Annotated in this window: 58 protein-coding genes and 2 pseudogenes (1 of these 60 running past the window's edge); 23 read left to right on the top strand and 37 right to left on the bottom strand. The window is 67.0% G+C overall.

The window, feature by feature from the left end:
• Positions 1-57: 57 nt before the first annotated feature.
• From ACRCUN_RS32485 to ACRCUN_RS32495, 3 genes are all read right to left on the bottom strand, one after another.
• Entirely contained in the window at positions 58-621 is a 564-nt protein-coding gene (locus ACRCUN_RS32485) for an alpha/beta fold hydrolase (RefSeq protein ID WP_462145718.1), read from the bottom strand.
• A 63-nt stretch (positions 622-684) separates the two neighbouring features.
• Positions 685-1,362 (bottom strand): hypothetical protein, encoded by a 678-nt coding sequence (locus ACRCUN_RS32490; protein ID WP_462145719.1) that lies wholly within the window; start codon positions 1,360-1,362, stop codon positions 685-687.
• Between the two features lie 9 nt (positions 1,363-1,371).
• Entirely contained in the window at positions 1,372-2,184 is an 813-nt protein-coding gene (locus ACRCUN_RS32495; protein ID WP_462145720.1) for an AraC family transcriptional regulator, read from the bottom strand.
• Between the two features lie 50 nt (positions 2,185-2,234).
• Between ACRCUN_RS32495 and ACRCUN_RS32500 the strand changes: the two genes are divergently transcribed.
• Positions 2,235-2,666, top strand: coding sequence for a PTH2-like family protein (locus ACRCUN_RS32500; protein ID WP_462145721.1), 432 nt, complete (start codon positions 2,235-2,237; stop codon positions 2,664-2,666).
• Positions 2,667-2,673: 7 nt separating this feature from the next.
• On the opposite strand, the gene ACRCUN_RS32505 is transcribed toward ACRCUN_RS32500, so the two are convergent.
• Positions 2,674-4,173 carry a cobyric acid synthase gene (locus ACRCUN_RS32505; RefSeq protein WP_462145722.1) on the bottom strand — a complete coding sequence of 500 codons (1,500 nt, stop codon included), beginning with the start codon at positions 4,171-4,173 and terminating at the stop codon, positions 2,674-2,676.
• A gap of 16 nt (positions 4,174-4,189) precedes the next feature.
• Positions 4,190-5,047 carry a type I methionyl aminopeptidase gene (gene map, locus ACRCUN_RS32510; protein WP_462145723.1) on the bottom strand — a complete coding sequence of 286 codons (858 nt, stop codon included), beginning with the start codon at positions 5,045-5,047 and terminating at the stop codon, positions 4,190-4,192.
• A 97-nt stretch (positions 5,048-5,144) separates the two neighbouring features.
• Between map and ACRCUN_RS32515 the strand changes: the two genes are divergently transcribed.
• Positions 5,145-5,537: a PaaI family thioesterase gene (locus ACRCUN_RS32515; protein ID WP_462145724.1), complete on the top strand. Its 393-nt coding sequence runs from the start codon at positions 5,145-5,147 to the stop codon at positions 5,535-5,537.
• Between the two features lie 25 nt (positions 5,538-5,562).
• Here the strand turns inward: ACRCUN_RS32515 and ACRCUN_RS32520 are convergent, their stop codons facing one another.
• Complete coding sequence (locus ACRCUN_RS32520; RefSeq protein WP_462145725.1) at positions 5,563-6,150, bottom strand: DUF1707 SHOCT-like domain-containing protein; 588 nt, start codon at positions 6,148-6,150, stop codon at positions 5,563-5,565.
• Between the two features lie 57 nt (positions 6,151-6,207).
• Positions 6,208-8,031: a penicillin-binding transpeptidase domain-containing protein gene (locus tag ACRCUN_RS32525; protein ID WP_462145726.1), complete on the bottom strand. Its 1,824-nt coding sequence runs from the start codon at positions 8,029-8,031 to the stop codon at positions 6,208-6,210.
• A gap of 172 nt (positions 8,032-8,203) precedes the next feature.
• On the opposite strand from ACRCUN_RS32525, the gene ACRCUN_RS32530 reads away from it, so the two are divergent.
• Entirely contained in the window at positions 8,204-9,103 is a 900-nt protein-coding gene (locus ACRCUN_RS32530) for an arginase family protein (protein ID WP_462145727.1), read from the top strand.
• 6 nt (positions 9,104-9,109) lie between these two features.
• Here the strand turns inward: ACRCUN_RS32530 and ACRCUN_RS32535 are convergent, their stop codons facing one another.
• Positions 9,110-9,718, bottom strand: coding sequence for a TetR/AcrR family transcriptional regulator (locus tag ACRCUN_RS32535; RefSeq protein WP_462145728.1), 609 nt, complete (start codon positions 9,716-9,718; stop codon positions 9,110-9,112).
• Between the two features lie 82 nt (positions 9,719-9,800).
• On the opposite strand from ACRCUN_RS32535, the gene ACRCUN_RS32540 reads away from it, so the two are divergent.
• Entirely contained in the window at positions 9,801-10,340 is a 540-nt protein-coding gene (locus ACRCUN_RS32540; RefSeq protein ID WP_462145772.1) for a peroxiredoxin-like family protein, read from the top strand.
• A 2-nt stretch (positions 10,341-10,342) separates the two neighbouring features.
• Here the strand turns inward: ACRCUN_RS32540 and ACRCUN_RS32545 are convergent, their stop codons facing one another.
• From ACRCUN_RS32545 to sigI, 5 genes are read right to left on the bottom strand one after another with little or no spacing between them, the layout of a single operon-like run.
• Complete coding sequence (locus tag ACRCUN_RS32545) at positions 10,343-11,197, bottom strand: GNAT family N-acetyltransferase (protein ID WP_462145729.1); 855 nt, start codon at positions 11,195-11,197, stop codon at positions 10,343-10,345.
• Positions 11,198-11,252: 55 nt separating this feature from the next.
• On the bottom strand, positions 11,253-12,410 hold the full coding sequence (gene ispG, locus ACRCUN_RS32550) for a flavodoxin-dependent (E)-4-hydroxy-3-methylbut-2-enyl-diphosphate synthase (RefSeq protein ID WP_462145730.1): 1,158 nt from the start codon (positions 12,408-12,410) through the stop codon (positions 11,253-11,255).
• Positions 12,411-12,420: 10 nt separating this feature from the next.
• Positions 12,421-13,641, bottom strand: a complete 1,221-nt coding sequence (locus ACRCUN_RS32555; protein WP_462145731.1) for a M50 family metallopeptidase — start codon at positions 13,639-13,641, stop codon at positions 12,421-12,423.
• Positions 13,638-14,810: a 1-deoxy-D-xylulose-5-phosphate reductoisomerase gene (gene dxr, locus ACRCUN_RS32560; RefSeq protein ID WP_462145732.1), complete on the bottom strand. Its 1,173-nt coding sequence runs from the start codon at positions 14,808-14,810 to the stop codon at positions 13,638-13,640. The genes ACRCUN_RS32555 and dxr overlap by 4 nt, the downstream gene beginning before the upstream one ends.
• A 37-nt stretch (positions 14,811-14,847) precedes the next feature.
• Positions 14,848-15,702 (bottom strand): RNA polymerase sigma factor SigI, encoded by an 855-nt coding sequence (gene sigI / locus ACRCUN_RS32565; RefSeq protein ID WP_462145733.1) that lies wholly within the window; start codon positions 15,700-15,702, stop codon positions 14,848-14,850.
• An 80-nt stretch (positions 15,703-15,782) separates the two neighbouring features.
• Here sigI and ACRCUN_RS32570 point away from each other — a divergent pair, with 80 nt between their 5' ends.
• Both ACRCUN_RS32570 and ACRCUN_RS32575 read left to right on the top strand, forming a co-directional pair.
• Entirely contained in the window at positions 15,783-16,628 is an 846-nt protein-coding gene (locus ACRCUN_RS32570) for an NmrA family NAD(P)-binding protein (protein WP_462145734.1), read from the top strand.
• Between the two features lie 60 nt (positions 16,629-16,688).
• A complete protein-coding gene (locus tag ACRCUN_RS32575; protein ID WP_462145773.1) occupies positions 16,689-17,093 on the top strand; it encodes a nitroreductase family deazaflavin-dependent oxidoreductase in 405 nt (134 codons plus the stop codon).
• 47 nt (positions 17,094-17,140) lie between these two features.
• Here ACRCUN_RS32575 and ACRCUN_RS32580 read toward each other — a convergent pair whose 3' ends face one another.
• The 5 genes and pseudogenes from ACRCUN_RS32580 to ACRCUN_RS32600 all read right to left on the bottom strand — a co-directional run bounded on the left by ACRCUN_RS32580 (position 17,141) and on the right by ACRCUN_RS32600 (position 21,731).
• Entirely contained in the window at positions 17,141-18,916 is a 1,776-nt protein-coding gene (locus tag ACRCUN_RS32580) for a DUF222 domain-containing protein (RefSeq protein ID WP_462145735.1), read from the bottom strand.
• Positions 18,917-19,084: 168 nt separating this feature from the next.
• Positions 19,085-19,384 (bottom strand): annotated as a pseudogene (locus ACRCUN_RS32585) (helix-turn-helix domain-containing protein); the annotation flags it as partial.
• 116 nt (positions 19,385-19,500) lie between these two features.
• A complete protein-coding gene (locus ACRCUN_RS32590; protein WP_462145736.1) occupies positions 19,501-20,319 on the bottom strand; it encodes a DUF4097 family beta strand repeat-containing protein in 819 nt (272 codons plus the stop codon).
• A gap of 22 nt (positions 20,320-20,341) precedes the next feature.
• A complete protein-coding gene (locus ACRCUN_RS32595; RefSeq protein ID WP_462145737.1) occupies positions 20,342-20,815 on the bottom strand; it encodes a histidine kinase in 474 nt (157 codons plus the stop codon).
• 52 nt (positions 20,816-20,867) lie between these two features.
• Positions 20,868-21,731 (bottom strand): TIGR03619 family F420-dependent LLM class oxidoreductase, encoded by an 864-nt coding sequence (locus ACRCUN_RS32600; protein WP_462145738.1) that lies wholly within the window; start codon positions 21,729-21,731, stop codon positions 20,868-20,870.
• A gap of 49 nt (positions 21,732-21,780) precedes the next feature.
• On the opposite strand from ACRCUN_RS32600, the gene ACRCUN_RS32605 reads away from it, so the two are divergent.
• Both ACRCUN_RS32605 and ACRCUN_RS32610 read left to right on the top strand, forming a co-directional pair.
• Positions 21,781-23,112 carry a cryptochrome/photolyase family protein gene (locus ACRCUN_RS32605; RefSeq protein ID WP_462145739.1) on the top strand — a complete coding sequence of 444 codons (1,332 nt, stop codon included), beginning with the start codon at positions 21,781-21,783 and terminating at the stop codon, positions 23,110-23,112.
• A 109-nt stretch (positions 23,113-23,221) separates the two neighbouring features.
• Positions 23,222-23,476, top strand: a complete 255-nt coding sequence (locus tag ACRCUN_RS32610; protein WP_462145740.1) for a DUF2631 domain-containing protein — start codon at positions 23,222-23,224, stop codon at positions 23,474-23,476.
• A gap of 11 nt (positions 23,477-23,487) precedes the next feature.
• On the opposite strand, the pseudogene ACRCUN_RS32615 reads toward ACRCUN_RS32610, so the two are convergent.
• Positions 23,488-24,355, bottom strand: a pseudogene (locus tag ACRCUN_RS32615) (acyl-CoA thioesterase).
• A complete protein-coding gene (locus tag ACRCUN_RS32620) occupies positions 24,355-24,939 on the bottom strand; it encodes a hypothetical protein (RefSeq protein ID WP_462145741.1) in 585 nt (194 codons plus the stop codon). Before ACRCUN_RS32620 ends, ACRCUN_RS32615 begins: the two are co-directional and overlap by 1 nt.
• 232 nt (positions 24,940-25,171) lie before the next feature.
• On the opposite strand from ACRCUN_RS32620, the gene ACRCUN_RS32625 reads away from it, so the two are divergent.
• Together ACRCUN_RS32625 and ACRCUN_RS32630 are read left to right on the top strand one after the other, a co-directional pair.
• Positions 25,172-25,873, top strand: a complete 702-nt coding sequence (locus ACRCUN_RS32625) for a DUF427 domain-containing protein (protein ID WP_462145742.1) — start codon at positions 25,172-25,174, stop codon at positions 25,871-25,873.
• Positions 25,861-26,334, top strand: coding sequence for an SRPBCC family protein (locus ACRCUN_RS32630; protein ID WP_462145743.1), 474 nt, complete (start codon positions 25,861-25,863; stop codon positions 26,332-26,334). Before ACRCUN_RS32625 ends, ACRCUN_RS32630 begins: the two co-directional genes overlap by 13 nt.
• A 12-nt stretch (positions 26,335-26,346) precedes the next feature.
• Here ACRCUN_RS32630 and ACRCUN_RS32635 read toward each other — a convergent pair whose 3' ends face one another.
• The 8 genes from ACRCUN_RS32635 to ACRCUN_RS32670 form a co-directional block, all read right to left on the bottom strand.
• Positions 26,347-27,630 (bottom strand): MinD/ParA family ATP-binding protein, encoded by a 1,284-nt coding sequence (locus ACRCUN_RS32635; RefSeq protein ID WP_462145744.1) that lies wholly within the window; start codon positions 27,628-27,630, stop codon positions 26,347-26,349.
• A 195-nt stretch (positions 27,631-27,825) separates the two neighbouring features.
• Complete coding sequence (locus tag ACRCUN_RS32640; protein ID WP_462145745.1) at positions 27,826-28,761, bottom strand: alpha/beta hydrolase; 936 nt, start codon at positions 28,759-28,761, stop codon at positions 27,826-27,828.
• A complete protein-coding gene (locus ACRCUN_RS32645; protein ID WP_462145746.1) occupies positions 28,751-30,283 on the bottom strand; it encodes a flavin-containing monooxygenase in 1,533 nt (510 codons plus the stop codon). Before ACRCUN_RS32645 ends, ACRCUN_RS32640 begins: the two co-directional genes overlap by 11 nt.
• Positions 30,265-31,002 (bottom strand): SDR family NAD(P)-dependent oxidoreductase, encoded by a 738-nt coding sequence (locus tag ACRCUN_RS32650; RefSeq protein ID WP_462145774.1) that lies wholly within the window; start codon positions 31,000-31,002, stop codon positions 30,265-30,267. Before ACRCUN_RS32650 ends, ACRCUN_RS32645 begins: the two co-directional genes overlap by 19 nt.
• Entirely contained in the window at positions 30,993-31,778 is a 786-nt protein-coding gene (locus ACRCUN_RS32655) for an HpcH/HpaI aldolase family protein (protein ID WP_462145747.1), read from the bottom strand. Before ACRCUN_RS32655 ends, ACRCUN_RS32650 begins: the two co-directional genes overlap by 10 nt.
• Positions 31,775-32,743, bottom strand: a complete 969-nt coding sequence (locus ACRCUN_RS32660) for a zinc-binding dehydrogenase (protein WP_462145748.1) — start codon at positions 32,741-32,743, stop codon at positions 31,775-31,777. Before ACRCUN_RS32660 ends, ACRCUN_RS32655 begins: the two co-directional genes overlap by 4 nt.
• 1 nt (position 32,744) lies before the next feature.
• Positions 32,745-33,974: a cytochrome P450 gene (locus tag ACRCUN_RS32665; RefSeq protein ID WP_462145749.1), complete on the bottom strand. Its 1,230-nt coding sequence runs from the start codon at positions 33,972-33,974 to the stop codon at positions 32,745-32,747.
• Between the two features lie 5 nt (positions 33,975-33,979).
• Positions 33,980-34,684 carry an NIPSNAP family protein gene (locus ACRCUN_RS32670; RefSeq protein WP_462145750.1) on the bottom strand — a complete coding sequence of 235 codons (705 nt, stop codon included), beginning with the start codon at positions 34,682-34,684 and terminating at the stop codon, positions 33,980-33,982.
• Positions 34,685-34,759: 75 nt separating this feature from the next.
• Between ACRCUN_RS32670 and ACRCUN_RS32675 the strand changes: the two genes are divergently transcribed.
• Positions 34,760-35,629 (top strand): SMP-30/gluconolactonase/LRE family protein, encoded by an 870-nt coding sequence (locus ACRCUN_RS32675; protein ID WP_462145751.1) that lies wholly within the window; start codon positions 34,760-34,762, stop codon positions 35,627-35,629.
• 1 nt (position 35,630) lies between these two features.
• Entirely contained in the window at positions 35,631-36,461 is an 831-nt protein-coding gene (locus ACRCUN_RS32680; RefSeq protein WP_462145775.1) for a thioesterase family protein, read from the top strand.
• Between the two features lie 61 nt (positions 36,462-36,522).
• On the opposite strand, the gene ACRCUN_RS32685 is transcribed toward ACRCUN_RS32680, so the two are convergent.
• On the bottom strand, positions 36,523-37,779 hold the full coding sequence (locus ACRCUN_RS32685; protein ID WP_462145752.1) for a cytochrome P450: 1,257 nt from the start codon (positions 37,777-37,779) through the stop codon (positions 36,523-36,525).
• Positions 37,780-37,865: 86 nt separating this feature from the next.
• Between ACRCUN_RS32685 and ACRCUN_RS32690 the strand changes: the two genes are divergently transcribed.
• Both ACRCUN_RS32690 and ACRCUN_RS32695 read left to right on the top strand, forming a co-directional pair.
• Positions 37,866-38,417 carry a TetR/AcrR family transcriptional regulator gene (locus ACRCUN_RS32690; protein WP_462145753.1) on the top strand — a complete coding sequence of 184 codons (552 nt, stop codon included), beginning with the start codon at positions 37,866-37,868 and terminating at the stop codon, positions 38,415-38,417.
• Complete coding sequence (locus tag ACRCUN_RS32695; RefSeq protein ID WP_462145754.1) at positions 38,414-40,612, top strand: glycoside hydrolase family 3 C-terminal domain-containing protein; 2,199 nt, start codon at positions 38,414-38,416, stop codon at positions 40,610-40,612. The genes ACRCUN_RS32690 and ACRCUN_RS32695 overlap by 4 nt, the downstream gene beginning before the upstream one ends.
• Here ACRCUN_RS32695 and ACRCUN_RS32700 read toward each other — a convergent pair.
• Positions 40,593-41,768, bottom strand: coding sequence for a CaiB/BaiF CoA transferase family protein (locus ACRCUN_RS32700; RefSeq protein ID WP_462145755.1), 1,176 nt, complete (start codon positions 41,766-41,768; stop codon positions 40,593-40,595). The genes ACRCUN_RS32695 and ACRCUN_RS32700 overlap by 20 nt on opposite strands.
• 54 nt (positions 41,769-41,822) lie before the next feature.
• Here ACRCUN_RS32700 and ACRCUN_RS32705 point away from each other — a divergent pair, with 54 nt between their 5' ends.
• From ACRCUN_RS32705 to ACRCUN_RS32720, 4 genes are all read left to right on the top strand, one after another.
• The gene (locus ACRCUN_RS32705; protein ID WP_462145756.1) at positions 41,823-42,962 is read left to right on the top strand and encodes a phosphotransferase; all 1,140 of its coding nucleotides are present in this window, start codon (positions 41,823-41,825) and stop codon (positions 42,960-42,962) included.
• A 43-nt stretch (positions 42,963-43,005) separates the two neighbouring features.
• Entirely contained in the window at positions 43,006-43,557 is a 552-nt protein-coding gene (locus ACRCUN_RS32710; RefSeq protein WP_462145757.1) for a TetR/AcrR family transcriptional regulator, read from the top strand.
• A 177-nt stretch (positions 43,558-43,734) separates the two neighbouring features.
• Positions 43,735-45,219 (top strand): aldehyde dehydrogenase family protein, encoded by a 1,485-nt coding sequence (locus ACRCUN_RS32715; protein ID WP_462145758.1) that lies wholly within the window; start codon positions 43,735-43,737, stop codon positions 45,217-45,219.
• Entirely contained in the window at positions 45,219-45,644 is a 426-nt protein-coding gene (locus tag ACRCUN_RS32720; RefSeq protein ID WP_462145759.1) for a nuclear transport factor 2 family protein, read from the top strand. The genes ACRCUN_RS32715 and ACRCUN_RS32720 overlap by 1 nt, the downstream gene beginning before the upstream one ends.
• 1 nt (position 45,645) lies before the next feature.
• Here ACRCUN_RS32720 and ACRCUN_RS32725 read toward each other — a convergent pair whose 3' ends face one another.
• The 6 genes from ACRCUN_RS32725 to ACRCUN_RS32750 all read right to left on the bottom strand — a co-directional run bounded on the left by ACRCUN_RS32725 (position 45,646) and on the right by ACRCUN_RS32750 (position 50,872).
• Positions 45,646-46,668, bottom strand: a complete 1,023-nt coding sequence (locus ACRCUN_RS32725) for a DUF4365 domain-containing protein (RefSeq protein WP_462145760.1) — start codon at positions 46,666-46,668, stop codon at positions 45,646-45,648.
• 63 nt (positions 46,669-46,731) lie between these two features.
• Positions 46,732-47,829 (bottom strand): dual-specificity RNA methyltransferase RlmN, encoded by a 1,098-nt coding sequence (gene rlmN, locus ACRCUN_RS32730; RefSeq protein ID WP_462145761.1) that lies wholly within the window; start codon positions 47,827-47,829, stop codon positions 46,732-46,734.
• A gap of 39 nt (positions 47,830-47,868) precedes the next feature.
• Positions 47,869-48,747 (bottom strand): phosphatidate cytidylyltransferase, encoded by an 879-nt coding sequence (locus ACRCUN_RS32735; RefSeq protein ID WP_462145762.1) that lies wholly within the window; start codon positions 48,745-48,747, stop codon positions 47,869-47,871.
• The gene (gene frr, locus ACRCUN_RS32740; protein ID WP_462145763.1) at positions 48,747-49,304 is read right to left on the bottom strand and encodes a ribosome recycling factor; all 558 of its coding nucleotides are present in this window, start codon (positions 49,302-49,304) and stop codon (positions 48,747-48,749) included. The genes ACRCUN_RS32735 and frr overlap by 1 nt, the downstream gene beginning before the upstream one ends.
• 14 nt (positions 49,305-49,318) lie before the next feature.
• Positions 49,319-50,065, bottom strand: coding sequence for a UMP kinase (gene pyrH / locus ACRCUN_RS32745; protein WP_067852321.1), 747 nt, complete (start codon positions 50,063-50,065; stop codon positions 49,319-49,321).
• 126 nt (positions 50,066-50,191) lie between these two features.
• The gene (locus ACRCUN_RS32750; protein ID WP_462145764.1) at positions 50,192-50,872 is read right to left on the bottom strand and encodes a class I SAM-dependent methyltransferase; all 681 of its coding nucleotides are present in this window, start codon (positions 50,870-50,872) and stop codon (positions 50,192-50,194) included.
• 36 nt (positions 50,873-50,908) lie between these two features.
• Between ACRCUN_RS32750 and ACRCUN_RS32755 the strand changes: the two genes are divergently transcribed.
• Positions 50,909-51,337 carry a MarR family winged helix-turn-helix transcriptional regulator gene (locus ACRCUN_RS32755; protein WP_067852318.1) on the top strand — a complete coding sequence of 143 codons (429 nt, stop codon included), beginning with the start codon at positions 50,909-50,911 and terminating at the stop codon, positions 51,335-51,337.
• A gap of 63 nt (positions 51,338-51,400) precedes the next feature.
• Here the strand turns inward: ACRCUN_RS32755 and ACRCUN_RS32760 are convergent, their stop codons facing one another.
• Positions 51,401-52,735 (bottom strand): MFS transporter, encoded by a 1,335-nt coding sequence (locus tag ACRCUN_RS32760; RefSeq protein WP_462145765.1) that lies wholly within the window; start codon positions 52,733-52,735, stop codon positions 51,401-51,403.
• 265 nt (positions 52,736-53,000) lie between these two features.
• Between ACRCUN_RS32760 and ACRCUN_RS32765 the strand changes: the two genes are divergently transcribed.
• The 4 genes in view from ACRCUN_RS32765 to ACRCUN_RS32780 are tightly spaced (at most 37 nt apart) and all read left to right on the top strand, a layout consistent with a single transcriptional unit that may run on beyond the window.
• Positions 53,001-53,900 carry a DeoR/GlpR family DNA-binding transcription regulator gene (locus ACRCUN_RS32765; protein WP_462145766.1) on the top strand — a complete coding sequence of 300 codons (900 nt, stop codon included), beginning with the start codon at positions 53,001-53,003 and terminating at the stop codon, positions 53,898-53,900.
• Complete coding sequence (locus ACRCUN_RS32770; RefSeq protein WP_462145767.1) at positions 53,897-54,985, top strand: alcohol dehydrogenase catalytic domain-containing protein; 1,089 nt, start codon at positions 53,897-53,899, stop codon at positions 54,983-54,985. Before ACRCUN_RS32765 ends, ACRCUN_RS32770 begins: the two co-directional genes overlap by 4 nt.
• Before the next feature lie 37 nt (positions 54,986-55,022).
• Positions 55,023-55,865: a class I fructose-bisphosphate aldolase gene (locus tag ACRCUN_RS32775; RefSeq protein ID WP_462145768.1), complete on the top strand. Its 843-nt coding sequence runs from the start codon at positions 55,023-55,025 to the stop codon at positions 55,863-55,865.
• Between the two features lie 6 nt (positions 55,866-55,871).
• Positions 55,872-55,910: the 5' end (the start) of a xylulokinase gene (locus ACRCUN_RS32780; protein ID WP_462145769.1), read on the top strand. It continues 1,455 nt past the right edge of the window; only the first 39 of its 1,494 coding nucleotides appear in the window; the start codon lies at positions 55,872-55,874; the stop codon falls past the right edge of the window.

The following is a 55,910-nucleotide window of genomic DNA, read 5'->3' on the forward strand; positions in this document are numbered from 1 at the left end:
GAAGGCAGGCCGCCGAGCATCAGCACAGTGGCGGCTGACTGAGCGCCTGCGCGGGTTCTACCAGCTGCTGGTGCGGAGGACTATTTCGGCGGCGAGCTGTGCGGTGGAGTCCTGCGCGTTGCGCCGGCCCAGCATCTCCACCAGCCGGAAGTCGCCGTAGACGTACCGTTGGCTGGCCTTGGCGACGGCACGGGCCGCCGGGTTGCTGACGAGCGCGGTGGTGTTCATCTCCACCGGCGGGCAGTCGCCGTCACGGATCATCCCGGTGGGATCGGCGACGCGCGGGTGGCCGCGGTCGACGACCACGAGTCCGATGAACTTGTCCAGACGCGTGGCGGCCAGCTCCCAGGCGAGTTCGCCTCCGAGCCGGTCGCCGACCAGCAGCGCCCATTTGATGTTGAGTGCGTCGAGGATGCCGACCACTGATTTCGCGGTCAATCGTGGGTCGGGCCCGATGACGATGGTGCGCAGCGATGCGGTGTGCAGCCGCTGGCAAACCGCCTCGTAGGCCGCGGGCCCGTGGTGGCCCGCGCTGAGCAGCACCACCGGGGCTCCCTTGTCGGGACCGGCCACGTCGACGGCGATGGAGAAGCCGTCGATGGTGGTCACGCTGGTGAGCATTGGGCCAACCTACCGTCCCGGTTCGGCCGGCGGGGTGGAAATCAGCTTGTCCCCACGTCGGCGTCAGCGGGTGCTCACGCGTTCGACCTGTTTGCCGAACGTGTCCAGAAATGTCTGCGGCAGCGGGCCTTTGACTGCGATCGACGGATTCTGGGTGGGAAACGCAATGCCGAAAACCGCCCAGTTCCCGACGTTTTCGAATGCGAAGTAAACGCTTTCGTCCGCCCCGTTGAGTCGCATCGTCTGCTGATAGGCCAACGCCGACGGGCTCGCCCCGGCGAGCCGGGTCGTGGTGATGGGGATGCCTTCGTCCGACGGATCGAAGTAGGTACGGAACTCGGCACACCGATCGGCGGTGGCGGCGAGCCGGTCGAGCGGAAGCGGCGATGTCAGCACGGTGAGCACCATGCGCGCGCCGTCGTATGCGGCGATGAACTTGCCCGCACTGCCCGGACCGCGTTCGGCGGATTCGGCGATCACCCGCGTCAACCCGTCTGAGCAGCCCTCGGGTGAGGACAGCATGCTGGGCGGCCCGCCGGCACCGTCGGGTTGTCCGGAGTCCTCGATGACGCGGTCATACCGCACCCCTGGCGGAAAATCCGCGGCGGTGAGCACGACCCTGTCCAAGGTGGCGCCCGGCCAGGTGGCGGTTCCGGCGACCACGGTCGCGCAACCGCCGATGCCCGCCGTCGCGGCCAACAGCGCAGCGAGGAACAGCCTTCCCTCGCGCAGGCTGATCATTGCCCCAGGCTACCGACAATCCGCGGATCGAGATTGCGTGCCGGTGCCCGCGTAGTGAGCCGGTGTGGTGGCCAGCATTCGTTTGAAGTGCCGGTTGAGATGCGACTGGTCGTGGAATCCGACGGCGGCGGCGACGTCGGATGGCCGCATTCCGTCGAGCAGCAGACGCCGGGCCACATCGACCCTTCGACCGGTGAGGTATCGGTGGGGAGGCAGGCCGAACTCGCGGCCGAAGGTGCGCACCAGATGTGCCGGATCGGCATGCAGCAGTGTGGCAGCCTCGTACAGGGTCAATCCGGCTTGGATCCGGCTGTCGAGGAGATCGCGCAGTTCGTGCGCCAGACGGCGGTCACGCACCGGGGCTGGTGTACTCACGGCATGCCGGAGATGGGCCTGGACGCGTTCGACGATGAACGCCAGCCTGCTCGCGGCTTCGAATTCGTTGCCCGGCCCGAGCACGTTGTGGAGCCGGTCGATGCGGTCGCGCAGCGCCGCGTCGTGCAGCGTCGGCGTGTCGACGGCGGCTCCGATTCCCGTCCATACGCCTGTTTCGAGGTAGAGCACGCGTTTCCGGAAACCGCCGGGACGGATCGCCCGGCCGTCGTGCGGGACGTGCGGCGGCAACAGGGTCACGGCGTGACCGGCCGAACCGTGCCCGCGCCCGTCGAGGTCGTAGCCGATGATTCCCGAATCCACGATGAGCAACGTCCACGCGTCATGGGTGTGCGGTGGATAGGCATGGCTGCGGTACCGCGCGTGGAACACCTCGGTGATGCCGTTCACGTGCGGGCGCCACGCGGTGGTCTCCGCGTCTGCAACCACATCAAGAACGTACAAGACGGCGGTCGCTGTCGTCTCGCAGCATGGTTCGCGTGCAAAGTGACGAATTCCCGACGCGTTTCGAGACGAAGATCGCGGTCTTGCTGCGCGACGACTTGGAAGGATGGCAACGCCTGAACGTCTGCGCGTTCGTGGCGAGTGGGATCGCGGCCGCCAACCCGGACACCATCGGCGAACCGTATGTCGACGCAGACGACACCGAGTACCTGGCCATGTTCGGCCAACCGGTGTTGGTGTTCGAGGGTTCGAAGGAGACGCTGCGCGCCGCCCACACCCGGGCACTCGCCCGCGGCGTGCCGGTGTCCGTCTTCACCGCCGACCTCTTCGCCACCGGCAACGACCGGGACAACCGGGCAGCGGTCCGCGCGGTCGGGCGCGACGATCTCGATCTCGTCGGTCTGGCGGTCCATACCCGCCGCAACGTGGTCGACAAGATTCTCAAAGGCGCACGCATGCACACCTGAGACGCGATCAGGTCTGCAGCGCGGTGACCATGGTCGGGCGGCGCGGTGGACCCTGCTCGATCAGGTCGAGCACGCAGTTCACATCCAGGTTGTCGGCGAGCAGGTCGGCCATCAGGTCCAGCTGCGCGTCCCGGCGCGCGGTGACGTCAACGTCGTCGGCGACGACGAATCCGGTGCGCCCGGCCGCGGCGGCGACCTCGGTGAGCCAGGTCCGGCGCAGCTCGTCGTTGTCGAGCAGCCCGTGCCAGTGCGTGCCGTACACGGCCCCGCGCCGCAGCCCGATGCCCAGCCAGTCGGCTTCGACCGAACGCGCGACCTGACCGTGATGGATTTCGTAGCCTCGCAGCGGAGTCTCCCAGTGCCGCAGCGTCTTTCCGGGTGCGAACACGATTTCGGCGTCGAGCAGACCCAAGCCGTCGACCACGCCCGCGCGCGATTCCACCGGGTCGTCGATCCGGCGGCACAGCATCTGGAACCCGCCGCAGACCCCGAGAACCGGGCGGCCCCGCCCGGCGTGGTCGGCGATGGCGTCGGCCAAACCCCGGTCCCGCAGCCAGGCGAGGTCGGTCACGGTCGACTTGCTGCCGGGTATCACGACGAGGTCGGCACCGGCGAGGTCGGCGGCGTCGGCAACCCAGCGCACCACGACGCCCGGTTCGCATGCCAGCGCCTCGACATCGGTCGAATTGGAGATGCGGGGCAACCGGATGGCGGCGACAGTCAGACCGTGCTCACCGCGTGGTGGCTGCGGTCTGCCGACGAGACCGCCTCGTATCCCGCCCGCGACAACCGACACGGAATCCTCGGCGTCGAGCCACATTTGGTCGTGGAACGGGATGACGCCGTAAGTCGGTCGTCCCGTCAGCTCTTCGAGCCGGCGCAGGCCGGGCTCCAGCAGTGCCGGGTCGCCGCGGAACTTGTTCACGACGAACCCGGCGATGAGTGCCTGGTCGGCGGGTTCGAGCACAGCGACCGTACCGTGAAAATGCGCCAGCAGCCCGCCGCGGTCGATGTCACCGACCACGATCACCGGAAGGTTGGCGGCGCGCGCCAGCCCCATGTTCGCCAGGTCGGTTGCCCGCAGGTTGATCTCGGCCGGCGAGCCCGCACCTTCGCAGATCACCACGTCGAATTCTGATCTGAGTGACGCCAATTCATCACCGACGACTGCGGCGAGGTGCTCGCGATGGTGGATGTAGTCCGCGGCAGCCACCGAGCCGGCCACGGTCCCCCGTACGACGAGCTGCGAGGTCCGGTCGCCGCCCGGCTTGAGCAGGATGGGGTTGAACCGGACGCTGGGCGCGAGCCCGGCCGCGCGGGCCTGCATGGCTTGTGCGCGGCCGATCTCGCCGCCCTCGACGGTGACCGCCGAGTTGTTCGACATGTTCTGGGCCTTGAACGGCGCCACCGACATGCCTTTGCGGGCCAGTAAGCGGCACAGCCCCGCGACAACCATCGACTTGCCGGCGTCAGAGGTGGTCCCGGCGACGAGCAGCGCGCCGCTCACCTCTCCCCCGCGAGGCTCACGGCAGCGTGAGGATGTCGGCGCCGTCCTCGGTGACCACCAGGGTGTGTTCGAACTGCGCGGTCCACTTGCCGTCCTTGGTGGCCACGGTCCAGCCGTCGTCCCAGATCTCGTAATCCAGCGACCCGAGGTTGATCATGGGCTCGATCGTGAAGGTCATGCCCGGCTCGAGCACGGTCTCGACCGCGGGCTGGTCGTAGTGCAGCACGACGAGCCCGTTGTGGAACGTGGTGCCGATCCCGTGCCCGGTGAAGTCGCGAACGACGTTGTAGCCGAACCGGTTTGCGTATGCCTCGATGACGCGGCCGACGACCGACAGCGCCCGCCCCGGTTTGACGGCCTTGATGGCACGCATCGTGGCCTCGTGAGTGCGTTCGACGAGCAGCCGGTGCTCTTCGGAGACGTCACCGGCGAGGAAGGTCGCGTTGGTGTCGCCGTGCACACCGTCGATGTAGGCGGTGACGTCGATGTTGACGATGTCACCGTCCTCGATGACGGTCGAGTCCGGGATCCCGTGGCAGATGATCTCGTTGAGCGAGGTGCAGCAGGACTTCGGAAAATCCTTGTAGCCCAACGTCGACGGATACGCGCCGTGGTCGATCATGTACTCGTGGGCGATGCGGTCGAGTTTGTCGGTCGTCACGCCGGGCGCGACGGCTTTGCCTGCCTCGGCCAGCGCGCGGGCGGCTATGCCGCCTGCGATGCGCATCTTCTCGATGACCTCGGGCGTCTGCACCCACGGTTCGCTGCCCTCTTGCACGGTCGGCCGCCACGCGTACTCCGGTCGCGGTATGGACTTGGGCACCGGAAGGGTCGGTGAAAGCACGCCGGGGCGCAGGGCACTACGAACTGACATACCGGTCAGGGTACCGATCTCCGCCGGTAGGACCGGCATCAGCACGCCCGATGAGAATGGAACTCTCCGGATATGAGAACAATGCTAACGTAGCGCCATGCTCACCGAGCCAGCGCCGGTCCACCTGCTCAATCAGCTGGGAGTTCGCGACATCGAGGAGAACGACGACCGGCTGATCGTCGAGATGGACAACCGCCCGGACCTCGCCAACATCCGCGGCGCGCTACAAGGCGGCCTCGTCGCGACGCTCATCGACTGCGCGGCAGGCCGGCTGGCCGGCAGACACGTCGGCACCGGGCAGGACGTCACCACCGCCGACATGAACGTGCACTATCTGGCGCCGATCGTCACTGGTCCGGCCAGGGCGGTGGCCACCATCGTGCGCGCCGGCCGACGGCTCATCGTCACCTCTGTCGACGTGACCGATGCCGGTCGCGACCGCCTGGCGGCGCGGGCCACGCTGAGTTTCGCGGTGCTCGACCCGCGGTGATCTCCGTGGCCGACGACGTGTGGGCCTAAGTCCGCGTACCTCGGCCGAACCACCCCTTGCGCGGACCGCGGATGTCGACCGAGCCGCACACCACCCGGCCGGTCAGGATCACGTGCGGGGTGCCGTCGGCGGGTGCGTCGCGGCGGCGATCGGTGGCACTGCCGACGATCACCTCGACGTCGTCGATGGAAGCGCTCGCGCCGTCGGGCAGCCTGATCTCCAACGACCCGAACTTCATGTCGATCTCGACCACGACCATCGGCCCGGCGAAACGGGCGCGCGTCAGGTCCAGTTCCACCGACCCCATGCGCCGCACCAACGCGAGTCGCGTCGGCACCGTCCACTCCCCGTGCCGTTTCAGCGAACCGAGCACACCGCGCAGTTCGACGCGGTCGGCCGCGGTCGTGACGATGGCACCCGGGCCCGGTAGATCGCCGACCAGCGCATCGAGATCCGCGTGCAACCGTGCCTGCGACACCAGCGCCGACCGTTCTTCGAACTCGGCGATGTCGATCAGACCGAGCGCAACGGCGTTGTGCAGCCGACGCAGCGTGCCGTTGCGGTCGGCGTCCGATACCCGCATCTCCACGGATTGCTCATTGGTCCCCGTCATGGCGAGTCCCACGTTACCGCTACCCGCTCCCCCAGATGACGCCGCGAGCGCGCCGCACTACGCGAGGTAATCGGCAGGCATGCTGTCGAACATCGCCTTGCACATCCGGACCGCGTACTCCGAACTGCCACCGCCGACGATCAGCGCCGCGAACGCCAGATCACCTCGGTAACCCGCGAACCACGAATGCGAGCCGCCCGCGAATTCGGCCTCGCCGGTTTTTCCGCGTACATCGCCGACGCCGTTGAGATCCTTGGCCGTTCCGTTGGTCACGACCAACTGCATCATGGGCCGTAGCCCGTCGACCATCTTCTGGCTGATCGGGGCAGCCGCCGCCCCGTCGATCTGCGTCTGGTGGCCCTCGATGAGTTGGGGCACAGGGGTTTTCCCGGCCGCCACGGTCGCGGTCGCCAACGCCATACCGAACGGGCTGACGAGGACCTTGCCCTGACCGAAGCCGTCTTCGGTGCGCTCGGCGAGGTTCACCGTAGGCGGTACGGAACCGGAGACGGTCGGGATGCCCTCGATGTGGTAGTCAGGCCCGATGCCGTACTGCGCGGCGGCCTGGGTCAGTCCACGCGGCGGCATCCGGCTGGCCAACTCGGCGAACGTGGTGTTGCACGAGTTCGCGAATGCCCGTGACATCGGCACGACGCCGAGGTCGAACCCGCCGTAGTTCGGCACCGTCCGGTGGCCGATGTCGAGGTGGCCAGGGCAGCCCAACAGCGTGTTGGGCGTTGCCATATCGCGCTCGATGGCCGCACCGGCCGTGACGATCTTGAACGTCGATCCTGGCGGATAGAGACCCATGGTCGCGACGGGTCCGTCCACGTCGGCCGCGGCGTTCTGCGCGACGGCCAGGATCTCACCGGTGGACGGTTTGATCGCGACGATCATCGCCTTCTTACCGGTCGTGTTCACCGCATTCTGGGCGGCATTCTGCACGGCCCGGTCCAGGCTGATGGTGATCGACGGCGCGGGCTCGCCGGGCACCTCGTTGAGCACGTCGACGTCGACGCCGTTCTGGTTGACCGTCACCACACGCCAGCCGGCCTGGCCGTCGAGTTCGTCGATCACGGCCTTCTTGACCTCGTTGACGATCGCCGGCGCGAACTTGTCATCGGTCGGCAGCAGTTCGGCCTGCGGGGTGACGACGACACCGTTGAGCCCCGCGACGGCGGGGGCCACCCGGTCATGGTCGGACTGCCGCAGCGTGATCAGACTCAACGGCTGCGCGGACGAGCTCGCCTGCTCGGCCAGGCGCTGGGCGTCCATACCCGGATCGAACGGCCGCAATGCGTCGGCGACCGCCCTGGCCGCCGACATCAAGCCGGCGCCGGCGGCTCTCGCGTCGAGTGCGTAGTGATAGAGCTTGCCCGGCACCAGCACATCGGTGCCGCCGCGCTCGTTGACCGAGGCCCGCCGCGGCGGATCGGCGCGCAGCGCAAAGGTCTGGTGTTCGCCGAGCCGTGGGTGCAGGCCGGTGGCACTCCAGCGCACTTCCCACCGGCCCTCGTCGCGGATCATGTTGAGCTGACCGTCGTAGGTCCAGGTGCGGTTCTTCGGCAGGTGCCACGTGTAGCGGTACGCCACGCTGCCCGTGTCCTGCGAGTACTTCGAGCCGAGGATCTGCGCGTCCAGGCGTGTCGCCTGCAGGCCGTTCCACGCCTCGTTGAGAGCGGTCTTGGCATCGGCCGGACGGTCGGACAGCTCGGCGGCGGCGGCCGTGTCCCCCGTGGCGAGCGCCGCGAAGAACTTCTCGGCTGCCGGCTCCGGCCCGTCCGGCCGCGGCGTGCAACCACTCAGCGCCAATGCTCCGAGGACCGAAGCGACCGTGAGCAGGCCGATGGTCCGTGTGACTGATGATGTTGTAGTTGCCATTGAGGCTGATGGTACGAACGTCGCCCTCGGTTTCGTCGGAGGCGCACCGAGACCGAATCGAGACTGTGCCGAGACCTGGCGCCAGCCGGCAGGACTGGCGCTCGGTTGCTCCGTAACGGTCGGTTCCGCCTTCGCACTACCGTGGTGTAGCGACGGAAATCGGAGCGCCATCATGAGGGCTGAGCCCATTGTCACCGAGCTGATCTACGTGCCGTTCAACGCCGCAGGCGTGCACTCGGGTGTGGCACGGATGCCTCGCGTCGTGCGCGACGCCGGCCTCGAAACCCGGCTGCCCGCGCCGATCCACACCACATGGGTCACCGTGACCGGACTGACCCCCGACCGAGGCCGTCGCGGACTGATCAGTGAATTCGCTCTCGGACAAGCGGTTGTCGATACCGCTGCCGCGCTGGACGCGGCCTGGCGTGGCGGCAAGATCCCCATGGTCGTCGCGGGCGATTGCACGATGCTGCTTGCGCCCCTCATCCCGGCCATCGATCGCGGCGGTGCCGGCCTGGTCTTCATCGACGGCCACGAGGACGCCTGGGACCCCCACCGGACGCCGACCGGTGAAGCGTCCGACTGCGAAATCGGGCTGGCGCTAGGGCTGTTCAGCGGACCGCAGGCCCTGGACGCCCGCCTGCCCTGCCTGCGGCCCGAGCACGTCGCGATGCTCGGACCGCGCGATCGAACCGAACTCGCCGAGGCCGGCCAACCAAGCCTGCGCGACCACGTCGCGGTATATGTCGACGGCTTTGACCTCGCATCCCGCACCGACATCGCAGACCTCGTGGCGAGCAGCGCGGGCACCGCGCCAGGCGGCTGGTGGTGCCACGTCGACCTCGATGTGCTCGACACCGCGTCGCTGCCCGCGGTCGACTACCCGCAGCCCGGCGGGCTGACCTGGGACCAGCTCGAGAAGGTCGTCAGCACCTGCCTGAGTGTTGATGGCTGCCTGGGCGTCAGCGTCGTCATCTACAACCCCGACCTCGACGACGGCGGGTCAGCCGGCCGCATCGCCGATTTCATCGCGTTCGTCCGAGCCCGGTTGGTTCCCACCAACCTGACCTAGACGGCGTCAGATACCGAGACCCCGCAACAGGATGTCGAGGCCACGACGGAATTCCTCGACCGGGCCGATACCGCGCGCCGTCTTCGCTGTCTCCGCCAGCAACGGGAACTGATCGGCAGGCAACTCGGCGAGCGCCTGCGTCCCCGGGCCGGCCAACGCGCCGTACCGCTCGACCTCGAGCGCGCCGAAAACGTATGCCAGCACCGCCCGGAACGCATACACCCGCCGCTTTCCGATACAACCCGCATCGGTGAGCACACCGAGCACCACCTCACCCCACCGCAGCGAGGCGGGGGCGCGATGTCGATGGGTGAGCACGAGCGGTAGCGCCTCGGGATGCGTTGCGGCAGCGTCATGTACCCGCTCGGCCAATTCGGTGAGCTGCCGGGCCGGTGAGCCACTGGGCATCCGGAGGTCGACCCGCGCGAGCACGAAATCGGCCACCATCGCCTCGAGCTCGCCGCGGTCGGCGACGTAGCGGTAGAGCGACATCGTGCCGATGCCGAGCCGCCGCGCAACAGTCCGCATCGACAGGGCCGCAAGCCCATCGGCGTCGACGACGGCAAGCGCAGCCTCGGCGATCTGTTCGGCAGTGAGTGAGCGTGGACGCGGCATGACGTTTGAAAGCGTACACCGTACGGCTATAGTGGCGACGTAGGCGTACACAACACGCTAATAAGGAGTCACCGTGGGCCGTATCGATCCACCCGCAACCATCACAGGGTACGAATTCCGGAGTGTGACAGGCGAACACATTTCGGTACCGGATCCCGAACAGCTGGTCCATCTCCAATTCCGCAGATTCGCCGGTTGCCCGATCTGCAATCTGCACCTGCAATCGTTCGTCGCCCGCCACGACGAGATCAGCGCCGCGGGCATCCGGGAAGTGGTGTTCTTCCACTCGCCGGAAGCCGAATTGGCCGAGCACACAGCGGATCTGCCGTTCGCGACGGTCGCCGACCCGGACAAGCACACCTACCGGCGATTCGGCGTCGAATCCGGCGTGCGCGCACTGCTCGATCCCCGCAGCTGGCCTGCGATCGTCGGCGGCAGCGCCCTCACCCTGCGCGGCCGGTTCCGCGCCCCGGCGGCCAGGCAAACCGGCGGACGGCTCGGCTTACCCGCCGATTTTCTCGTGGGCCGCGACGGCACGGTGCTCGCCTCGAAGTACGGCGCGCACGCCTACGATCAATGGTCGGTCGACGAGCTGCTCGCGCAGGCTGCTGCGAAGAGATGAGGTCAGTCGAGCAACACCGTGGCGAAGGTACCGACCTGTTCGAACCCGATACGGGCGTACGTGGACCGCGCCACGGTGTTGTAGCTGTTGACGTACAAGCTCGCGGTGCGGCCGCCGCCGACCACCGCGGCCGCGAGCGCCGCCGTGCCCGCAGTGCCCAGGCCGTGCCCGCGCCAGTCCGGATGTACCCAAACGCCCTGGATCTGGCCGACCGCCGGTGACTGCGAACCGACCTCGGCTTTGAACACCACCTGGCCGCGTTCGAAGCGCGCCCACGCGCGCCCTGCAGCGATGAGCCCGGCGATCCGCCTGCGGTATCCGCGGCCACCGTCGCCGAGCCGGGGATCGACCCCGACCTCACCGATGAACATGTCGATGGCCGCCACCAGATATGCGTCGAGCTCTTCGATGCGCACCGGCCGGACGGCCGGATCGATCGCACACTGGGGCATCGAGTTCAGCGCCATCAGCGGTTGCTGCTCGCGCACATCCCGCGCGGTTCCCCACACGGACTCCAGGCGCTGCCACATCGGCAACACCAATTCCGCCCGGCCCACCAGTGACGAGCATCGCCGCGCTGTGCTCATCGCCTTGTCGGAGAACGCCTTCAGGTCATCGGCGTCGCCCCGTAACGGAATGAGGTTGGGCCCGGCGTAACACAGCGATTCGTTGACCCGGCGCCGCGTCCACAGTTCCCCGCCGATCGCACTGGGTTCGACACCGTACTCGGCGACGCGGGCGGCCACCATGCACGAGCCGACCGGGTCCTCGTCGAGCACCGGGAGCACTGCCGCGGCGTCACGCACCACGGACACCCGTCGCTCATCGACGAGGCGGAAAAGTGGCGGAGCCGACATCCAGACTCTCTCTGCTCAACCCGAGGGTGGGGTGACCCCGCTCACAGGGTCGTTCTCAGCTTACGGTCACCACCGGCGAACCGCTCGCATCATCTGAACCACGCTCTTCGGCGAGCCGCATCGCCTCTTCGATCAGCGTCTCGACGATGTGGGCTTCCGGAACGGTCTTGATGACCTCGCCCTTGACGAAAATCTGTCCCTTGCCGTTGCCGGAAGCCACGCCGAGGTCGGCTTCGCGGGCCTCGCCCGGGCCGTTGACGACGCAACCCATCACGGCGACACGCAGCGGGACATCGAGGCCGTCCAGGCCCGCGGTGACCGCGTTGGCCAGCGTGTAGACATCGACCTGGGCCCGCCCGCACGACGGGCACGACACGATCTCGAGGCCGCGCGGCCGCAGGTTCAGCGATTCCAGAATCTGGTTGCCGACCTTGACCTCCTCGGCAGGCGGCGCCGAAAGCGACACCCGGATGGTGTCACCGATGCCCTTGGACAACAGCGCGCCGAACGCGACGGCGGACTTGATGGTTCCCTGGAACGCCGGGCCTGCTTCGGTGACGCCGAGGTGTAGTGGATAGTCGCATTTCGAGGCCAGGAGCTCGTATGCGGCCACCATGATCACCGGATCGTTGTGCTTGACGCTGATCTTGATATCGCCGAAACCGTGCTCCTCGAACAGCGAGGCCTCCCACAGCGCGGACTCGACCAACGCCTCGGGGGTCGCCTTGCCGTACTTGTCCATGAACCGCTTGTCGAGTGAGCCCGCGTTGACACCGATGCGGATCGGGATGCCGGCTTCACCGGCGGCCTTCGCGACCTCCTTGACCCGGCCGTCGAATTCCTTGATGTTGCCCGGGTTCACGCGCACCGCGGCGCATCCCGCGTCGATCGCGGCGAAGATGTACTTCGGCTGGAAGTGAATGTCGGCGATCACCGGAATCTGGCTGTGCCTGGCGATCTCCGCCAACGCGTCGGCGTCCTCCTGGCGCGGGCACGCGACGCGCACGATGTCACATCCCGACGCCGTCAGCTCGGCGATCTGCTGCAGCGTCGAGTTGACGTCGTGGGTCTTGGTGGTGCACATCGACTGCACCGCGATCGGGTGGTCGCTCCCGATGCCGACATTCCCCACCATCAGCTGGCGGGTCTTGCGCCGGGGGGCCAGCGTGGGTGCCGGAGGGGCCGGCATACCCAGACCGATGGACGTGGTCATGTTGGATCTCCTACTGGAAGATGCTGAGCGGGTTGACCAGGTCTGCGGTCACGGTCAGCAGCATGTAACCGACCACGACCACCAGCACCACATATGTGGCAGGCATGAGTTTGAGGTAGTTGACCGGCCCAGCGGCCACTTTGCCGCGCGCCGCTCGGATCATATTGCGGATTTTCTCGTAAGTGGCGACCGCGATGTGGCCACCGTCGAACGGCAGCAGCGGAACCAAGTTCACCGCGCCGAGCACGAAGTTCAGCTGCGCCAGGAAAAACCAGAACGCGACCCACAGTCCGGCTTCGACGGTCTCACCGCCGATGATGCTGGCACCCACCACGCTGATGGGGGTTTCCTTGTCGCGCTCGCCGCCGCCGATCGCCTCGACCAGTGCACCGATCTTGGTGGGGATCTTGGCCAGTGACTTGCCGAGTTCGACGGCCAGGTCACCGGTGAAAGCGAAGGTCGCGGGCACCGCGGTGATCGGGTTGTACTGTGCGGGCGGCTGGATCGGCACCGCGCTCACGCCGATCGCGCCGACGGTGGCGGGCTCTTTCGAATCGGCGCTCGTGAACCGCTGCGTCTGGGTCACGTCGACGACGGTGGTGATGGTCTGACCGTCGCGCTTGAGTTCGACCGGCACGGGACCGTCGAGCTTACGGATCGCCGCGGCCATCTCACTGAAGTCCGAGACCTCGGTGTCGCCGACCTTCACGATCTCGTCGCCGGCCTGGATGCCCGCCTGCGCCGCGGGACCGGCGCCGGTGCACTCGCCCATCTTGTCGATGCTGATTTGCGGTGCGACACAACCGGTTTCACCGACGATCGCGGTGGTGGGCTGGTTGATGTTCGGCAGACCCCAGATGACGGCGATGCCATAGATGAGGACGAGGCCGATGATGAAGTTCATCGCGGGCCCGGCGAACAGCACCGCGACCCGCTTCCACACCTTCTGCCGGTACATCGCGTACGGCCGGTCTTCCGGCTTGAGCTCCTCGACCGAGGTCATGCCCGCGATGTCGCAGAATCCGCCGAGCGGGATGGCTTTGATGCCGTATTCGGTCTCCCCAAGGCGGTTGGGCCTGCGCGTCGACCACAGGGTCGGACCGAACCCGACGAAGTAGCGGCGGACCTTCATGCCGGTGGCCCGCGCCACCCACATGTGCCCGCATTCGTGCAGCGCCACCGAAACCAGAATGGCCAGCGCGAACAACGCGATGCCGATTACGAACATCATTTAGTGACGAGCCCTTTTCTGACGGATTTCTGCTCGACGGCACGGTGGGCCCGATCTCTGGCCCACCGCTGCGCATCGAGTACGTCATCCACGGTAGCTGGTTCGGCGGACCACTGGTCGGCAGCGTGCAACACGTCACCGACGGTTTCCACAATCGTGGGAAAACCGATCCTGCCGTCGAGGAACGCCTCGGCAGCTTCCTCGTTGGCAGCGTTGTAGACCGCGGTCAGGCAGCCGCCGCCCTTGCCTGCGTGGCGCGCGAGGTCGACAGCCGGGAAGACTTCGCTGTCCAATGGCAGAAATTCCCAGGTCGAGGCCTTGGTGAAGTCGCAGGCCAGCGCCGCGCCCGGGACTCGATCGGGCCAGCCCAGCGCCAATGCGATGGGCAGTTTCATATCGGGCGGGCTGGCCTGGGCCAGGGTCGAGCCGTCGGTGAACGTCGCCATCGAGTGCACGATCGACTGCGGATGCACCACGACCTCGATGTGGTCGTAGTCGATGCCGAACAGCAGGTGCGTTTCGATGAGTTCGAGGCCCTTGTTCACGAGGGTGGCTGAATTCAGCGTGTTCATCGGTCCCATCGACCAGGTCGGATGCTTGCCCGCCTGCTCCGGGGTGACAGAGTGCAGATCGGCGGCCGACCAGCCCAGGAACGGGCCGCCGGACGCGGTGAGGACAATCTTGGCGACCTCGTCGGCGCTTCCGCCGCGCAGGCATTGCGCCATGGCGGAGTGTTCGGAGTCCACCGGCACGATCTGGCCGGGACCGGCCGCCTTGAGCACCAGCGGACCGCCTGCGACGAGAGACTCCTTGTTGGCCAGCGCCAGCCGGGCACCGGAGGCCAGCGCCGCGAGCGTCGGCTGCAGACCCAGCGCCCCGACCAGTGCGTTGAGCACGACATCGGCCTCGGTCTCCTCGACGAGGCGGGTGACGGCGTCGGGTCCGGTGAACGAGACGTCGCCGACCTTCTCGGCGGCCATGGGATCGGCCACGGCGATGTTTCCGACACCGGTCCGGGCGCGCTGCGCCGCCAGCAGATCGGGATTGCCGCCCCCGGCGGCGAGCCCCACGACCTCGAAGCGGTCCGGGTTGGCGGCGATGACCTCGAGTGCCTGGGTTCCGATGGATCCGGTACTGCCGAGGATCAGCACGCGCTGTTTGTCAGCCACTGATCTATTGTGCCGCGCCGGTGACTGCTCGACCCAATCAGCGCGTGCGCGCCGACGGATCGGCGGTGGCTTCGATCTTGGTCACCAGGCCGTCGCGGACGGTCAACACGATGACGGCGAACAACCTGCGCCGGGCGTACGCGAGCAGAACCGGCTGCGCCGCCGGACCGCACACCACGGTGGCGCCCGGACCGAGGTAGCGCAGCAGGTTTCTGGCGACCGCATCCGGACCGTGGTTGACCTGTGGAGGTGGGGCAGGTGCCACCAGCACCTCGCCGACGCCCCACACCGTGGGGTCCAGCACCGCGGTCAACGCCTGCACGTCGCCTGTGGCGCAGGCCGCGATGAACTTCTCTGCGACGAGCCGGTGCTCGGTCGCGTCCACGTCCGCGGGTAGCCCCGGGGCGGCGGCAAACTTGGTACGCGCGCGACGCGCGAGCTGACGGCACGTCCCGACCGGCCGCCCCACCGTTCGCGCGATCTCCTCGAACGGCACCGCGAACACGTCGTGCAGCACGAATGCCACTCGCTCACCCGGGCTGAGGCGGTTGAGCACCTCGAGCAGCGCGGTGCCGACCTGATCGTCCAGCGTGACCCGGTCGGCCGGATCGGGGTCGGTGGCCGCCGTCGTCTCAACGGCGCCGCCGGAATCGGGCCGCTCCAGCCGGGCGCGGGCTGAGCGCACATGGTCGAGGCACAACCGTCCCGTCACGACCGTCAACCAGGCGCGGACATCGTCGAGTCGCTGCGCATCCGCGCGGGCGAGCCGCAGGAACGCCTCCTGCGCGATGTCTTCGGAGTCGCCGATATCCCCGAGCATCTGGTAGGCCAGGTTGACCAGGTACGGGCGGTGCTCGCGCCATGCCTGTTCGACCAGTGCGGAATCGGTCATGCAATTAGGACGAACCAGCAGTGCGGAAAGTTACCGCTCGCGCGCGTAACTTTTCCCGTCACCGAACCGTCCTTGGACGCATGAACACGACAATCCTCGTCACCGGCTCGACCGGCAACGTCGGCCGTCCGCTCGTCACCGAACTCGTCAACGCCGGTGTGCGGGTGCGCGCCGTCACCCGCAACCCAGCGGCCGCAGCCTTTCCGCCCGAGGTCGAACTCGTGGAGTCGGCCGCACAAGGTATCGACGGTGCGACGGCGGTCTTCCTCAACTCGCGCGGGTTGGGCGACGAACTCGCCGCGACGATCGATCTCGCGCGTGAGTCGGGGGTGCAACGGCTGGTGGCGTTGTCGGCCATCAACGCCGACGAAGACGATTCGCGCCAACCCTCCCGCGTGCGTGGCGATCGCAATCGGGAAACCGAACAGCTGGCCGTCGCGTCGGGCCTGGAGTGGGTGAGCCTGCGCCCGGCCTACTTCGCCTCCAACTTCGCCGGGATGTGGTCGGCCCAGATCCGGTTCGGCGACGTCGTGAGCGGCCCGTACGCCGACGCGTCGGTCGCGCCGATTGCCGAGGCCGACATCTCGGCGGTGGCTGCCGTGGCGTTGCTCACCGACGAGCTTGTGGGGCAACGCGTTCCGCTCACCGGCCCGGAGGCGCTGACGAATGCCCAGCTCGTGGCGGCGCTCGGTTCGGCGCTGGGCCGCCCGTTGCGCTACCAGGAGGTGCCTGCCGATCTGGTGCGCGAGCACTTCGTCGCGATCGGCTTCCCCGCCGAGTTCGCCGATGGGTATCTGGCCCTGATGTCCGACGCTGTGAGAACGCCCGCACGGGTGACCGACGAGGTCGGCAGGATCCTGGGCCGGCGTGCCACGACGTTTTCCGAGTGGGCGTCGCGCCATTCGCACTTGTTCACCGAGAAGTGAAGGGAGACAACAGTGTCCGCAGAAACGGTCGAGCCAATCCCGCCACGCTGGCTCAAACCGATGAACAAGGTGATGGTGGCCGTCCAACGGCTCGGCTTCCACACCGGACCGGCCATGGTGCTGACCGTGCCCGGCCGTAAAACCGGCCTGCCGCGCAGCACCCCGATGACGCCGTTCGTCCACAACGGCGGCCTGTACACCGTTGCGGGCTATCCGGGCGCGGACTGGGCGGCCAACGCACGGGCCGCCGGGGCCGGAACCCTGTCGCAAGGCCGGCGCGCGCGCCCCGTGACGATCGTCGAACTCACGCCCGAGCAGTCACGCCCGGTGCTGCGCAGCTTTGCGGTCAAGGTTCCCGTCGGCGTCGGTTTCGCCAAGCGCTCGGGTCTGGTCACGGATGGCACGCCCGACGAGTTCGAGGCGCTCGCCGGGCGATTGACGGTGTTCCGGCTCGATCCGGCCTAGACGATTTCGACATCGGCGCCGGGCAAGCGCCAGGCTTGCGCAGGTGGTCAAGGACCGCGCACTGCTTTGCCGCTGAGGGCGTGGTCGTTGATGGGTTGCCGTGGGTTGGGGTCGAGCAGTGTCCAGCCGGGTGGGAGCCAGGGGTCGATGGGATGTGGGGCGGACAGTTCCGAGTCGAATAGGTCTGTCTCCCAGAGGTGTTCGACGTTGGGCGGGTCGGGCGTGGGTGGGTCGAAGTAGTCTTCCCACCCCAGGTTCGCCTGCAGGCCCCATTGCGGTGCCTGCTCAGCGCCGGGCTCCAACTGACACTCCGGTTCCGGCGGGAGGTCCGGTACAGCGACGCGCTCCAACTCGCACTCTGGTTCCGGCGGGAGGTCCGGTTCAGCGCCGGGCCCCGACTCGCACTCCGGTTCCGGCGGGAGGTCCGGTTCGTGGTTGGGTTCGGGTTCCTCGTCGGGTGGGGCTAGGAGTAGCTCGGGCCGGTGGTGGTAGTTGATGCGGTTCTGGCCGTGGTCCAGCCCCGGTGGCGGGTGCCATTCGACTTCACCGCGTCCGTTGATTGTGGTGGTGTATCCGCCGTCAGATTTGACCAGACGGTTGTCCGGCCCGCAGGCCAAGGCCAACTCGTCGACGTTGGTGTTGCCGTCATCGGCCCAATCGGCCACAGCGTGATGCACCTGGCATCCGTAGGCACCGACCGTGCAGCACGGTTTCGTGCAGCCGCCGTCGCGGGCGATCAACATGATCCGCTGGGCCGGGCTGGCGGTGCGGCGCGCCCGAAAGTAGTTCAGCGCCGCTCCGGTGGCCTTATCGAAGATCGCCAGGTGATGGTTGGCGTGCCCGCCCATGCGGATGACATCTTCGATGGGAATTTTGATGCCACCACCGCTGACCCCGATCCCGGCCCGCGATTCCAGATCTTGCAGGGTGGTGCGGATGATCACCGACACCGGTAGGCCGTTGAGTTGCCCCAGGTCGCCGCTCATCAACGCGATGCGCCCGATGACCAGCAGCGCGTCGTGCTGGCGTTGGGCCAGGCTGCGGTGATCGTTGTCGATCTGGGCCTGCGACGGGGTGCCGGTCGTGCAGGGTTCGTCGTCATCGGGGTTGCACATGCCCGGCGCGGCGAATCTGGCGAACAGCACCTCCCAGACCGCGGCGGCTTCCGGGGTGAGGTTCGCGGTCAGACCGGTCATCGCGTCACGGCCCTGCTTGGCCACACTGACGCCGCGTTTGCGAGCCCGTTCGGTGTCGTCGGGTTCTGGTCCGTCCTGATCGAGCAAGAACAATCGCAGTTCGGCGGTCTCTTTGAGTTCCTTGGGCGCAACCCCTACCGCGACACGCACCAGATCGGCTTCGAACTGTTCACGAGTCGCCTGGTCGACGAACCCCGGCAGGGCACCGACAGCATCACGCAGCACCTTGACGTGATCGCCGGTGAGCAACCCGGCCGCCTGGGCGGCTGCGACCACGGGCAGCAGCGGCGCCAGCGGTTCCCCGGTTAGGGCACGCCGTGGCCCGAATGCGGCGGTCTCGGCCAATCGGCGCCCAGCCTCTGCGGTCGACAGGCGCCACCGGATGCGCAGTACCGTGTTCCACGATTTGGCGCCCAACTCCCGCGGCGTGGTCTCGGCCTGCAATTGAGCCAGCAGGCGATGCCACCCGGTGGGCAGCTGACAGGTCAGGGCCTCGTACTCATCCATCACCGCCAGCAGTTCGGCCCGGCTCAACGAGGCGAAGTCACAGGCAGCGAACACGTCGAACGCGGCCCGCAACCCCGCCACCGCCTCAACCGCACCCGCCTGCATGATTCGAACATACATTCGACCACCGACAAAATGGCGTTCCCGACATGTGATGCCTCAGGACATCGGTGACAGTTGATGTGTCAGGACATCGGTGACGTTTCATCACTCTTTGGGCGTTGGCCGCGGTGTCGTCCGTTGCCGACGTATCTCACTCCGGGTTCGGGTCGTGTGTGCTCGATGAGTGGGGCTTTTCTTCGGTTCGAGACGAGCCACACCGGCTGCACGAAAAATGCGTGCCAGCGCCGCCTGAGCCTTGACCTCGTCGCTCAACTTCGACGGGCTCGACCTCGGTCGTCGAGTCCTGGGTTCGAGCACCGCGGTCTGCCCCTCGGTCTGAACTCGCTTGCGCAACGCGTAGAACGAGTTTCGGGAGATGCCATGTTCGAGGCAGAACGTCGAGACTGCCCCGCGGGGCGCGTCGTCGGGCCATTGAGAGATCGCCAGACGCACGACAGGATCGATGGGTTCATTGACAGCGACCACCGCAGCCTCGGGCCAAAGTGTCACCACCAAGACCACCCGAACTGTCACCGATGTCCTGAGACATAACATGGCGTTTCCGACAACGGAAGACTGCCGTCGAACACACTCGACAATGGCTAAGTGGCCTGGCCCGCGGGGACCGGTCCGGTCGCGCGGCGCACGGCGATGTCACCAGAACCGGTGCGGGCGTGGACCACCATCGTTTCGTCGCTGTCGGCCGGACCGTCCGCCGTCTGAAGCCCGTTGGTGACCGAGCCCGACTTGGACGCCAGTTCCAGTCGCGCGGCGGTACCCTCCGGGATGCCGACCTCCACCTCACCGCTCGCGGTTTGTGCGCTCAGCGCGCCGTTGACGGCAGAGGCCACCGACACCGATCCGGATGCGGTCTGCGCCTTGACATTTCCACGCAGCACCCCGACCGTGATGCCGCCGCTGGCCGCCTGGAATTTAACGTCACCTTCGATGCGAGCGATGGCGGCCTCCCCCGAAGCCGTCGAGATCGAGGCATCGCCAACCACGTCCCCGACGGTGACATCACCGGATGCGGTGTCCGCCTTGATGTTTCCGACAACAGTGCCGATGCGCACTCCTCCGCTCGCCGATGCGAACCGGCACTCGGAGTAGGCGCCATCGGCATGGACGTCGGCCGAGGCCGAGGATGCGTTCAGCCGGGATCTGGCCGGCAGCTCGATGTCGATGTCGACGGCACCGCCCCTCCCGAGCGAGAGCACTTTGCGACCGGCCAATACCTTCAGCGTGCCGTTGTGAAACTCGACGCGGGCCTGCTCGGCCACCCGGACGTCGGACGTGCGGTTGGGATCGCGAGGCCGCACCTCGACGACCGTGTCATCGCGGTCGGATGCGACGAGGTGCACCGCGCCGGCGACCACCTCGACGACGGCCGTGATCGGTTCTGGCGTTTGGAATGTCGTCATCGGATTCTCCTTCGGATGAGGTTCAGCGGACCCAGCCACTGAAGGTCTTGTCGGTCGCGCGGGCGGTCTGAGCCGGCCCGCGGAGTGCTGCGCCGACCGCGCGCACCAGCCACGCGTTCACCGAGATCCCGTCGCGGCGGGCGGCTGCGTCGACGGCGGTACGCAGACCCTCGGGCAATCGCAGGGTCACGCGCCAGGTGCCGCCGCCGTCGTCGTCCACTTCGGGCACCACCGACGTGGTCGTCGCCTCCGGTAGAGCCGTCTCGACTGTGAATTCGGGGTCGCGACCCCGCAGCCGCACCTCGACCGAGCCGGGTGCCAGTTCCCGGGTGATCTGCTCGGCGGCCTCGGACAGGGCCTCCAGCATCGCCAGCCTCAGGGCAGATTCCAGCGGTGCGGTCAGGCGTTGCGCGAGCGCCTCGGCCTCGGGTCCGCCCGCGGCTGCGGCGACGGCAAGTTCATGCCGGACGGCATCGACATAGGGCTGCAAATCCACTGCACCATGATGACATCACTTTGATGTCACATCAAGCGTCATGATGATGTCGTCAACGCACCGCAGCGATGATCGTGTCCGCGAACCGCTCGATAGCGTCCCGGAATGGGTGCGATGAGCCGGTGGATTGCCCGGCCCACGGTGCACACATCACCGCCGTGACGCCGAGGTCCTCGGCCCGCTTGTAGAGGTCCGGCGACGGCGGGTCGAGCAGTGCGAGCAGTACCTCGAACGGCTCCTGGTCGCGCCCGTACTCCCGGCGCAGTGTCGCGAGCCGCTCGGTGTACCGGGCGGCCTGGTCGAGCGTGTATGCGTAACCCACCCAGCCGTCGCACAGCCGGGCCGCGCGCCGCAGCGCGGCTTCGGATTCACCGCCACACAGGATGGGCACCGGCCCCGGCGGATGAGGTTCGATCATCATCTCGGGCACCCGGTAGTACTGCCCGGAGTACGAGACCCAGCCGCCGCGCCACAACTCCCGCAACGCGGGGATCATCTCGTCGAGCCGCTTGCCGCGCGTATCGAAGTCCTGGCCCATCAGCTCGAATTCCTCGCGCATCCAACCGACGCCGACACCGAGCGACACCCGCCCGCTCGACACCGCGGCGGCGGTCGCGACCTGCTTGGCGACTTCCAGCAGCGGGCGGGCCGGCGCGACATAAACGGCATTGGAGAACCGCAGCCGCGTCGTGACGGCGGCCATCGCACCGATCATCACCCACGAGTCCGGCCATGCCGTTTCGGGTGCCCAACCAGGCTTTCCGGTCGGCGAATCCGGGTACGGCGACGACAGCTCACGCGGGTAGATCATGTGATCCGAGCACACGATTCCGTCGAACCCGGCCTCGTCGAGCAGCGGTGCCACCTTCAGCGCGTCGCCGGTGTCCATGAACGCCGTACCGCTCCAGAACTGCATGTATCGCCTTTCCTCAGGTGATTCGCCGCGATGCGGCAGCATGGGAGCCATGCCCACGCTGTTGTGGTTCCGGCGAGATCTTCGGTGCTACGACCACCCCGCCCTGCTCGACGCCGCGGAACCCGACGGCGAGGTGCTCGCCTGCTACGTGCTGGATCCGCGCCTCGCCGCGTCATCCGGTGCCCGCCGCCTGCAGTATCTCCACGCCGCCCTGCACGAGCTGCGCGACAGTTTGGGCGGACGGCTGTTGGTGACCCGAGGCCGCCCCGAGAAGCGGATACCCGCACTGGTACGGGCGATCGGAGCCGCCTCCGTGCATGTCTCGCAAGATTTTTCGCCGTTCGGTCGCCGCCGCGACGAGGCGGTGCGCGAAGCGCTGGGCGATGTGCCGCTGTGCGCGACCGGCTCGCCCTACCTGGTGGCCCCCGGCCGGGTCACCAAGCCCGACGGCACGCCCTACCAGGTCTTCACACCGTTCTTCCGCGCCTGGCGCAGGCACGGGTGGCGTCCGCCCGCGGAGTCGGGACCCGAATCGGCTCGCTGGATCGACCCTGCCACCGTTCCGCACGGAACCGAAATACCCAAGGCGACAGGAGAATTGGAACAGGCGGCCGGCGAGAGCGCCGCCCGCGCACAGTGGGCGGCGTTCGTACGGAACCACTTGGCCGACTACGCCGACGACCGTGATCGGCCCGACCTCGACGCCACAAGCCGCATGTCGGCGCACCTGAAATTCGGTGCGATCCATCCGCGGACGATGGCCGCCGACCTGGACGGCCGCCGCACCGGAGCCGACGCGTATCTGCGGGAACTGGCGTTCCGCGACTTCTACGCCGCGGTGCTGCACCACTGGCACGACAGCGCCTGGTGGAACTGGAACCGCGACTTCGACGCCATCGAAACCGATGACGGTGACGATGCGAAGACAGCGTTCGAGGCGTGGAAGGCGGGCATGACCGGGTTTCCCATTGTCGACGCGGGCATGCGACAGCTCGCGCAGACGGGATTCATGCACAACCGCGTCCGCATGATCGTGGCGTCGTTCCTCGTCAAGGACCTGCACCTGCCGTGGCAGTGGGGTGCACGCTGGTTCCTCGACCAGCTCGTCGACGGCGACATGGCCAACAACCAGCATGGCTGGCAGTGGGCGGCCGGCTGCGGTACCGATGCCGCGCCCTACTTCCGGGTGTTCAACCCCAGCGTGCAGGGCGCGAAGTTCGACCCCGACGGCACCTACGTCCGGCGTTGGGTTCCCGAGCTGGCCCACATCGACGACGTGCACAAACTGGACGGATCGCGACCCGTGCAGTACCCGGAGCCGATTGTCGACCACGGTCAGGAGCGGCTCGAGGCGCTGCGCCGCTACCGCGCCCTGAGTTGACACCGAGCCGGCCCGGTGTGACGCCGCGGCCGGACGGCCGGCATACGACGCAGTGTCGTATGCCAGAATGTGGGCAGCCCGAAGCCAGCCTGATACCGAGGAGCAGTCCGTGGCCAGCACCGAAGTGGATCGAAGCAACGGCGTTGACGTCGAGGACGTGCCATCCGCGGAGTGGGGCTGGTCCAAGGAGAACATCAAGCTCATCCACATCGGCGGGCTGCTTTCTGCAGCTTTCCTGCTCGTGATGATGCACGGCAACCACGTCGGCCACGTGGAGGATTGGTTCCTCATCGGTTTCGCCGCGATCATCGTGTTCGCGGTCGGGCGCGACTGGTGGCTGCGCCGCCGCGGCTGGATCCGCTGACCGCACTCACCCTAGAGCCGCGCCGGACTGTCGATCGCGGCGTCGGCTGACCGCATCGGCCGGATAAGCCCCTCTTGGGCGAATGAGGCCAACAGGTCGCCGTCTTCGGTGTGGACCTGTCCCCGGACATAGGACATGCCCGCGCCGGCCTGCGTGCTTTCGTGACCGTAGAGCAGCCAGGCGTCCCACTGCACGGGCTCGTGGAAACTGATGAACGTCGACATCACGGCAGTCGACACCGTCACATGCGCCTGCGCGGTCCCGATGCCGCGATGCGGACGCATCGTCGTGGAGATTCCGAGCTGGCCGGTGAAATACGCCAGCAACGCCTTGGCGAGGTCGTCGCGGCACGGGATCGGGTCGTAGTGCAGCCAGGCGTACAGCTCAGGTGGCCCGACCTCGTCGGGGCTGTTCACGTCGATGACGTCGACGAGGCGGAGATCGTGGCCGGCCATCGCCTGCACGGCGGGGGCGAGCGTCGTCCGGGGTGTCGACATCAGGGCGTAACGCCTGGTGTGAGATCACGTCCGGCGACGGCACATCGGCCAGCACGGTGACCGTGGCGCAGCGCCGGGCGTCCTGGGCGACTCCGACGACGGCAGTCGCGGTCGTACGCCCTTCGTGGACGACGTCGACGAACAGCTCGACTGTGGACCCGACGGTGATCGGCCGCGCGAAGACCGCATGTGCCGAGCGAATGGATTTGTCGGGAAACCGCTTAGCCGCGGCGACGATCGCCTGCCCCAGTGCCTGTGCCCCCTTGGCCACGTGTCTGCCGTCGGCCCCAATCGCACCGGTCGAACCGATGAAGTGATCAGGTCCTTCTGGGACTACGTCGAACACCTCGAGCAGCGCGGCGACTGACGCCACCGCCGCCATCAGTACGGAACCAGATCGGTGTCCATCAGCCGGGAGGCGTGACCGCAGCGGAAGATCGTCTCCACCGAATCGACCGGCTCAGCCGCACGCCCCGCCGCGGCGAGGGCATGCGCCTTGAACGCGCGGGCGGCCGCACTCAGCCGGTACTGCGCACGGTGCACCTGCCCACCGAGTTGACCTGGACCCGCCACACCCCAGAACGCGAGCGTGCCGGCACCCGAGCGAAGCGCGGTGAGCCCACGCAACCGGACATCGTCGTCGGCATCGAAGCGATCGGTCGCGATCAGCGTCATCGCCACATGTTCGGGACCGCCGGTCATCGACTGCCACCGGCCCTTCGGCTCAACGGTTTTCAATCCGAGGATGCCGAGCGCGGCATTCACGTCCGGTTCGCTCAGCGCGACGTTGACGTTCCAGCCGGCCATGGCCCGGTCGAACAGCCAGCCGCCCACACTGGAAACGAGGTCGCCGACGCCGGATCCGACGACGTTCAGATCGTATTGCAGTACGCGGGTGCTCCCGGGCACATGCCGGCGTCCGAACGCGACAGGGTTGGGCGCGGAGGTGGAGGTCTGTGGCGACATATGCATCCAATCCGGTTCAGTGGGCCGTATTTTCGTATTCCCCACGCAGGCCGTCCATCGAGGCGGCGAACACGGCACGTCCGGCACCGTCATTCCGCCGCCTCCCCGGATATGGCCCGCCTCACCCAACAGCGTGACATTTATGAAAGAATCTGTAAAGCTCCAATCTCGACGCGGTCTTATCGGCAGATCTACCGGTGCCGAGAATGGCCATCAAAGTGGAGGTGCCGCAATGAGTCTCGTCGCAGGACGAGGGCCGTTCAGTACACAACCGGCCGGTTGGTTTTTTCCTCCGGTTCCCGAACCGGTGGTCTACATCGAGCCGCACCCGCGGCGCATCCAGGCCTTTGCCGATGACGTCGTCAAGCTCGACACCGAACACGCGCTCATGGTGCACCGCGCGGGTCATCCGTTGAGCTACGCATTCCTGCGGGAGGAGGTGGGTGACCTGCCCAACGAACCGGTTGAGGAGGCGCCCGGCTATGTCTCGGTGCCGTGGGACGCGGTCGAGGTATGGGTCGAGGAGGGGCGCAAGCTCGTGCACTATCCCCCGAATCCCTACCACCGCATCGACTGCCGACCGACCAGGCGAGGCTTACGGGTGAGCGCGGCCGGTGCCGTCCTCGTCGACACCGACGACACGATCATCCTGTTCGAGACCGCCCTGGAGGCCCGGCTGTACGTCAACCCGGCGCTGGTCCGCACCGACCTCCTGCACCGAACCGACACCATCACCTACTGCAACTACAAGGGGACCGCGACGTACTGGTCGGCGGTCATCGGGGACACCGTGATCAGCGACGTGGCCTGGAGCTACGCGGACCCGCCACCCGAGGCGTCGCCGATACGGGGATATTTGAGCTTCGACGCGGCGCGCGTGGACATGCTCGCCGAATTACCCGCACCAGAAAGGCGAACACCTTGGGCATCGTGACCACCAGCTCGGAGACGGCATTCCCCCAATCCGCGGAAACTGTCTACGATTTCGTCACCAACCCGGCGAACTGGACGAAGACCTACCCCGGCAGCGCGCACGTCGGGGATTTACCCGAGCGGCTGCCACTTCAGGTCGGTGACACGTGGACCGAGGCGGGACCGGACGGCGCCCACATCTACACGTGGCATCTCGCGATCGCGATGCGTCCCCGGTTGTGGGTGTTCAACTCCGTGGGAAAGCTCGGCCACGACCGCGACGGCAACGGCGGCATGGAGGGCCGAATCACGGTGCAGTATCAGTTCACTCGGCCGGGTGCGGACATCACGCTGTTCAGCCGGACCATGACCATCGAGGCCTACAAGGACTCCCCGCTGCCGGATGCGCTGTTCCGGGTGGTCAATCCGGCCAATATCGACAAGTACCACGCGGCTGTGGCGCGGGAACTCGCCGGGGGCTGACGGTTTCGCCGATCAGGTGATCAGCGGGTTCTCGAAGTCCTCCGAGAGCGCAGCGGCGAGTTCGAGAATCCGCCGCTGGAACTTGGGCCGCAGCAGGTCGAGGTGGATGTCGGTGCCCGCGGCGATGTGCTTGTCCCACGGCAACACGAACACCCGCCCTGGGGCCACATGCTTCTGGAATTGATGGACGAGATCGCCGATGTCGACATTGGGCTTGCCCGGTGCGACGTGGTTGACCACGACGCACGACCGGCTCAGCAGATCCTGATGACCGTTCTGCCGCATCCAGTCCATCGTCACGGCGGCCTGGCGTGCTCCGTCGATCGAGGCGCTTGCCACGATCACCCCGCCGCACACCGTCTCGAGCACACCGCGCGCCGCCGGCTGGAACATGTCCGCCGCGCAATCGGCCAGCACGAGGTTGTAGTGCCGCGACACGATCCCGGTGGATGCGATCCAGTCGGCGTCGTCGAATGCGCGGGTGGCGCTGCTGTACTCCGCGCTGGACAGGACCTCGAGCTTGGACTCGTTCATGCTGGTGAAAGCCCGGACGTCGTTGTAACGCGACAGGTCTTTCGCGGCGAGCAGATCCGACACCGTGGCCGGCGATTGCCGTCCGACGCGGTCGCCGAGATTGCCGCTTGCCGGATCGGCGTCGATGGCCAAGATCCGGTCGCCACGTACCTTGCTCAGCGTCGATCCGAGCGCGACCGTCACGGCGGTCTTCCCGACGCCGCCCTTCAGGCCGAAGATCCCGATCTGATAGGACTCGCGCGCGTTGCGGCGGATGCGCGCGTACAACTCCAGCTCGTACAACTCGTCGGGCGACAGGCCGAGGTTGATACGGGTGGTGCGGTACAGCACGCGGCGCCAGCCACGGCGCGAATGCATCTTGATCGTCGACTTCACGCCGACGTGCGCGAGATTGTCGATCGCGCGGTGCTCCCCCACCGCGCCGCCCGTACCCGGTGCCTGGCGGGTCCACAACCCGCCCTCCGAAGACGAACCGTTCCCCTGGTGCCAGTTGGCCGGGGCGACCGGCTGCAGCTTGACGGTGACCTCGGCCTCGGTCGGCGGGCGAGTCGAACCGGGGAATGTCGATGTCAGTACGGCCGGCGGCGTCGCAGCCGGCTGTGGCGTCCTGGTGTCGCTCCTGGCGTCACTGTGCCGTGCCCCGCCGTTCGGCACCGCGGCGAGAGAACCGCCAAGGAAGAGACCGCGCTCGCCATAGTCAGCCGGGTCCTTGGCGTGCTTGGGGTCTCTGGAGTACGTGAGCCGGTCGTTGTCGGCCGACATAGATACCTCTCAATCGCTGACCTGCTCCTGACGGACCAACGGATATCTGTCAGGTGTCCCCGTCACACCTGGACTTCAGTCATCGTCGCACTGGCTTGACCGATTGTCCGTGCGAAGTTCTCGTGAAGTGGACATGGCATTATCGCCCATCTCGGGCCACCTGTGCGCCGCCGCGGTGCCCAGCTAACGTGGTCGTCAATACAGGACGCGGCGTAGAGCCGACGCTTGCAGGGCGAACAGTTGCTGGCTCAGTTCCCAATCCGGCAGCAGCGAATCGAACCCGTGACAGGTGCCGGGAAAGACGTGCAGCTCGGTCGAGACGCCCGCGGCGAGCAGCCGTCGCGCGTAGTCGAGCGCCTCATCGCGCAGCGGATCCAGTTCCGCGCATGTGATGCAGGCCGGTGCGAGCCCGGTCAGATCCGGGGCGAGGGCGGGCACGGCCGCGGGGACGGCCTCCCGGCGTCCCAGGTAGTGATCCCACATCAGGACGGTCGCGGGGCCGTCGATGCCGGGGGTGTCGCCGAACTCATGCTTGGAGTCGGTCGGCCGGTTGTCGAGGACGGGCTGATGCAGCAGTTGGCAGACGATCGGCGGAACGGATCCGGCCGCTGCCTGCTGCGCGAGCGCCGCGGCGAGGGCACCGCCCGCGCTGCTGCCCGCGACGGCGATTCGGCCTGCGTCGATGTCGAGTTCGGCGGCAAGGGCATGGACCCAGTTGAGCACCATGGCAGCGTCGTCCAGCCCAGCGGGATAGGGATGCTCGGGGGCCAGCCGGTAGTCCACCGAGATCACCGTGCAGCGGACGCGTCTTGCCAGCTCCACACACTGGATCTGGTCGATGTCGAGGTTGCCGAGCACGAACGCCCCGGAATGGCAGTAGACGACGGCAGGCGACGGCGACGGGCCGCCCCGGTAGATGCGCACCGGGACACTGCGTCGCCCGAGTGAAACGCGAGCTCCCGCGATGTCGACGCCGGGAGTGTCCAGGGCTTGCGCGGCTTCGCGGCGCCGCCGGTCGATCGACGTCCGCACGACACCCAGCGCGTCGGCCGACAGGTCGGTGCGAGCCTCGGCGAAGCCCTGCAGCACGGGGTCGAGCCGCTCCAGCCACGGCTTGGGGCTAGCCGTCATGGGCGGGCCCGGCGGCGGGAGCCAGACGCACCGGCCGTTCGGTGGCCGGCTCGAATGTGTAGTCGGCGGCACGGAACCGGCGTGTCATCGACCAGAACGCTCGGGCACTGCGCGGCCATTGGGTGACCACGCGACCGCTCGGTGCCCGGAAGTAACTGCTGCACCGGGTCAGCCACACCGTGCCCTGCATCCATCGGTCGATGTCGGCGAGGTAGCGCGCGGTCGTGTCGGCTCGTACCGCTACGTATGGTTTGCGCTTGCGCCGCAAGTACTTCAACGCCCGCACGACATACCGGGCCTGCGCCTCGAGGATGAAGATGACGCTGTTGGAGCCGACATTGGTGTTGGGACCATAAAGCATGAAAAAGTTCGGGAAACCCGGCACCGCCATGCCGAGATACGCGTACGCGCCGTCGCGCCACGTCTCGCGCAGCGTCGTACCGGCCTCCCCCACCACCTCGATCTGGCCGAGGTAGTCGGCCGCGGCGTATCCGGTAGCGCACACCACCACATCGACGTCGAGTTCCCGGCCGTCCTCGGTCACCAAGGACCGGGCCCGCAGCGCGCGGGCCGGGCTGGACACCACTTCCACGTTCGGCCGGGTCAGGGTCGGGATGAAGTCCGAGGAGAACACGAGGCGCTTACAGCCGAGCGGATGATCCGGGGTGAGTTTCTCTCGCAACGCCTCGTCGGCGACCGCCGTCTCGAGCATTTTGAGTGCGATCCCCCGGAACTCGTGGGTCTTGTCGCTTCCGTTCTCGATCACCGAGATGTTGGCCTCACTGCGCAGCCACAGCCGGGTGCGGTAGATCTTCTTGGCGAACGGCACGTGCGCGAACAGCCAGCGTTCCCGGTCGGTGTACGGGCGGTCCGGTTTCGGAAGGATCCAGGTCGGCGATCGCTGCACCGAGTACACCTTCTCGGCGACCTTCGCCAGTTCGGGCACCACTTGGGAGGCGGTCGAGCCGGTTCCCAGCACCGCGACACGGCGGCCTTCGATGCCGACGGAGTGGTCCCAGCGTGCCGAGTGCATCACGGTGCCGGTGAAGGGTTCTTCCTCAACGAGATTCGGCAGTACGGGCTGGGTGAACAACCCCACGGCCGAGACCACGACGTCGAACCGGTACTCGTCGCCGGCCGCGGTGGTGAGCAGCCAGGTGTTGACGTCGGGCTCCCAGCGTGCGCTCAGGACCTCGGTGTGCAGTTTGAGGTTGGGCGCCAACTCGTACCTCTGAGCGCAGCGCTCGAAGTACGCGAGGATCTCCGGCTGCCCCGACCACAGCCGCGACCACTCGGGGTTCAGGTCGAACGAATAGGAGTACAGGTGCGATTTCACATCGCATGCCAGCCCGGGATAGGTGTTGATCCGCCAGGTCCCGCCGACACCGTCCTCCCGGTCGAAGATCGTGAAGTCCCGAAAACCGGCCTTCTTCAGGAGGATTCCCAATGCCAGGCCACCCGGGCCTGCACCGATGATCCCCACTGAGAGTGATTTGGGCATTCTCATCCGATCTGCAGACATTGGCCGCCGTCGACGACGAGCTCGGATCCGGTGATGAACGCGGCATGCTCGGAGACCAGGAACGCGACGGCGTCAGCGATCTCGGCCGGTTTACCCAGCCGCCCGGCCACGGCCCGGGCCGCCAGCCTGGTTTGGGTGGTCTCGTCGAGCATGGGTGTCTCGACCGGGCCGGGAAACACTGCGTTGACCCGGATGCCGTCCGCGCCGAGTTCGGCCGCCGCCACCTGGGTGAGCCCGCGCAGCGCCCACTTCGATGAGCCATAGGCCACATGGTTGGGGAACGGCCGGATGGCTCCGGTGCTGCAGGTGTTGACGATCGCGGCACCCTCGGCGCGGCGCAGATGTCCCAGCACGGCGCGAATGCCCAGGAACGGTCCGAGGCAGTTGACCCGCCAACTGCCCTCGAATCCTTCCGGTGTCTCATCGGGTATCGATGCCCGGTGCAGCACACCGGCGTTGTTGACGAGTGTGCTGAGCGAGCCGAACCGGTGCACCGTGGCATCGACCGCGCGCTGCCACTGCTCGGCCGATGCGACATCAAGCCCGATCGCCAAGACCTTGTCGCCGAAACCGGTAGTGCTGTCTCGTAGTTCGTCGATCAACAGATCGGTGGCGGCCACCTGGAAACCGTCGGCCACCAGCCGGCTCACGATGGCGGCACCTTGTCCCCGGGCGGCACCGGTGACCAGGGCCACGCGGTCGGTTGTGGTCACCGATATCCCCCTTGCGTCGATTCGTCGGGTGTCCGTCCGGTCGCCTCGTCGAGGTGTTGGGCTGCGCCGCGGCGCAATGCCTGGGATTCCGAGGCCAGCGTGATCATGCGGTAACCCAGGTCAGCCATGTCCTTGCCGAGTTTCCCTGCGCCGGCGTGGATTCCGCCCACGATTCCCGCCGCGGCGGCGGCATCCCGGATGGTCGTCATCGCAGCTCGGACGTCGGGGTGGGTCCAGGCGTCGGCAGGCTGGTAGCCCATCGAGATCGCCAGATCGGCCGGTCCGACGTACACACCGGACAGTCCGGGCACCGCACAGATCCGGTCGACCTCCGAAAGCCCCTGTGCGGTCTCGATCATCGCGAACACACTTGCCCGAGCCTCGAGCGCTGCGGTGTCGTGCCCGAGGCTCGCGCGCAGCGGCCCGAAGCTGCGGATCCCGCCAGGCGCATAGCGGGTGGCCGCCACCGCCGCGGCGGCTTGCTCGGCGGATTCCACCATGGCGACGATCACCGCATCCGCGCCCGCATCGAGCACCCGGCCGATGGGGGCCGGGTCGGGCGAGGCCAGGCGCACCGCGGTGGCTATCGGAACGTGTTCGATGCGCCGCAACAACAAGGCGACATCGGCGTCATCGAGATAGCCGTGCTGAACGTCGAATCCGACATAGTGATAACGGGCCTGAGCGAACTCTTCGGGTCCGATGACCGTGGGGCCGACGATCCATCCGCCCCAGATCGTGGTGTTGACCGCGAGCGCTTCCTGCAGTCTGCTGACGCTCATGCGGCGATCGCGATCTTGACGCGGCTCGGGACCGGGCGGCAGGCCAGTTCGAATGCCGACTGCACCTCGTCGATTCCGAACGTGTGGGTGACATAGTTCGGCAGCAGTTCGCGATGTTGTGCGGCGAACTCGTCGGCGCGCCGCAACACCCGATGCCGGTCCAGTGTCACACCGGATTTCAGCGTGAGGTTGTTACGGAGCATCGTGCGCATGCTGATCGGGTAGCTGTCGTCGTCGGGAACGCCGAAGTAGAACACAGTGCCACCGAACGCCGCGGCGATGAGGGCGTGGTTGAGCGTCGCGACCTGGTGGCCGACGGCTTCGATGACGACGTGCGGTCGATCGGCAGCGTCGAGGTGCGTGACCCAGCGGTCGCTGGTCGCGCGGACCGTGGTGTCGACCCCGAACTGCTCGGCGATGCCCGCGCGGCACACCGGGTCCACGCCGGTGACGCGTTCGGCTCCGAAAGCCTTTGCCACATAGGAGAACAGCAACCCGATCGAGCCCTGTCCGATCACCGCGACGTGGCGGCCCGCGATGTCGCCCAGCTGCTCCATGGCGTAGAGCACACACGCAAGGGGTTGTAACGCCACCGCCAACTGCGGTGTCAGTACGGGATCGTAGGCGGCAAGGCCGTCGCCATCGGCGACCACATGTTCCATCAGGCCGTCGAAACCGGACGCCCAGCCCACCACCCGGTCACCCGGCCGGTGATCGGGGTGACGGCTCGCGAGCACCTCGCCGACGATCTCGTGAATCGGGAAGCCGTTCATCTCCGCAGCACTTCGGCCGGTGTCTCCGGGCAATTTGCCTTGCGTACCACGAAAGCCCGGCAGGTCGCTGCCGCACACCCCGGCCGCCAGGAACCGCAGGAGCACGTGCCCATCCCGCAGCGAGTCCGGTGCGGGCCGGTCGACCTCGGTGCGCTCGAACGTGTACGGCGCGACGAGGCGATAGCACCACACGTCACACCTCCACGGGGATGTTGTTCCAGCCCCACTGGAAGCTCGACGGCGGCCGCGATGCCGCGTGCTCATCGATGTGGTAATCCCGCACCCGTTTCAGCCACTCCTGGATCATGATCGTGATCTCGAGCCGGGCCACGTGCACACCGAGGCAGAAATGCTGGCCCCGGCCGAACGACAACAGCCGTTCGATCGGCCGGTTCCAGATGAACGCGTCGGGGTTGTCGTACTCGCGCTCGTCGCGTGCCGCGGATGCCAGCAGCGTGATGATGCGTTGGCCCGGATTGATGGTGGTGCCGCGAATCTCATAGGGCCGCCGCACTGTTCGGGCGAACCACTGCGCCGGGGCACTGTGCCGGATGATCTCCTCACGCGCGATCGGCACATGCCCGTCGAGGTCGGCACGGACCGCCGCCAACTGGTCGGGGTGCCGGTGCAGCTGCCACAGCCCGGTCGCGGTGATTTTCGGCACCGTTTCGGTTCCGCCGATGAACACACCGAGCATCTGGACGGCGGCTTCCATGTCGTCGAGGGCCGAGCCGTCGGGCAGCCGGAAATCGATCAGGCTGTCGGCGATCGGCACGCTGCCGTCGGGGCCTTCGGCGCGTCGGCGCTCGACGATCGGCGTGAGATAGGACAGATAGCCGGGTCGGGCGTTGCCGACCTCGACTCCTTCCCCGGGCTGGGCGAGGCTGCCCGCGTTCACCGTGGCCAGCACCTCCGGTGCGAGGTCGGTTGGGAGCCCGACGAATTCGCACACCATGGCGGCCGCCACGATGCCGCCGTAGTCCTGGGTGAGGTCGAAGCGCCCGCGCGGCAACAGCTCGTCGAGGCGCTCGTTGGCGAGGGTGCGGATGCGGTCGGCGAGCTTCGTCACCGAACGGGGCCGGAACTGCGCCGAGGTGCATCGCCGGACATTCTCGTAGGTAGGCGAGTCGAAGTTCGCGTGGAAAGGCATGGGGTGCAGTGGCGGATCGGGCACCGGTCCGTCGTTGCGGTGGATCAGCACGTTGGCGGCGGGCAACGTTCCCTCGGACGCGACGAAGGTGCCGTCGGTGATACCGAGTACCTCCCAGATGTCGTCGAACCGCGACAGCGCGTAGGTATCCCATTTGTCGATGTAGTACACCGGGTACTCGTCTCGCAGCACGCGGTAGTACGGCAGTGGGTTGGCCATCACGTCGGGGTCGAAGGGGTCGTATGAGAAGTGTTGCAGCACCGGTTGATTCATCGCGCCTACTTCAACGGAGACGGAGGAAGGGCGGCCAGGATGGAGTCCTCCCAGCCGTCCCGCAGTGCCGGGGCGACGCTCATCCAGGTCACGATCTCGGCGGGTGGGCTGTCCTTCCAGGACGGATAGTGGTTTTCGAAGCAGTCCCAGTCACCGTCCAGCGCCCAATAGTGGATGACTTCGTTGAACCGGAACGTGGTGATGAACGAGCCGAGCCAGCGCTTGCCGGTGCGTTCCGACCACGGTACGTACAGGCGTTCGAGTTCGCGGATGTAATCGTCCTGCCGGCCGGGCTTGGTCTGCATGATCTCCTGGATCACCAGGCCCGCGCCGAACTCGGCCTGCCGCAGTTCGGCCAGCGTCTTGTTGTATTTGCCGGCGTACATGATGCGGCCCTCACCTCGAGCACCGATCTCCGACAGATAGGTCGCCCATTGCACAGCCGGCTTCTCGTGGCTGCCACCCGCGGCGTGCGCCTTGCCGATCCGTGCATAGTCGGCGAACGCGTCGATCTCCCAGATGATCGTCACCTGCGGCCAGTGGCCGTTGTAGGGCGTCGTCTCCCAGATCGCGAACAACCGCGCACCGAGGTCTTCCATCATGGGCTGGTAGACGTCGCTGAACGCCTGCGTGAACTGGTCCGTGCGACCCGACCCCAGGTCGATCGTCTCGTGCAGATACAACAGCGTGTGGCCGTAGAACTTCTTCATCACGCCGCACCGGTGGTTGACAGTGACACCTCGTGAGCGTGACACTTGAGGCGTGTTTTGTAAAGGTGCGCTGTCATGACTGTCGGAGCCGAGCTGGTGTCGACAACCGAACTCGCCAATGGCTTCTGTTTCGGCGAGGGCCCACGCTGGTTCGAGGGCCTGCTGTGGTTCTCCGACATGCTGGGCGAAGCCGTGCACACGGTGACGCTGTCCGGCTCGATGACGACTCTGCCGTTACCGGGACACGCGCCGTCCGGCTTGGGTTTTCGCCCCGACGGCACGCTGCTGATCGTCTCCACGCAGCGGCGACAGGTGCTGCGCTACGACGGCGACACGGTCGAACTGCTCGCCGATCTCGGCGACCTTGTCCCAGCCGCGCTGGGCGACATGGTGATCGACGATCACGGCCGGGCGTACGTGGGTTCGCAGGCCCGCACCGACGGCGTGATCGTGCGCATCGACCCGGATGACACCGTGCACGTTGTCGCCGAGCACCTCGATTTCCCGAACGGCATGGCGATCACGCCCGACGGCGCCACCCTGATCGTCGCGGAGTCGACCGCGCGGCGGTTGACGGCGTTCGCGATCGATGCCGGCGGCGATTTGACCGAGCGTCGGGTGTTCGCCGATGGCCTCGACGGTCCGCCCGACGGCATCGCCGTCGACGCCGAGGGCGGCGTCTGGACGGCGCTGACCTTGGCACACCAGTTCCAGCGCATCGTCGACGGTGGAACCGTCACCGACTGCGTCGACGCTCGTGGCCGCACCGCGATCGCATGCGCGCTCGGTGGCCAGGAGGGCCGGATGTTATTTCTGGTCACGACCACCGACGCCTATCCGGAACGGCTGGTCGGTACGAAGTTGTCGCGAGTCGAGGCCGTGATGGTGGGCGTCCCGGCACCCGGTGACCACTCCGGTTCCGGCGACCACCACCATCACCACTGACATGTCGGATTCCTACTACGAGCTGATCGACCACGCCGATCCGCGTGGCCACAGGTTTGCCGCAACGGACATGGTGCGCGGCACCTGGTCGGCGGCCATCCAGCACGCGGCTCCGGTCTCGGCGCTGCTCGTCCGTGCACTGGAACGCTGCGAGCAGCGTGCCGACACCCGCCTGTCCCGCGTCGCGATCGATCTCCTTGGCGGCGTGCCGTCGGAAGGTGACCTGTGGGTGCGCGCCGAGCTGGAACGGCCCGGCAAGCAGATCGAGTTGCTCAGTGCCGAGATGCTGGCACCGGGTCCCGACGGTGAACCGCGAACGGTCGCGCGGGCAAGCGGTTGGCGCATGCTCACGCTCGACACCGCTGCGCTGCAACATGCCGCGCCGCCGCCCCTGCCGCCGCTGGAACAGGCCAGCAGTCGCGACATGGCCAAGAACTGGCAACCCAATTACGTCCACAGCCTGGATTGGCGATGGCTGACCGTTCCACAGGCCCCCGGCCCCGGCGAGTCATGGCTGCGGCCGACCGTCGATCTCGTCAAGGGTGAGGCGATGACACCCCTGCAGCGGTTGTTCGCCGTCGCCGACGACGCGAACGGCATCGGCTCGAAGATCGACATCCGCAAGTGGACGTTCCTCAACACCGATCTGGTGGTGCACATCCACCGGATCCCGGACGGCGAATGGATCGGCATCCGTGCCGACACCAATTACGGGCCGGACGGCATCGGCACCACGGTGGGCACGCTGTTCGATCAGGCCGGAGCGGTGGGCGCGATCCAGCAGTCGGTGCTGGTGCGTCCTCGCCCACCCAAACTCGGCGAGCAGACGTAGAGTCGCACTGTTTCAAGGGTTTCCGTGCGAGTCTGCGCCTGCTCGACCAAGGAAGTCGGGCCTACCGGACGTGGGCCGGTACGCGCTTGATGCCGTGGACGAAACTGCTGTAGAGCATTTCCGGCTCACCGAACTCGACGGTCTTGAGACGGGTCAGCAGCTCGCGGAACAAGTTTCGCAATTCGCTCTTGGCAAGTTGGTTGCCGAGGCAGAAGTGCGGCCCCCCGCCGCCGAATCCGATCTGCGGGTTCGGAGACCGGCTCAGATCGAAGCGCTGCGGATTGCCGAAGACCGTCTCGTCGCGATTGGCCGAGCAGTAGAACAGGCCCACCTTGTCACCCGCGCAGATCTTCTGGCCGGCCAGCTCGACATCTTGCGTCGCGAAGCGCGCGAACTGGATCACCGGGGTCGCCCACCGGACGAACTCTTCGGTCGCCAAACCGATCCGGCCGTCGAAATCCTCCATGAGCCAATCCCGTTGGTCCGGATGGGCGGCCAGCGCCATCATCGCGTGCGTCGTGGTCTGCTTGGTGGTGTCATTGCCCGCGGACGCGAGCAGGATGAGAAAGGCCCCGATCTCCTCGTCGGTGAGCCGATGACCGTCGACTTCGGCGTTGACGATGCTCGTCATCAGATCGTCACCCGGATTGGCCCGGCGGAACTTGGCCAGCTCGACGCCCGTGTTGGAGATCAGCATGATCTCGTTGATGGTGTCCATGGCGCGTTCTTCGATGCTCGAGTACTCGTCGTCGCTCATGCTGAACAGCTTTTCGGCGGCCTTCGCGAGCGCAGGCTGATCGGCGGCGGGAACACCGAGCATTTCCGAGATGGTCAACATCGGCAGCCGCGCCGAGCACGCTTCGACGAAGTCGATGTCGCCGGCACCGACCAGATCGTCGACCACCGCGACGGCGTTGGCATGGATCTGTTCCTCGATTCGGCGCACGTTGCGTGGCGTGAACGCCGAACTGATGAGCCGGCGGTAGGTGGTGTGCTCAGGCGGGTCCATCATCAGGAAGAACGTGGCGAATTTCTGCACCTCCGCAGGCATCGGATCGAGGGCAACACCCTGCGCCGAGGTGAAGATCTCGGGATGCTGGCTGGCGAACTGGATGTCGGCCCGTCGGGTCAACGCCCAGAATCCCGGCTCCTCGACGTCGAACAGCGTCGACAGCGGCTGGTGCCAGCTGAGTCCCTCCCCCGCCCGCAACCGCGCGAACGTCTCGTCGCGCTTGGCGAACGGCTGGCTCCAGAAGTCGTGCGACGTGATGTCGAACGGGCTGTATTCGCGTGCCTGCGGCGAGCTGGCAACTGTCACGTGGATTCCCTCCTGCGGGGCGTGCGACGGCATCGGCACACCAGATTTAGCGTGACAGTTCGCCATTAGTTTGTAAAGCTGTGACGATGCCTGCCGTGTCGTCCGACGATGACGAGAGCACCACGCGTGAGCGCATCCTTGCCGCAACCGCCGAAGTGCTCGGCAACAACGGGATGACGAAACTCAGCCTGTCCGAGGTGGCTTCGCACGCCGGGGTGTCGCGGCCGACCCTCTACCGCTGGTTTGCCTCCAAGCAGGATCTGCTCGACGCGTTCGTCGTATGGGAACGCTCGTACTACGAACAGGCGGTGGCAGCGGCCACCGTCGGCCTGCCCGCCGCCGAACGCCTCGACGCCGCGCTGCGCATCATCGTCGAGTATCAGCAGTCCTATCCCGGGCTGCGCATGGTCGACATCGAACCCGACCACGTGATCAAACGGTTGGCGCAGATCATCCCCCGCATGCGAGAACGGCTCGAGCGCGTGTCGCCGGGTCCGGACGCTTCGCTGGCCGCTGCCACCGCGGTGCGTGTTGCGATATCGCACTACCTGGTCCGTGGCGACGACGACGAAGATTTCCTGGCCCAGCTGCGGCATGCGGCCCGCGTCAGAAACCGAAGCTACCCTCGGGAAGGGTGAACGAACCCCGAACCGATATCACCGAGCTCACCCTGGAACAGCGGGCCGCATTGGGCAGCGGCGCGAGCTTCTGGACCACCAAGGCCATCGGTGAAGTCCCCGCGATCGTGCTCACCGACGGGCCGCACGGCGTACGTCGGCAATCCGGTAACGCGACAGACCATTTGGGTATCGGCGAAAGTAAACCGGCCACGTGCTTCCCACCCGCGGCCGGGCTCAGCCAGACCTGGGACCCCGAGCTGGTGGAGCGCATCGGCATGGCCCTCGGCGACGAGTGCCGGTCGCTCGACGTGCACGTACTGCTCGGTCCCGGCGTCAACATCAAGCGTGACCCGCGGTGCGGCCGCAACTTCGAGTACTACTCGGAGGACCCGCTGCTGTCCGGTGCGCTCGGGGCGGCGTGGGTGCGCGGGGTGCAGAGCCGCGGGGTCGGCGCTTCGGTGAAACACTTCGCGGCCAACAACGCCGAGCACGACCGTATGCGGGCCAGCTCCGATGTCGATGCCCGAACCTTGCGCGAGATCTATCTGCGGGCCTTCGAACATGTCGTACGCCACGCGCAGCCGTGGACGGTGATGTGTTCGTACAACCGCATCAACGGTGTTCATGCCGCCGAGAACGCCTGGCTACTCACGAAAGTGCTGCGCGACGAGTGGGGGTTCGACGGCGTCGTCGTCAGCGACTGGGGTGCGGTGCGCGATCGGGTCGCGGCCGTCGCGGCGGGACTCGACCTGGAGATGCCGTCGGCCGGAGGTGTCACCGACGCCGATGTCGTGGCGGCGGTGACCGCGGGGACGCTCGATGACGCCGCGGTGACGCGCGCAGCCGAACGGGTCGCGCTCCTCGCGGCCCGCACGAGCGAAAACGCGGTGACCACTGGATCATTCGACGGCGACGCGCACCATCACCTGGCCCGCGAGGCGGCCCGCCGTGCCGTGGTGCTGCTCAAGAACGACGATGACCTGCTCCCGTTGGCACCCTCGGCACTGGCGGTCATCGGTCCCTTCGCGGAAAACCCCCGGTTTCAGGGCGGTGGCAGTTCGCACGTGAACCCGACGCGGGTGGACGTCCCCCTCGACGAAATTCGCGCGCTTGCCGGCGACCACGACGTGACCTACACCGCCGATGCGTCGGATGCCGTCGCGGCCGCGGCAGCCGCCGACACCGCGATCGTCTTCCTCGGGTTGACCGCCGAGGACGAATCCGAGGGATACGACCGCGAACACATCGACCTGCCCGCCGACCAGATAGAGCTGCTACGCGCGGTCGCCGAGGTTCAGCCACGCACCGTCGTGGTGCTCGCGCACGGTGGCGTCGTTCGCCTGGGTCCCGTCGCGGATCTGGCGCCGGCGATCCTCGACGGCGCCCTGCTCGGTCAGGCAGGCGGCGGCGCGATCGCGGACGTGTTGTTCGGCGTGGTCAATCCGTCGGGGCGGCTTGCCGAGACGGTGCCGGTGCGCCTGGAGGACACGCCGGCCTATCTGAACTTCCCGTCCGAGAACGGCCACACCGTCTACGGCGAGCGAATCTTCGTCGGTTACCGCTGGTTTGACGCCCGCGACCTGAAGGTGACCTATCCGTTCGGCCACGGGCTGTCCTACACCCGGTTCGACTACTCGGATCTGGAGGTGTCCGACGACCTGACGGTGCTGGTGCGGGTGACCAACACCGGCTCCCGCGCGGGCCGGGAAGTGGTTCAGGTCTACGCGTCGCTGCCCGGGTCCCGGATGAGCAGGCCGCCCCGGTGGCTGATCGGATTCACCGGCGTCACGTTGTCGCCCGGCGAACATCGTTCCGTCGAAATCCCCATCAGCCGAACAGCTCTCACGTACTGGGATGTCGACGCCGAAGATTGGGTTCTCGAAGGCGGTGACTACACCGTGTCGGTTGGCGCGTCGAGCAGGGACCTGCGCCTGCACGCGACCACGACGCTGCCCGGCGACGAGATTCACTCATTGTTCACCGGCGAATCGACGCTCGGCGAGATCCTGGCCGACCCGCTCGCGGCGCCGATCGCACTCGAAGCACTGAGCAAAGCCGCCCCGGCGGGCGCCGACACGACGGCCCTCGGCACCGATCTGTTGCGAATGCTGGCCTCGATCCCGATCGGGCGGATGGTCGGGTTCTCCGGCGGTCAGGTCACGCGCGACCAACTCGACGAGCTGCTGAGCGCCATCAACTCCCGTCGCGCGTGACACCGCGCAGCTCGGCGAGGATCTCCTCGGTGTGTTCGCCGAGCGCCGGAGCGGCCCAGCGTGGGTGGGCGGGTGTCGCGGAGAAATCGGCCGGGGTCGCCACCATGGGCATGCTCGAATCCGCGTCCGGCACATAGACGATTCCCCCGGCGGCATGGAACTGCTCGTCTGCGACGACGTCGTCGAGGGTGTTGATGGGCGACCAGAAAAAATCCGGTTCGGCATCGAAAAGCTCGGCCCACTGTGCGAGTGGGCGGGCGGCGAACAGCACGTCCAGCTCGGCGATCAGTTCGCGGGCGTTGGCGAAACGGTCACGCGCCGTGGTGAATCGCGCATCGGTGAGCCAATCGGTGCGCCCCACGACCCGGCACAACGCGGGCCAGTGCCGCTCACCTTGCAGACCGACGATCCAGAACCGCTTACCGTCCCCGGCGACGTAGTTGTTCATGCACGGGTTGGCCATCGTGTCGCGCTGGCCGATCGCCACCTTCCTGCCGCTCATCAGGAGGGTGTTCAGATCGAAGCTCACGGTGTATGCGCCCTGTCGATAGAGCGACGTGCTCACCAATTGCCCCGCACCGGTTCGGGTTCGGGCAAGTAGGGCAGCACAGACCGCAGCGGCCAACGTCATTCCCGCAGAGTGGTCGCCCATGCCGCCGCGTTGGAAGGGCGGCGTGTCGCCGGGCCTGGTCAGCAGATCGGCAAGTCCCGCACGCGCCCAGAATGCCGCGACGTCATACGCGGCCCGGTCGGCGTCGGGCCCCGCCAAGCCGTACCCGGTGATCAACCCGTAGACCAGACGTGGGTTGCGCGCGGCCACGGTCCCGAAGTCCAGGCCGAGCCGGTTCAGCGCGGCGGGTCGCACGTTGGTGACGAAAACGTCTGCAGTGTCGAGCAATTCGGCCACGATGGCGCGGCCCTCGTCGGTGGTCAGGTCGACGACGATGCTGCGCTTGGAGCGGTTGTCCATCTCGAAGGGCGGATTGACATCGGTGTCCAGGCCGAGCATGCGGCCGAAGGTCCGCGCCGGATCACCCGCCGGCGGTTCGACCTTGATGACGTCGGCACCCCAGTCGGCGAGGATTCCGCCTGCCGCGGGTGCCGCAACCCAGACACCGAGTTCGACGACCCGGAACCCCTCCATCGGACCTGTCATCGACGCCCTTCCGATTCACATTTACAATTCCGACTTCATTTGTAAACTTGGTGGATGTCCACGATGGCCCGTCGCGTCACCCAAGTACTCGGCCTGGCCGCACACCTCGGCCACGGCGTGCAACGTATCGCAACAGACGCGACCGTCGGCCGCATGCGCACTTTTCCGCGACAGGTGGCCGATCTCGACGCCGCCTACCTCTCGCGGCTCACCGGGCGCACCGTGCGTTCGGTGTCGGTGATCGACGGCGACTCGGGCACGTCGTCGCGGGCCCGGCTCAGCCTCACCGGCGACGACGTGCCGGAATCGGTGTTCGTGAAGATGCCCGCCGAGACGGCGGCGACGCGGCTCATGGGCGAGCTCGGCCGCCTCGCGCACACCGAGGTCCGGTTCTACGAGCAGCTCGCCGCGGGCCTGCCAGGGGTGCCGCGACTTCACGGCTCGGCTTTCGATCCGCTGACCGGCCGGTTCGTGCTCGTGCTCGAGGACCTGGCACTGCAATCGTGCGAGTTCCCCGACACGCTGCATCCGCTCGACAAGGACCGCGCCTGCCTCACGGTCGAACTCCTCGCCCGGGTGCACGCGACCTTCTGGGACCGCCTGCCGCGCCGCGCCGGGCGCGGTCCGCTGGGCTGGCTGTACTCGGCTTCGGGCGACCACACCTCCCTGTTGACCGGGTCGCTGCTGAAGATGTCGGCGCGCCGGCTCGCCGAGAGCACCGACATTCCAGTCGCCAACGGCCGGTTCATCGACGAGAACTATCGCGCGGCGGCGCAGCTGCTCGATCGACCGCCGCACACCGTTATGCACGGCGACGCGCACCCCGGCAATCTGTACTTCCGCGGCGGCGCGGCGGGCCTGCTGGACTGGCAGGCCGTCCGGCGCGGCCATCCCGGCCGGGAGCTCGCGTATACCCTGATCACCAGCATGACCACGACCGACCGACAATCCGCCGAGCGCGATCTTCTCGACGCTTACCGCAGCGCCCTGGCCGCAGCGGGCGGGCCCGAGCTGGACCGTGACGAGCTGTGGGAGCGCTACCGGATGGGCGCGTTGTACGCCTACACCGCGCCGGTCATCACCGCGGGCATGGGCGGCATGCAGGCCGAGGGCATCGCGCTGGAGGGTGCCCGGCGCGGGGTCGCGGCGTTGGAGGACCTGGAGACTGTGGCATTGCTCAAGAAGTTGATGTGATGGCCCTACCATTTGGGGGAACCACAACCATTAAGGCTTGGACGTGAATGAACCTTTGCCCGCGCAGCGGGATGTGCCGAACGAAGACACCTCGACGCGCCACCGGATCCTGGTGGCGACGGCCGAGGTACTCGCGCGCAGCGGTCAGACCAAGCTGAGCCTGTCCGAGGTCGCGCTGCAGGCCGGGGTGTCGCGACCGACGCTGTACCGCTGGTTCGCCGACAAGCAGGAACTGCTCGACGCGTTCGGCCGCTACGAGCGCGAGATGTTCGACAACGGCATCGGTCGCGCGACGGTGGGTTTGCGGGGCACCGAAAAACTCGACGCCGCACTGCGGTTCATCGTTCAGTACCAGCAGTCCTATTCGGGCGTCCGATTGGTCGACATCGAACCGGAAGTGGTGATCGCCCAACTGGCGCACGTCATACCGATCATGCGGGCCCGGCTCCTCAAACTGCTGTCCGGTCCCAATGCCGCGGTCAAGGCCGCCACCGCGATCCGGGTCGCGGTATCGCATTACATCGTGCGCAGCGACGACGGCGATCAGTTCCTTGCCCAATTGCGCCACGCCGTGGGCATCAAGCAAGCCGACTGATCGACGCCACGGCCGCCGTTGGCCCGCCATTGTCACGCTGGCGTGGCACTCGGCGCCCGCAGCCACACCGGCGTGACAATGGCGGCCAAGGGCCCCGCTCGGCCGGCATTGGGCGAGTGATCAATGAGTTCGGCCAAGGGGATGACACTGGCGCACATTTTTGTAAAGCTAGTCAGCATGACCCAGGTGCAGAGCGACAGTGGCGTGCTCGCCGGCGACGAACGAATGCTCATTGACGGCGAACTCCAATACACCGGCAGCGGTGCAAAATTCGACGTGATCCACCCCGCGACCGAAGAGATTGCCGGCCAGGCCACCGACGGCACGGTGGCCGATGTCGAGAACGCCGTCGGCGCGGCGCGACGGGCCTTCGACGAAACCGACTGGAGCCGCGACGTCGAGTTCCGCCACCACTGCTTGATGCAACTGCACGAGGCCCTGGAAGCCGACAAGGAACGGCTGCGCCGGATCCTGGTGACCGAGGTCGGGTGCCCCGTCACGGTGACCGGTAGCCAGATCGAGGACCCGATCGGCGAGGTCAAGCACTGGGCCGAGCACGGCAAGAACTTCGAGTACGTCGTCGACACCGGGGTGCACCAGACCCAGCTGGGACCCGCCCGGCGCAAGATCGCCTACGAGCCGGTCGGTGTGGTCGGGGCGATCACGCCGTGGAACGTCCCGTTCTACCTCAACATCGCCGAGACCGTTCCCGCGTTGATGGCAGGCAACACCGTCGTGCTCAAGCCGGCCCAGCTGACGCCGTGGTCGGGCACCGAACTCGGTCGCGTCGTCGCCGAGCACACCGACATACCGGCCGGTGTGTTCAACGTCGTCGTCTCGAACGCCAATGAGGTCGGTGCCGCGCTGTCGGCCGATCCGCGCGTCGACATGATCACGTTCACCGGGTCCACCGCGACCGGACGCGCGATCCTGGCCGCCGGGGCGCCGACGGTCAAGAAGACTCTGCTGGAGCTGGGCGGCAAGTCGGCCCACATCGTGCTCGACGACGCCGACTTCAACTCCGCGCTGCCGATCGCGGCGATGATGGCCTGCGTGATGAGCGGGCAGTCCTGCATCCTGCCCAGCCGCATCCTGCTCCCCCGCAGCCGCTACGACGAAGGCCTCGAGATCCTCAAGGGCGCCATGGAGAACTTTCCGGTCGGTGACCCGTGGACGCCGGGCATCATGCAGGGCCCGCAGATCAGCGCCACGCAGCGCGAGAAGGTGCTGGGGCTCATCGCATCCGGTCTCGACTCGGGAGCCCGGCTCATCACCGGCGGCGGAGTGCCCGAGAGCCTGCCCACCGGCTACTACGTCGCGCCCACTCTGCTGGCCGACGTCGACCCGGATGCCCGCGTCGCGCAGGAGGAGATCTTCGGGCCGGTACTCACGGTGACCCCGTACGACACCGACGACGACGCCGTTGCCATCGCCAACAACTCGATCTACGGCCTGTCCGGCGAGGTCTCGTCCACCGACGTCGACCGGGCGTTCGCGATCGCCCGACGGATCCGTACCGGCAACGTCACGATCAACAGCCGCAGCCACTTCGGGATCAACAGCCCGTTCGGCGGCACCAAGCAGAGCGGGTTGGGCAGGCGCAACGGCGAGGAAGGCTTCAAGGAGTACTTCGAATCCAAGACCATCGGGATGCCCGACTAGTGGACGTTCAGCGGCTTGCCGACGAGTTGGAGATCTCGGCCCTGCTGACCCGCTACGCGCGCGGGGTCGACTCCAAAGACTGGGACACCTACCGGTCGGTGTTCACCGAGGACGCGCACATCGACTACACCTCGGCCGGAGCGATCGCAGGCAGCCGCGACGAAGTGGCCGACTGGCTGGCCGCCGGTTTCGCGGCGATCCCGTGGACGATGCACTACATCACCAACATCGACGCTCAGATCGACGGCGACACCGCGACCGTGCGGGCGATGTTCTACAACCCCATGCAGTTGCCGGGGATGTCGGACATGAGCGCGTGCGGCGGCTACTACCACCACGAACTGGTGCGCACCGCTGACGGCTGGCGCAGCCGCAGCCTCCGCGAGCAGAACCTGTGGTTCACCAACGCGCCGGCTCGGGCCTGAGTCAACCAGCTCCGAGTTGCGCAACCGTCGGCGCACCATAGGCCGCACGCATCCGTCGGCGCCGGTTCAATTCTCGAATGACGAAGAACAGAACCAGGATCAGCATTCCCTTGCTTGCGAGCTCGGCACCCAACGTCGAGATCACTCGTGCGACCCTCGGCGACAGCTCTACCTGGGAGAGCACGCAGTAAGCCACGAGTGGCACGCCGCCCAAACAGCGCAGCAGCATTGCCGACCGCCCCGCTACTTGCTCGAAATACGCTGCAACCAAGGCCAATACCGCAAACGCAGCCACGACCGCGGTCCAGGCCCACGGGTTTGTGATCGTCACATGCCTGACCGCGAACAGGTGAACGAGCACCAAGGTGAGGGCACCGCTCATGAGGATCGTTGCCAGCGTGGCGAACAACGCGGCGTTGCCAACCGAACCGTGGTTGCGCTCCACCCAATTCGCGATGAATGAGAAGGCCCTGTTGGGCACACCCCCGACAACCGACGGCTCGACCGGCGAGCGCCCCCTCGCCAACCGCGCCATCACACGGCGTCGGCCAATTCCGCGCCACGCCCGCTGCGTGTGATCGATCGGACGGATCAACCCACGCGCTTCTGCGATCACCGCGGCGATGTTCTGCCGAGTCAGGACCTGCTCCTCGCGCACCGGCACCGCCCGCGAGTTCGGCGTCTCCTGGAGATGCCCGGTGATGTTGCACCAGTACAGCATCCGCATCTCCGGGTCGAAGACCACACCGATGACGGGCACGTTGGTCGTCCGCCAGATCTCCGCGTGCTTCCCGACCGGAATCGCGTACCCGAACGATCTGCGATACGTACTGCCAGACTTCACCTGAACAGCGATGTGCGCCCCGGTCGGATGGCCGTCCTCCACCAATTGGACATACAGATCCAGGCCATGGTCTTTTGTGCCGTCCACTTGGTGAACGATGTGGCCCGCGGACTCGAGCAACGCGACAGCGGCATTCACCCCCGCGCGCTCAACGCTGAAATTGCCCCGTCGCCGCACCATCGCTCCCCCTCCGCACCGTTGCGGCCAACGATACGAACGGGGACCGACAAGTGATGTGAGCGCTCAGCCCTCGGCTGCCAATTGACCGCAGGCCGCGGCGATCTCGCGGCCACGGGTGTCGCGCACGGTGCAGGACACCCCCCGCTCGCGGACCCGTCTGACGAACTCGCGCTCGACCGGCTTGGGGCTGGCATCCCACTCGCTACCCGGGGTCGGATTGAGCGGGATGAGGTTGACGTGCACGAGCGGCCCGAGCGCGGCGTGCAGCTTCTTACCGAGAAGGTCCGCGCGCCACGGCTGGTCGTTGACGTCGCGGATCAGCGCGTACTCGACGGACACCCGGCGACCGGTGACGTCGGCGTAGTAGCGCGCGGCATCGAGAACTTCGTGGACCGGCCATCTGTTGTTGACGGGAACGAGGGTGTCGCGCAATTCGTCGTCGGGGGTGTGCAGGGACACCGCCAGGGTGACACCGAGACGTTCGTCGGCCAGCTTGCGGATCGCCGGCGCCAGACCGACGGTCGACACCGTCACCGACCTGGCGCTGATCCCGAAGCCGTGAGGCGGCGGCGCAATGATGCGGCGCACCGCGGCCAGCACGCGGTTGTAGTTGGCCAGCGGCTCACCCATGCCCATGAAGACGATGTTCGACAGGCGGCCGTCATGTTCGGTTCGCATCGCGGCCGATGCGGCGCGGACCTGTTCGAGAATCTCGGCGGTGGACAGGTTGCGCTTCAGCCCGCCCTGGCCCGTCGCACAAAACGGGCACGCCATGCCGCAGCCGGCCTGCGACGATATGCACACGGTGTTGCGCTGCGGGTACCGCATCAGCACGGACTCGAACGTCGTCCCGTCAACCGCACGCCACAGCGTCTTGCGCGTCTCACCGGCATCGCACTGGATTTCGCGGGCCGGCGAGATCAGCGTCGGGAACAGCGCTTCGGCCACCTGGTCGCGCACCGCGGCAGGCAGGTCGGTCATCTGTTGCGGATCGGCGATCAGCCTGCCGTAGTACTGATTGGCGAGCTGTTTGGCCCGGAAGGCCGGTAGACCCAGCTCAGTGACGGCTGCCGCGCGCCCGGCTTCGTCGAGGTCGGCAAGGTGCCGCGGCGGCATGGCACGGCGCGGGGCATCGAAGATCAAAGGCAGGGATCCGGGCATGGTGAAACACCAGTATCTCACCCGGCAAGCAGTGCTCGCTCACGCCAGCAGCGACAGCACGATCCAGGTGGCGACGGCCGAGGGCAGAACCGAGTCGATGCGGTCCATGATCCCGCCGTGACCGGGCAGCAAGGTTCCCATGTCTTTGATCCCGAGATCCCGCTTGACCTGGGATTCGACCAGGTCACCGAGAGTTCCGGTGATCACCAGCATGATGCCGAGCGGAATACCGACCCAGGCCGGTTTGTCCAGCAGAAACTCCACGGACAGCACCGATACGACGATGCCGAGCACGAGCGAGCCGCACAGCCCCTCCCACGATTTCTTGGGGCTGATCGCGGGCACCATCGGATGCTTGCCGAACAGCACCCCGGCCGTATAGCCGCCCACGTCGGAGGCCACCACGCCCAGCATCAGGCAGAACACCCGTCCGGCGCCGTCGTCGGGATAGATCAACAGCGCGCCGAACGCGCCGAACAACGGTATCCACGCCGCCAGGAACACCGTCACAGAGACATCGCGCAGGTAATTCGACGGGGCGGCCGACAACCCGCCACTCAGCAGGCGCCAGATCAGACACAGCACCACGGTGCCGCCGAACCCGCCCAACGCGCCCGCGGCACCGAACGGCCAGGTCAGCCACACGATGGCTTGGCCGCCGAGCAGCAGCGGCACGACCGGGATGGAGAATCCGCCGTCGCGCAACCGGCGGACGACCTCGTGCGTGGCGACCGCCATGGCGACCGCGACGACCGCGACCCAGACATGCGGTGCGAACAGCAGTATGGCGATGATGGATCCGCCGAGGGCGACCCCGACGGCGATGGCAGCCGGCAGATTGCGACCGGCGCGCGACTGCTTCTTCGGCGGTTCTCCGACCGGTGTGCTTGCCACGGACCCTGCTTGCTGATCGGTCATTAGACCTCCAGCAGCTCGCCTTCTTTGTGCTTGACCAGTTCGTCGATCTGATTGGTGTAGGTGTGTGTCGACTTGTCGAGTTCCTTCTCGGCCCGGCCCACCTCGTCCTCGCCTGCCTCGCCGTCCTTCTTGATGCGGCTCAGCTCTTCCATCGCCTTGCGGCGGATGTTGCGAACCGACACCTTCGCGTCCTCGCCCTTGGACTTGGCTTGCTTGACGAGGTCGCGACGACGTTCCTCGGTCAGCTGCGGGATGGCCACCCGGATGATGTTGCCGTCATTGCTGGGGTTGACGCCGAGGTCGGAGTTGCGGATCGCGTCCTCGATGGTCCGCAGCTGAGACGCCTCGTATGGCTTGATGACGACCAAGCGCGCCTCGGGCACGTTGATGCTCGCGAGCTGCGTGATCGGCGTCATCGCGCCGTAGTAGTCGATGTTGATGCGGGAGAACATGCCGGGATTGGCTCGGCCGGTGCGAATCGACGCCAAGTCGTCGCGGGCCACGGTCACGGCCTTTTCCATCTTCTCTTCTGCGTCGAAGAGAGTTTCGTCGATCACTGTTCTTTCTCCCGTCAGGTGGTGACCAGTGTTCCGATCTTCTCACCCGCCACCGCACGAGCGATATTGCCGTCGGTCAGGAGATTGAACACCAGAATCGGCATGCCGTTGTCCATGCAGAGACTGAACGCCGTCGCGTCGGCCACCTTGAGTCCCCGATCGATGACCTCGCGGTGGGTGATCGCGGTTAGCAGCTCGGCATTGGGGTCCTCGCGCGGGTCGGCGGTGAACACGCCGTCGACCGCCTTGGCCATCAGCACGACCTCGGCGCCGATCTCCAGGGCACGCTGGGCAGCCGTGGTGTCGGTCGAGAAGTACGGCAGGCCCATGCCTGCGCCGAAGATGACGACCCGGCCCTTTTCCAGGTGGCGTACCGCCCGCAGCGGTATGTACGGCTCGGCGACCTGACCCATCGTGATGGCCGTCTGCACGCGGGTATCGATGCCTTCCTTCTGCAGAAAGTCCTGCAGGGCAAGGCTGTTCATGACGGTACCGAGCATGCCCATGTAATCGGACCTGGTGCGCTCCATGCCGCGCTGCTGCAGCTGGGCACCGCGGAAGAAGTTGCCGCCGCCGATGACGACCGCGATCTGGGCGCCGCTGCGGACGACTTCGGCGATCTGGCGCGCGACCAGGGCGACGACGTCGGGGTCGAGCCCGACCTGTCCGCCGCCGAACATTTCCCCGCCGAGTTTCAGCAGCACCCGCGAATAGAGCGGTCGAATAGGTGCTGCCTGGCCGGCGACATTCGGATCCGCCATCGCTCTCCTCGGCACTCCTCGCATTAGAGAGCCATCCCGGCGATTGCCCAGGACGGCAACTCCATCCTGCCCTATGTCGGGGCTTTCGCGTTGCCGGGGGGAGCCGAGTGTCGCCGCCGGCCGGGACTAACCGAGGTGGGCCTGCAGCAACCAGGCGGCGACCGACTTGCGGCCGTTGCCCTCCTCGCGGATGTCGAGACCTGCGAAATCCCTGAAGTTCACGAATTCCGGCGGCACGTTGGCGTGGATGCGGGCCGGGCGGATGTCGTCGATCACCCAGTACTTGCCGACGATGTCGCGTAGTTCGTCGTCGCTGACCGGGTTGGCCGGCCCGGTGTCGCCCATGGTGGCCTTGTCGAATACGAGGACGAAGTACGACGCGCCGGGCGCGGCCGCGCGCACGATCGACTGCTGGTAGCCCTCGCGGAGTTCGACGGGCATGGAGTGGAAGAGCGTGCTGTCGACGATCGTGCCGAAGCGGCCGTCATATCCGGTGAACGAACTGATGTCGGCGACGTCGAAGCTGGCGTTGGTCAAACCCCGCTTGGCGGCCTCGGCACGGGCGAGTTCGATTGCGGTCGGCGACTGGTCGAGCCCGACCGTCGTGAAGCCGCGCTCGGCCAGGTACAGCGCGGTGGCGGCTTCGCCGCAGCCGGCGTCGAGCACGTCGCCGTGGAACTTGCCCGCTTCGATGAGCGCGGCGATCTCGGGCTGTGGCTCGCCGATGCTCCAGGGCGGCCGGACGCCCGCGAACTCGGAAGCTTCACCGCGGTATGCAGATTCGAAGATGTCCTGTGGTGTGGTCATGCGTCCGGTATATCAACCTGGTTGATATGTGTCAATATGCTTGATATGAGTGACTTTCTTGAGGAGCAGCCTCTCGGCTACCTGATGTATCGCGTGGTCGCGGTACTGCAACCCAAGGTCGCCGCGCAGCTGCAGCCGCTGGGGTTGACGTTGCCCGAATTTGTCTGCCTGCGGATCCTGTCGATGGCCCCCGGGCAGTCCAACGCCGAACTCGCGCGCCACACCAACGTCTCCCCGCAGGCCATGAACAACGTTTTGCGCGGACTGCAGGACAAGGGTGCGGTGCGGCGGCCCGACACCGTCACGTCCGGCCGCGCCCTGCCCGCCGAGCTGACGCCGGAAGGGGCCGCACTGCTCAAGCGCGCCGAGGCCGCGGTGCTCGCCACCGAAGCGGATGTTCTCGCCAGCCTCACCGTCGACCAGCGGCGGGAACTCAAACGCCTGCTGGCCCACGCCGTCGACTGAGCGCCGAACGCGACGAATCCCCCGATTCCCTTGGGAATCGGGGGATTTCGCGTCAGCCACCGTCTAGCGGATGGGCTCCACCCGCTTGATCAGCAGCCCGAAGCACAGCGCCCCGGCCACGACGACCACGCCGGTGAGCACCAACGGGAATTCGAACGACCCGGTCGCGCCATACAGCGCCCCGATCACGATCGGGCTGAGCGCACTGCCGATGTTGGAGAAGAAGTTCTGCGTGGCACCCAAGCTGGCCACGGTGCTGGAGTCGACGACGTCGGCGGGCAGGCACCAGATCGTGACGATCGTGAACGCCGAGGCCGCATACGAGATCGACATCAGCGTCAGGGCTTGCCAGGCCTGCGGCGCGACGGCGGCGAGAGCGATCACCGAACACACGAGCATGCCGCCGACGAGGCAGGTCTTGCGGACACGGTTGAGCGACCAGCCACGCGCCAGCAGGTAATCGCCGACGAAACCGCCGATCCAGCTACCCAGGATGGCTGCGAGCGGCGGGATCATGCCGAAGACGCCGAGTTTGAGCAGATCGAACCCACGCTCCTCGACGAGGTACGACGGGAACCACGTCAGGAAGAACGTGATCATGAAGTTGAGGCAGAAGAAGCCGAGCATCATCCCCCACACCGTGCGGCGCCGGAAGAGTTCGACGAGCCGCATGGGTTTGGCGGCCGGATCGCGATTGGTCGCGGCCTGCTCCTTGTGGCTTTCGTGGATGATCGCCAATTCGGCTTCGTTGACCGCCGACATCACCTCGGGACGCCGGTACCACGCCCACCAGCCGATCGCCCACAACACACCGAGCGCACCGGCGAACAGGAATGCCGCCCGCCAGCCCCACAGGCCGATGATGAGGGCGATCAGCGGTGTCGCGGCCGCGCTGCCGATACGGGCGCCGCTGTCATAGACCGCCGTGGCGCGGCTACGCAGCCGCAACGGGAACCAGTGCGACACCGTCTTGGCGGCAGCCGGGTAGGCGCCGGCCTCACCCACCCCGAGGCCCAGCCGCAATCCCAGTAGTGCGCCGAAGCTGTTGACCACGCCGGTCGCGCCGGTGAACAGTGACCAGACCAGCACAGAGGCACCGAACATCACGCGTTCACCGAACCGGTCGATGAGGCGACCTGCCGGAATCTGCATGAGCGCGTAGCTCCACGAGAAGGCGCTGAGGATGAGGCCTTTCTCGGTCGGTGTGAGATGGAAGTCCTCGGTCATGAACGGCAGGCTCACCGACACCGCCGAGCGGTCGATGTAGTTGATGGCGAGGCCGACCGCGCAGAAAACCGCGACGGCCCATCGGATCCGGGACGCTCGACTGCGGCGTGAATCCGGGTCCGGTACGGGTTCTCCCGGTTTACCGTGCGTCATTGCCGGTGTGCTGGTCATGTTGTCGAGCCTCCGTGGATCAGACTTTGTGATTGTTTCGCGCATTTCGAGTGAGGGAAAGCCCGCCGATCACCAAACTGTGGTGCGCAACACAATCATCTTTCAAGTTCACCATGATTGAACCAATCATCTCGATTGTCAATAGGCAGCCTCTCTCCGCTATATGCGCACGGTTCGCGCAGTAGGACTAGCTCAACGCAACTTACATGCGCGTATCGCTCATATAACGTTGACTTGCACACATCGCGCATGTAGCGTTTGGTTCGTGACTCAGCCCACAGGCCGTGACGCCGAAGCCACCGACGGCGAGACGAGTGACGACGGCATCGTCCGCCGGCGAGATGTGCGCGGCGCCAAGCGCCGCGAGCAGATCCTGCATCTGCTGCAGACCGTCGAGTCGGGCTCGCTGAGCGTCGAGGAGATCGCCGAACGATTCGGTGTCTCGTTCGCGACCGTGCGTCGCGATCTGAGCCGGCTGCACCAGGACCGCCACATCACCCGTACCTACGGCGGCGTCGCGTTGACGGTTCCCACCGAGCTGTCGATTCATCAGCGCCATTTGGAGTTCACCCGGGAGAAGGACGCAATCGGGCGGCTCGCCGCCGAATCCGTCGCGGACGGCGCGGTCGTGATCCTCGACGCGGGAACCACCACCGAATTCGTGGCCCGGTACCTCGACGCCGAAGACATCACGGTGTTCACCAACGGCATCGGCGCGATCAACATCCTGATGCGCAAGGAAGACGTGTCGGTGGTCGTCCTCGGCGGTCGGCTGCGCCGCGTCAACGAGACCATCAGCGGCGCGGAGGCTGAGCACATGTTGCGCTCGGTTGTCGCCGACTATGCGTTCATCGGCGCCGACGCGGTGCACCCCGAATACGGCGTCGCCTCACGCACGCTCGAACAGAGCCGGCTCAAAACGCTGATGATGCAGCGGGCCAGGCAGACCATCGTGGTCGCCGACCACCGCAAGCTCGGCACCGACCAGTTCAGCTACTGGTCGGAGCTTCCGGCGCAGTGGCGCTTCGTCACCGACGACGGTGCCGAATCTGAAGCCCCCGCAACCGCCCTCGACGAACTGCGCCAGATCGGCGCACGCGTCGACCTCGCGCACCCGCTGCGCGCCCTGACCGACACCGCCGATGAGAGAGGCACCCAGCCGTGACGACCGCAACGTCGCAATCACGTGACACCGCAACCACTTCCGAGGCCAACACCTTCCGGCAAGCGGTGCTGTACCAGCCCAACGACATGCGCATCGAACAGGCGCCGATGCCGGTGCTGCAGCCCGGCGACGTCCTGCTGCGCGTCGACGCGGCTCTGCTCTGCGGCACCGACGTCCGGATCTTCGAGGGCCGCAAGCAGAAGAACGTCACCTTCCCATCGGTGCTCGGCCACGAGTTCGCCGGCACCGTGGTCGACGCCAACGGGCCACTGCCCGAAGGAATTCAGATGGGCGACCAGGTCGCGGTCTACCCGCTGGTCACCTGCGGATCGTGCACCGCATGCCGTCGCGGTCACGAGAACATCTGCCGCAACCGCCGGGCGTTCGGTTACCAGCTGACGGGTGGGTTATCCCAATACGTCCACGTGCCCGCCGTGGCGCGACAGAATCTCGTACCGGTGCCAGGTGTTGCGGCCACCCAGGCCGCCATCATCGAACCGGTGGCCTGCGCCTACAACGGCCAGCAACTCGCCGGGATGTCGAAGGCCCAGACCGCACTCATCGTCGGCTGCGGACCACTGGGCCTCATCCACGCCGGCCTCGCGAAGAGTTTCGGCGTGGAGAAGGTCGCCGCCGTCGACCCGATCGCCGGGCGGCGTGAGATGGCCACCCGGTTCGGCGCCGACCTCGTGCTGGAGCCGGGACCGGACACCGCGGCCGCGCTCGACGACTTCACCGAAGGCGGCATCGACGTGCTCGTCATGGCCATCGGCCGGATCGACGCGCTCACACCATATTTGGGCAGCCTGGCGCCCGGTGCCCGGGTGTCGGTGTTCGCCGGATTCGGCGCTGACGCCGACCTGGCGGTATCGGCCAACGATGTGCACTACAACGAATGGACCATCGTCGGCGCGTCGTCCTGCCGGCTGGACGGATTCCACGCCGTGGCGCCGATGGTCGCATCGGGTCAACTCCCGGTTTCCGAACTGATCGGAACGCAGCTGCCGCTTGACCGGGCCGTCGAGGCGATCGCGCTCGCCGGTTCAGGTGCCGACATGCGCGTCGGCGTCGACCCATGGGCCTGAACACCCGCCTGCCCCACGCCCCCACATAAGGAGAAGAATGACAACGACATTCACGCCCGCGTTCGACATCAACCGATCCGGGACCACGCCGGCGCTCGGCCGCGAACTCCGGCTGCGCCGGCTGTTCGCCGCCGACGGCCGCACCGTGACCGTCGCCCTCGACCAGGCCGTGCCGCGCGGTGTGGCGCCGCGCCTGGCCAACATCGGGCCGACGTTCGGCAGCATCGCCGACGGTGAGCCCGACGCCGTCACCATCACCAAGGGACTCGCGGGCCCGCTGTTCGGCGGGCGCGCCACACCCCTGCCCTGGATCCTGAAGGCGTCCATGTTCTCCGTGGAGTTCCACCCCACCTATGACGCCACCATCGGAACCGTCCACGACGCGATCCGGCTCGGCGCGGATGCGGTGGCCGTAGGGATCTCGGCCGGATCATCCAATCAAGTCGCGATGTTCGAGATGCTCACCAAGGTCGTCGAGGAAGCCCACACCTGGGGTCTTCCGGTGGTGTGCCACGCTTACCCGTCCGGCGAATTATGGGGTGACCGCAAAGGTTCCACCGAATCGGTGCTGTACGCGTCGCGTGCCGCCGCCGAGCTCGGCACCGACATCGTCAAGACCTGGTACACCGGTTCGACCGCCGAGTTCGCCAAGGTTGTCGAAGGCACGCCCGCGATCGTCGTCGCGGCAGGCGGCGCGCCCGCGCCCAGCCCGCTCGATGTGCTCAAGCAGGCCGCGTCGGTCGTCGAGGCGGGCGGTCACGGCATGACCGCGGGCCGCAACATCTGGCAGGCGCCCGACCCTGCGAAGATGGTCAGTGCCCTGAAAGCCGTCATTCACGGCGGCGACGCGCCCGAGGTCGCCGCCAAGCTGCTGGACTGACATCCCGTGGCCCATCTCGGAATCGACGTCGGCACGTCGGCCACC

This window comes from Mycobacterium venezuelense (assembly GCF_054919535.1).

Coding starts and splice junctions, on each gene's coding strand:
- ACRCUN_RS32485 (WP_462145718.1), bottom strand. CDS start 621: ATGCTCACCAGCGTGACCACCATCGACGGCTTCTCCATCGCCGTCGAC.
- ACRCUN_RS32490 (WP_462145719.1), bottom strand. CDS start 1,362: ATGATCAGCCTGCGCGAGGGAAGGCTGTTCCTCGCTGCGCTGTTGGCC.
- map (WP_462145723.1), bottom strand. CDS start 5,047: ATGTCAGTTCGTAGTGCCCTGCGCCCCGGCGTGCTTTCACCGACCCTT.
- ACRCUN_RS32515 (WP_462145724.1), top strand. CDS start 5,145: ATGCTCACCGAGCCAGCGCCGGTCCACCTGCTCAATCAGCTGGGAGTT.
- ACRCUN_RS32520 (WP_462145725.1), bottom strand. CDS start 6,150: ATGACGGGGACCAATGAGCAATCCGTGGAGATGCGGGTATCGGACGCC.
- ACRCUN_RS32525 (WP_462145726.1), bottom strand. CDS start 8,031: ATGGCAACTACAACATCATCAGTCACACGGACCATCGGCCTGCTCACG.
- ACRCUN_RS32530 (WP_462145727.1), top strand. CDS start 8,204: ATGAGGGCTGAGCCCATTGTCACCGAGCTGATCTACGTGCCGTTCAAC.
- ACRCUN_RS32535 (WP_462145728.1), bottom strand. CDS start 9,718: ATGCCGCGTCCACGCTCACTCACTGCCGAACAGATCGCCGAGGCTGCG.
- ACRCUN_RS32545 (WP_462145729.1), bottom strand. CDS start 11,197: ATGTCGGCTCCGCCACTTTTCCGCCTCGTCGATGAGCGACGGGTGTCC.
- ispG (WP_462145730.1), bottom strand. CDS start 12,410: ATGACCACGTCCATCGGTCTGGGTATGCCGGCCCCTCCGGCACCCACG.
- ACRCUN_RS32555 (WP_462145731.1), bottom strand. CDS start 13,641: ATGATGTTCGTAATCGGCATCGCGTTGTTCGCGCTGGCCATTCTGGTT.
- sigI (WP_462145733.1), bottom strand. CDS start 15,702: ATGACCGATTCCGCACTGGTCGAACAGGCATGGCGCGAGCACCGCCCG.
- ACRCUN_RS32570 (WP_462145734.1), top strand. CDS start 15,783: ATGAACACGACAATCCTCGTCACCGGCTCGACCGGCAACGTCGGCCGT.
- ACRCUN_RS32575 (WP_462145773.1), top strand. CDS start 16,689: ATGAACAAGGTGATGGTGGCCGTCCAACGGCTCGGCTTCCACACCGGA.
- ACRCUN_RS32580 (WP_462145735.1), bottom strand. CDS start 18,916: ATGTATGTTCGAATCATGCAGGCGGGTGCGGTTGAGGCGGTGGCGGGG.
- ACRCUN_RS32590 (WP_462145736.1), bottom strand. CDS start 20,319: ATGACGACATTCCAAACGCCAGAACCGATCACGGCCGTCGTCGAGGTG.
- ACRCUN_RS32600 (WP_462145738.1), bottom strand. CDS start 21,731: ATGCAGTTCTGGAGCGGTACGGCGTTCATGGACACCGGCGACGCGCTG.
- ACRCUN_RS32605 (WP_462145739.1), top strand. CDS start 21,781: ATGCCCACGCTGTTGTGGTTCCGGCGAGATCTTCGGTGCTACGACCAC.
- ACRCUN_RS32620 (WP_462145741.1), bottom strand. CDS start 24,939: ATGTCGCCACAGACCTCCACCTCCGCGCCCAACCCTGTCGCGTTCGGA.
- ACRCUN_RS32625 (WP_462145742.1), top strand. CDS start 25,172: ATGAGTCTCGTCGCAGGACGAGGGCCGTTCAGTACACAACCGGCCGGT.
- ACRCUN_RS32635 (WP_462145744.1), bottom strand. CDS start 27,630: ATGTCGGCCGACAACGACCGGCTCACGTACTCCAGAGACCCCAAGCAC.
- ACRCUN_RS32640 (WP_462145745.1), bottom strand. CDS start 28,761: ATGACGGCTAGCCCCAAGCCGTGGCTGGAGCGGCTCGACCCCGTGCTG.
- ACRCUN_RS32645 (WP_462145746.1), bottom strand. CDS start 30,283: ATGTCTGCAGATCGGATGAGAATGCCCAAATCACTCTCAGTGGGGATC.
- ACRCUN_RS32655 (WP_462145747.1), bottom strand. CDS start 31,778: ATGAGCGTCAGCAGACTGCAGGAAGCGCTCGCGGTCAACACCACGATC.
- ACRCUN_RS32665 (WP_462145749.1), bottom strand. CDS start 33,974: ATGAATCAACCGGTGCTGCAACACTTCTCATACGACCCCTTCGACCCC.
- ACRCUN_RS32670 (WP_462145750.1), bottom strand. CDS start 34,684: ATGAAGAAGTTCTACGGCCACACGCTGTTGTATCTGCACGAGACGATC.
- ACRCUN_RS32675 (WP_462145751.1), top strand. CDS start 34,760: ATGACTGTCGGAGCCGAGCTGGTGTCGACAACCGAACTCGCCAATGGC.
- ACRCUN_RS32680 (WP_462145775.1), top strand. CDS start 35,631: ATGTCGGATTCCTACTACGAGCTGATCGACCACGCCGATCCGCGTGGC.
- ACRCUN_RS32690 (WP_462145753.1), top strand. CDS start 37,866: ATGCCTGCCGTGTCGTCCGACGATGACGAGAGCACCACGCGTGAGCGC.
- ACRCUN_RS32700 (WP_462145755.1), bottom strand. CDS start 41,768: ATGACAGGTCCGATGGAGGGGTTCCGGGTCGTCGAACTCGGTGTCTGG.
- ACRCUN_RS32705 (WP_462145756.1), top strand. CDS start 41,823: ATGTCCACGATGGCCCGTCGCGTCACCCAAGTACTCGGCCTGGCCGCA.
- ACRCUN_RS32715 (WP_462145758.1), top strand. CDS start 43,735: ATGACCCAGGTGCAGAGCGACAGTGGCGTGCTCGCCGGCGACGAACGA.
- ACRCUN_RS32725 (WP_462145760.1), bottom strand. CDS start 46,668: ATGGTGCGGCGACGGGGCAATTTCAGCGTTGAGCGCGCGGGGGTGAAT.
- rlmN (WP_462145761.1), bottom strand. CDS start 47,829: ATGCCCGGATCCCTGCCTTTGATCTTCGATGCCCCGCGCCGTGCCATG.
- ACRCUN_RS32735 (WP_462145762.1), bottom strand. CDS start 48,747: ATGACCGATCAGCAAGCAGGGTCCGTGGCAAGCACACCGGTCGGAGAA.
- pyrH (WP_067852321.1), bottom strand. CDS start 50,065: ATGGCGGATCCGAATGTCGCCGGCCAGGCAGCACCTATTCGACCGCTC.
- ACRCUN_RS32750 (WP_462145764.1), bottom strand. CDS start 50,872: ATGACCACACCACAGGACATCTTCGAATCTGCATACCGCGGTGAAGCT.
- ACRCUN_RS32755 (WP_067852318.1), top strand. CDS start 50,909: ATGCTTGATATGAGTGACTTTCTTGAGGAGCAGCCTCTCGGCTACCTG.
- ACRCUN_RS32760 (WP_462145765.1), bottom strand. CDS start 52,735: ATGACCAGCACACCGGCAATGACGCACGGTAAACCGGGAGAACCCGTA.
- ACRCUN_RS32775 (WP_462145768.1), top strand. CDS start 55,023: ATGACAACGACATTCACGCCCGCGTTCGACATCAACCGATCCGGGACC.